Raw genomic sequence first — 56,719 nt, 5'->3', positions numbered from 1 at the left:
GGCTCGAAGTCCCGGCCGCGTCCGTCGGCGGAGCCCGCCCCGCGTGCGAGTGGGCCGCAGACGAGTGCGCCGCGGGCGAGTGGCTTGCCCACCCTGCCGCCCGAGATCACCAATGGGCCCCGGGACCGTTCGGCCATTGCGCTGACGTTTCACGGCCAGGGCGATCCGGCACAGGTCCGGGCACTGCTCGGGGAGCTGGAGCGGGGCGGCGCCCGGGCCACCGTACTGGCCGTGGGCAGTTGGCTCGCGGATACGCCGGAGACCGCGAGGCGGATCCTCGACGGCGGCCATGAGCTGGGCAACCACACCCAGAACCACGGCGACCTGGCGAGCATGAGCGCGGACGAGGCGTTCGCCGAGATCGACGCGTGCGCGACCGTGCTGAAACGACTGACCGGATCCATCGGTACCTGGTTCCGCCCGTCGATGACGCAGTACTCCACGGCGACCATCCGGGCCCAGGCCGCCCGGGCCGGGTACGCCACCTGCCTGTCCTATGACCTCGACTCGCTGGACAACACGGATCCCGGAGCGGAGGCGGTCGCCCGTACCGTGTCGGACTCGGTACGGGGCGGGTCGATCGTCAGCATGCACTGCGGCCACGACGGCACAGTGGCCGCGATCCCCGCGATCCTCGAACGGCTCCGGCAGCTGAAGTTGCGACCGGTGACGATGACCGAACTGGTAGGCCCATGAATCGCAGCTCCCGATACCTGAAGTTCGGCGCCGTCGCGCTCGGCACCAGCCTGGTCCTCGCCGCCGCCTGTACCGACCGGAGCGCCACACCGCAGGCACAGCACCGGATGCCGGACATGCCGATGCCCACCCGGGGATCACCCCATCCGGTGGAGACCGCGGGCACCAACACCGCCGTCGGGGCGCCGTTGCCGGGCATGCCGCCGCTGCTGGACCCGAACGACCTGTACGCGGCGGACCGGCCCGGCAACCTGTCCGACGCGGTCAAGAACGACCCGTTCCGGGTCTACGTACCCAACAACGGCAGCGACACGGTGTCCGTGATCGACCCGACCACGTACAAGGTGATCGACACCGTACGCGTGCCGCACAGCCCGGAGCACGTGGTGCCGTCCTGGGACCTGCGTACCCTGTGGGTCAACAGCGACCAGGGCAACGCCGTGACCCCCATCGACCCGGCCACCGGCAAGTTCGGCGACCCGGTGCCGGTCGACGACCCGTACAACCTCTACTTCACCCCGGACGGCAAGTACGCGGTGGTGATGGCCGAGGCGGCGCACCAGATCGTGTTCCGCGACCCGCACACCATGGCTCCGGTCAAGACGATCGACGTGACCTGCGACGGGGTGAACCACGCCGACTTCTCCGCCGACGGCCGGTACCTGATCGCGAGCTGCGAGTTCTCCGGCGAGCTGCTCAAGGTGGATGTGGCCAACCAGAAGATCATCGGTCAGCAGCGCCTCCCGGGCGAGAACCCGATGCCGCAGGACGTGAAGGTATCCCCGGACGGAAAGACCTGGTACGTCGCGGACATGCAGTCCAGCGGCCTGTGGGTGCTGGACGGTGACACGTTCGGCAAGCCGACCTTCCTGCCCACCGGTCAGGGAGCGCACGGCCTGTACATCAGCCGGGACTCCACCAAGATGTACATCACCAACCGGGGCGAGGGCTCCGTCTCGGTACTGGACTTCGCGACCGGCAAGCTGACGGCGAAGTGGCAGATCCCCGGCGGGGGCAGCCCGGACATGGGCGGCCTGTCCCCCGACGGCACCGTGCTGTGGCTGTCCGGCCGGTACAACTCGGTGGTTTACGCGCTGAGCACCGACGACGGCCACCTGATCGCGAAGATCCCGGTTGGCTCGGAACCGCACGGACTGTGCGTGTGGCCACAGCCGGGCCGGTACTCGCTGGGCCATACCGGAATCCTGCGCTGAACTCGAACGGCCCGGGATACACCGGCCGCTAGCCGCTGATCGCGGACTGGCCGAACAGCACCGCGTACCCGGACGGAAGCTGGGTGAGTACGTCGTTGACCTCACCGCCGCTGACCGCGTCGGCCACCGTGCTCAGCACCGCACTCGCGTCCCACTGCGCCGTACGCTGGCTGGCCCCGGTCACCTCGGCGATCCGGCGCAGGAACTCGTGCACGTTGAACGTCTCCGGTTCGCCCGAGAAGCCGGTCAGGATTCCGGCCACCTCCTCGGGTAGCTGAGCGGCGAGGTCGTCGGCCTCCTGCCCGGTGAGCCGGCCGGCGAGGATCCGCAGCACCACCAGCGTGGTGAACTCAGCCTCGTGCCGGTCTGCGTACTCGCCGCGGTCCCGAACCTGGGCGAGAAACTGGTCGTATTGCATGTCTGCCTCTCAGGGTCGATGACTCAGGACGGTGGCCGCGGATCGTCACTCAGATCTGGATCCGGTGGAGTCCGGTCGGGCCGGTGCCCCGCGCTCGCACTCGACGTCTCGGGGCCAAATGCCTCCAGGATGTCTTCCCGGGTCATCGGGTCGGTGTCTTCCAGCGCTGCGGACGGCCGGTTGCGACCATGGGTGCCGCTCTTGCCGCGGCTGAAGTCCCTGCTCATGTCTCCCCCTCGCTGGATAGTCCGCGCGGGCGATGCCCGGATGGGGGCGTCATCGCACGCCCGGCTACCGCTCCTGGGCCATGTTTCGGGAAGGCGGGGTGATGTCTCATCGCCTGTGTGAGGTGAACCGGAAGGTGCCGCCGGTTCGCGCCGGGGACCGGCCGGAAAGAAGCCGGCCGACCGGCGTTAAACGCCGATCGGCCGGTGAGAAAGAAGGCGGATCTGGGTCAGCGCTCGACCAGCAGCGCGGCCCCCTGACCCACCCCCACGCACAGCGTCGCCAGGCCGCGCCGGACGTCGCCCCGCTCCATCCGGCCCAACAGCGTCACCATCAGGCGAGCGCCGGAGCAGCCGAGCGGGTGCCCGAGCGCGATCGCACCGCCGTCGGCGTTGACCCGGTCCTCGTCCAGCTTCAGCCGCCGGATCACCGCCAGGCTCTGCGCGGCGAACGCCTCGTTCAGCTCCACCGTCTCCAGGTCTGCCACCTGCCACCCGGCCCGGGCCAGCACCTTCTCGGTGGCCGGTACCGGACCGAGGCCCATCAGGTTGGGCGCCACGCCGGCGCTGGCCGACGCGACCACCCGGCCCCGGGCACGCAGGCCGTAACGCTGTACGGCGCGCTCGCTGGCCACCAGGATGGCCGCGGCACCGTCGGACAGCGGCGAGGACGAGCCCGCCGTGACCACGCCTCCGGCGCGGAACACCGGACGCAGCTTGCCCAGCTTCTCCAGCGTCGTGTCGCGCCGCGGGCCCTCGTCGACGCTGACCGTCGTGTCCTTCACGGGTACCGGCACGATCTCGCCGCTGAAGTGACCCGCGTCGGCGGCCGCGACCGCACGCTGGTGACTGCGCAGCGCGAACGCGTCCGAGTCGGCACGGGTGATCCCGTCGAGTACGGCGACCTCTTCGGCGGTCTCCCCCATCGACAGGGTCAGCTTCATCGTCTCCGGGCCCGAGTCGGCCGGTACCGCGGCGTCGGCGGCGGCGAAGCGGGGGTTGGTGAAGCGCCAGCCGAGCGAGGTGTCGTGCACCTCGCCGGGGCGGGCCCACGGGGTGCCCGGCTTGGCCATCACCCAGGGCGCCCGGGTCATCGACTCGACCCCGCCGGCCACCACCAGGTCGGCCTCGCCGGACCGGACCATCTGCGCGGCCGTCGCGACCGCGGTCAGCCCGCTGGCACACAGCCGGTTGACGGTGAAGCCCGGCACGGTCTCCGGCAGCCCGGCCAGCAGCACGGCCATCCGCGCCACGTTCCGGTTGTCCTCGCCGGCCTGATTGGCCGCCCCGAGGATCACCTCGTCGATCGCGTCTGCCGGTGCGCCGCTGCGGCGCACCACCTCACCCACGACGAGAGCGGCGAGGTCGTCCGGCCGTACCGTGGACAGCGCACCTCCGTACCGACCCTGCGGAGTGCGGACACCATCGACGAGGAATGCTTCAGTCACGGCAAGGCTCCAGGATCATTCACAGCGGCCGGCGACCACCGGCTGGAAAGTCCAGCGTACTGGCGGGGTGGCTCCGGTTTGAATGTGATAAGTGCGTCGTTGACCGGTCCCCTCCGCGCTCGATAGTGTCGTTCGACATACGGATTTGTGTTCGCAATGCGAACGCCGCCGAAGGCGGTGGGCGCCTCGAAACAGGGCGAACGCCGAAGGGCGGTGGGCGCCTCGGAAACGGGGCGAACGTCGTCGAAGGTAGGCGAGCGCCCTGAGAGCGGAGCGAACACGTTCTGGAAGCGGAGGGACAATGGCCCGAATAGCCTCGCTCGCCCAGGCGGTCTCCGAGGTTGTTCACGACGGGGATACGGTCGCGTTCGAGGGCTTCACCCATCTGATCCCGTTCGCCGCCGGGCACGAGGTGATCCGGCAGCGCCGCCGCGGACTGACCCTGGTCCGGATGACCCCGGACCTCATCTACGACCAGCTCATCGGGGCCGGCTGCGCCACCCGCCTGGTCTTCTCCTGGGGCGGCAACCCCGGAGTCGGTTCGCTGCACCGGTTCCGTGACGCGGTCTCCAACGACTGGCCGGTTCACCTGGAACTCGAAGAGCACAGCCACGCGGGCATGGCCAACCGGTACGTGGCCGGCGCGTCCGGGCTTCCGTTCGCGGTGATGCGCGGGTACGTCGGCACCGACCTGCCCGGCCAGACGTCCAACATCGCGCCGATCACCTGCCCGTTCACCGGCGAGGTGCTGACCGCGGTACCGGCCCTGAAGCTGGACGCCGCCGTCATCCACGCCCAGCGGGCCGACCGGCAGGGCAATGTTCAGCTCTGGGGCATCACCGGGGTGCAGAAGGAGGCCGTGCTGTGCGCCTCGCGGTCACTGGTGACCGTCGAGGAGATCGTCGACGAACTCGATCCTCGCCCCGGCGCGATCGTGCTGCCGACCTGGGCGGTCGACTACGTCGCGGTCGCGCCCGGCGGCGCCCACCCGTCGTACGCCCAGGGATATTCGGTACGGGACAACGACTATTACCGGGCATGGGACGAGATCGGCCGGGACCGCGAGGAGTTCAACCGATGGCTGGACAACCACATCTTCAACCCGGCGCCGGGCGAGGTGCGGGCGTGAGCCCTCAAGCGTGGAGCTCCGACGAGATGATGACGGTCGCCGCGGCCCGTGCGCTGCGCGACGGCGACGTCTGCTTCGTCGGCATCGGACTGCCCAGTACCGCGGCAAACCTGGCCCGGCGCACCCACGCGCCCGGACTTGTGCTGGTGTACGAGTCCGGAACCCTGGGCGCCAAGCCGGACCGCCTTCCACTGTCCATTGGGGACGGAATCCTCGCCGACACCGCGGACGCGGTGATCAGCGTGCCGGAGGTGTTCAACTACTGGCTCCAGCCCGGCCGCATCGACATCGGGTTCCTCGGCGCCGCCCAGATCGACAGGTACGCCAACGTGAACACCACCGTCATCGGTGACGACTACCGCCGGCCGAAGGTCCGGCTGCCCGGCGCGGGTGGGGCGCCGGAGATCGCGGCGAACTGCCGGGAGGTCATCGTCGTGGTACGGCAGTCCACCCGCGCCTTCGTCGAGCGGGTCGACTTCGTCACCTCGGTCGGCTTCGGGCGCGGCAAGGGCGACCGGGAGCGGTTGGGGCTGCGCGGCGGCGGCCCGCGGACCGTCATCACCGATCTCGGTGTGCTGCAGCCGGACCCGGAAACCTGTGAGCTCGTTGTCACGGCACTGCATCCCGGCGTCGGCATCGATGAGGTACGCGCCCGCACCGGCTGGCCGGTACGGGTCGCCGAGTCGTTGCGGCAGACCGATCCGCCCACCCCGTCGGAGTTGGCCGCCCTGCGCCGGCTCCGGCAACAGACCGAACAGCAGGAGTAGCCATGCCAGACGCGACCGACCTCCGGCTTCCGTACTACCCGCCCGACCACGGCTCCCATCCGGAACCGGGTTTCGCGGGCTACCACTCGACCCGGCTGCGTACCCCGCACCGGCCGCTGCGACCGCTGCCGCAGGGGCTGACCGAGGTCACCGGGCCGGTGTTCGGCCACGACCGGGTCGGCGAGCTGGACGCGGACCTGACCCGCCAGCACGCGGGCGAGCCGCTGGGCGAGCGCATCGTGCTGCACGGCCGGATCCTGGACGGCAACGGCCGCCCGGTACCCGACACGCTCGTCGAGCTGTGGCAGGCCAACGCCGCCGGCCGGTACCGGCACGAGGGCGACCAGCACGACGCGCCGCTGGATCCGAACTTCGACGGCGGCGGCCGGTGCGTGACCGACAGCCAGGGCAACTACAGGTTCATCACCATCAAGCCCGGCGCGTACCCGTGGCGCAACCACAGCAACGCGTGGCGTCCGGCCCACATCCACTTCTCGCTGTTCGGTCAGGCGTTCACCCAGCGACTGGTCACCCAGATGTACTTCCCGGGCGACCCGCTGTTCGGCCAGGACCCCATCTTCAACTCGGTCCGCGACGAGGCTGCCCGCCAGCGGATGATCTGCGACTTCGACCTGGGCAGCACGGTCCCCGAGTGGGCGCTGGGGTACCGGTTCGACATCGTGCTGCGCGGCCCACAGGCTGCCGTGTTCGAGGACGAGGAGCACTGATGGGCACCGTTCAGCCGACCACGCCGTCACAGACCGTCGGCCCGTTCTTCGCGCTGCCCGGCGCGCTGCCGTGGAGCGACGGCCCGTTGGTGGTACCCGAGGGCACGCCGGGCGCCATCCGGATCAGCGGGCGGGTGTTCGACGGCGACGGGGCTCCGGTGCCGGACGCGCTCATCGAGACATGGCAGGCCGACCCGGACGGCCGGTTCAGCCACCCGGACGACCCGCGCGGACCGTCGATCCCGCGCCAGGCGACCGCCGACGCGGCGGACCGGGTGGCCGGCAACGGCGCCGGTCGAGGTGCGGGCTCCGCCGGTTCGGCGGCCGGCCGCGACGCCGACCCCGCGGCGGGCGGTGCCGGTGCGGCCGGCTGGGCCCTCGGTCACGGCCCCGGCTTTCGTGGTCTGGGGCGCTGCCCCACCGACACCGACGGGCGCTACTGGTTTCTGACCCTCAAGCCCGGTCCGGTACCCGCGCCCGGAAACGGCCTCCAGGCGCCGCACATCGACGTGTCCGTCCTCGCCCGCGGCATGCTAAACCGCGTGGTCACCCGGATCTACTTCCCCGACGAGACGACGACCAACGAACACGACCCGGTACTGTCCACAATAGACGAACCGGGGCAGCGGGCCACCCTGGTCGCGGTCGCCGAGGACGGCGGCCTGCGCTTCGACATCCACCTCCAGGGCTCCGATGAGACCGTCTTCTTCGACGTCTGACAACGCCGAAACGCCAGACGGCGACGGCGACGCTGAGACGCGCGACGGCGACGCTGAGACGCCCGGTGGCGGCGGCGACGCTGAGGCACCTGGCGGCGACCTGTTCGATTCGCTGTTCGGCACCCCGGCCGTGGAGCGTGAACTCGACGGCCGGGCGTGGCTTGCCGCCATGCTCGACTTCGAACGGGCACTGGCCCGGGCACAGTGCCGGGCCGGCCTGGTACCCGAGGCCGCCGCCCACGCGATCGACGAGGCCACCCGGACGGTTCGCCCGGACCCGGTCGACATCGGCCGGCGGGCACGCGCCAGCGGCACACCGGTGGTACCGCTGCTCGCCGAACTCGGTCGCGCGCTGCCCGTCGAGGCAACCTCGTACCTGCACCTCGGCGCGACCAGTCAAGACGTGGTGGACACCGCCGCCGTACTCGTCGCGAACCGTTGCCTGGCACCGATCCTGGCCGACCTGCGCGACGTCGCGGCGCACTGCGCCCGGCTCGCCGCACAGCACCGGGACACCCTGATGGCCGGCCGGACCCTGAGCCAGCACGCGCTGCCGATCACCTTCGGGCTGACCTGCGCCGGCTGGCTCGTCGCGGTCGACGAGGGCATCGCCGCGCTCGCCCGGGTGCGGGAGCACAGCCTCGCCGTGCAGTACGGCGGCGCCGCCGGTACCCTGGCCGCGCTCGGCGACCGGGGCGTACCCGTACTCCGGCTGCTCGCCGACGAACTCGGGCTCGTCGAGCCCATCCTGCCGTGGCACACCGACCGCACCCGGATCGCCGAACTGGCCGGCGCGCTGGGCACGGTGTCCGGGACGCTGGCCACCATCGCGCTGGACCTCACCCTGCTCGCCCAGACCGAAGTCAGCGAGGTCGCCGAGGCCACCGGTGGCGCCTCGTCGGCCATGCCGCACAAGCAGAATCCGGTCCGCAGCGTGCTGGTCACGGCCGCCACCAAGCAGGTACCGGGGCTGGTCGCTACGCTGCTGGCCACCATGGCGCAGGAGCACCAGCGGGCCACCGGCGCCTGGCACGCGCAGTGGCAACCACTTGCCGACCTGCTGCGACTGGTCGGCGCGGCCGCCGCCGGTACCGCCGACGTGCTCGCCGGGCTGCGCGTCGATGCCACCCGGATGCGCCACAACCTGGAAGCGACCCGGGGCCTGCCGATGGGCGAGAACGTCGCCGCGAAACTGGCCCCGGCGCTGGGCCGCGACGCCGCACACGAGCTGGTGGCCCGGGTGTGCCGGGACGCTGTCGCCGGTGACCGGTCCCTTCGCGATGCGCTGCACGACGACCCCGGGGTACGGTCACACCTGAGCCCGGAACAGATCGACGAGGCGGTGGAGCCGGCCACGTACCTGGGCTGTTCGTCCGCGTTCATCGACCGGGCGCTGGCCGCGCACTCCGCCGTCCGAGGCACGGGCACAGATCGGGGAGGCGAGACATGAGAGTCGAGCTGCGGCACGAACTGACCGGACGCCCGGGCGCACCGGTGCTGGTCCTGGGCAACTCGCTGGGCACCACCCGGGAACTGTGGCAGCCCCAGCTTGCCGCGTTCGAGGAACACTTCCTCGTGCTGCGGTACGAGCACCGGGGTCACGACGGCTCACCCGCGCCCTCCGGACCGTACACAGTGGACGACCTCGGCGGTGACGTTCTGTCCCTGCTGGACCGGCTCGGCCTGGCCCAGGTCTGCTACGCCGGCGTCTCGATCGGCGGCATGGTCGGCATGTGGCTGGCCGCGCACGCCCCCGACCGGATCGACCGGCTCGCATTGTGCTGCACCACCGCCCGGTTCGACTCCCCCGACCCCTACCTTGAGCGGGCAGATCAGGTGCGACGTGAGGGCATCGGGGCGCTCGCCGAACAGGTGGTGTCCCGCTGGTTCACGCCGTCGTTCCTGTCCCGGGAGAGCGCGACCGTGAAACGCTTCCAGCAGACCGTGTCCGCCTGCAGTAACGAGGGCTACGCCGGCTGCTGCGAAGCGCTCGCGGCAATGGATCTGCTGCCGGCACTGCCGTCCATCACCGCGTCGACTCTGGTGATCGCGGGCGAAGACGATCCGGCCACCCCGCCGCGATACGGGCAGGCGATCGCCGACGCGATCCCGGGCGCCACACTTCAGCTGGTACCGGATGCCGCGCACCTGGCCAACGTCGAACAGGCCGACCGGGTCACCGCCCTGCTGGTCGAACACCTTGTCGGGAAAGGGGATCCGGGCAATGTCCTATGAGGACGGCATGGCGGTCCGCCGGCAGGTGCTCGGCGACCAGCACGTGGACCGGGCGGTGGCTAACACCACCGAGCTCACGGCCGACTTCCAGGACTTCATCACCCGCTACGCGTGGGGTGAGATCTGGACCCGGCCGGGCCTGGACCGGCGGGTGCGCAGCTGCATCACGCTGGCCATGCTGGCCACCCTGCATCACGACGGCGAGTTGGCGATGCACATCCGCGGGGCGCTGAACAACGGGCTGACCCGCGACGAGATCAAAGAGGTACTGCTCCAGGTCGCCGTGTATGCCGGGGTACCGGCGGCGAACCGCGCGTTCGCGGTGGCGGCGCAGACGTTCGCAGCGATCGACGAGCAGTCCGGCGAGCCGGCACGCTGATCTTGGGACGGCGAAGCTGACACAAAAAGCTAGACCCGCTGGTCCACATGTGTGGGGCGGGTCCGCTCGACAACCATAGCCCAATTCCCGTTACCTCACAGCGCGTTGCGGTGGATGAAATGGTCGGGTCGAGGCCCGGACAGGCAGCGAACGCTATGCGATCCAGCACATCGACGAGCGCGTTCCGCGAGTGTCCATCATGGAGCGTGATGGTCGCGGCGTCGTCACCATCTCCGCCCAACAGACTCGGGTGCTGGCCGGCGTGCTCAGCGGGTTGCCGCCCGCGTAGATCGATCAGGTGTAGTACGCGTCGCGGTTGGGTACTTCCCGGACATCGAGATAGATCGACAGGGGAGGACCAAGGTGCGCAACCTACTGACCCGGCGTAGCGACACCGAGCCGGCCACCGAGGACACCGCCCGCGAGACGGTTATCAACCCCCGCGCGGACGGCGACGAACCCACGACCCGCCGGCTACTGACCCGGCGGCGGGCGACCCGACAGCCGGTGGAAGACCGGCGCGACACCAAGCCGGTGCCGGTGACCGAACCGGTGACCAAGCCGGACACCGAAACCACCGTCGAACCAGAACGGCAGCGCTGGGCGCACGTCAGCGCGATGGCCACGCTGAGCCTGATCGTCGGCGTGGTGGCCATCATGGCCGCGCTCACCGGGCTGATGGCCGCCGAGGCCATCGTGCTCGGCGTGATCGGCGGCGCGATCGCGGCCGGTGGGCTGGTCGGCGCGAGCCGGCGCGGCGTCACCGGACACAGCCTGGCACTGCTCGGTCTCGTCGCGAGCCTGGGCGCCATCCTGCTGGGCGTGCTCGCGATCGGCGGCGAACTGTCCTGGTTGGACAGCAAGACCGATGAGGTCGGCCGGCTGCACAGCTGGCTGCTGAACCAGCTGCCGTGGCTGAAGAACTGGTAGCCTGCGGTACGGATGTGGGGCCGGCGCATGCCGGCCCCTTCCGTATGTGCCCGCCGGTCAGTCCCCGAACGTGATCAGGGCTGCGCTCGCGTCGTCGTGGCGCTTGCCCCGCGTCTGGCGCCGGTCCGCACGCTCCGTTTCGCGTACCCGCGCGATGAGCCGGGCCGGCCCGTCCGCGGTGACCGCGTCGAGCAGCCCCGGCCAGTCGTAGAGCTCGAACCTCTCTACAGCGCGGGAGGCGCCGTCGCTCAACAGGCACATCCGGCGCACCGCGTCCGGTCCGGTCAGCGGCAGGGCTCCGGTGAGCGCCTGCTCGGCCGCCGACGGATCGATCGAGGCGACCCAGTACCCGTCCGGCGAGTTGATGTACCCACGCTGCGCGGTGATGATCGCCCGGACTCCGGCGGCGTGCTCCGGACTGCCGGTCGGGGCGCCGACCGGCATGCGTTCGTGCAGCACGCCGGCTACTCGCTGGGGGCGGTGATCGCTGATCACTTCGACCCGCCCGCCCGCCTCGTACACCAGCGGGCTGTCCGCGAGCACCAGGTACTCCAGCCGGTCCACCCCGTACCGGGCGAGGCAGACGGTGCTGGCCGGGGTACCCGGATGGGTGAGGTCGCACTCGCCGCCGTGCGCGTGCGACACCTGGCAGATCGCGGTGGCCAGCAGCCGGTCGAGGCGTACCAGCGGGTCGGCGGCGTACCCGCTGACCAGCCGCCCGGCCAGCATCCGCACGTACCACGACGGCCCGTGCGCGCAGCCGGTGTCCATGCCCTCCGGCACGGTCACGCCGTCGAGCACGCCGACCAGCCCGGGTACGGCGAACGCGTAGTCCTCGTTCGGGCCGCCACCGGGCACCGGCTCGGAAGCCAGCCGTACCTCTATCACGGAGCAGACCCTCCCGGGGAGTCGGCGCGATCCGCCAGCGGACCGCGTGTACGTTGCGACGGGCAATGGGTTGTTTCCCGAAAGCCATTCAATAAGCTGCGGGAATGCAGCGTACCGATTTCCACGCAATGCCCTGCTCTATCGCCCGTACCCTCGCGGTCGTCGGCGAGGCGTGGACCCCCTTGATCCTGCGCGATGTCGTCTTTGGGCTGACGAAGTTCGACGAAATCCAGCGCGACCTGGGGGTCGCCACGAACGTCCTGACCGACCGGCTCACCACTCTCGTCGAGCACGAGTTGCTCGCCCGCGAGCCGTACCAGCACCGGCCACTGCGTTACCGGTACGAACTGACCGCCAAGGGCGCCGACCTGCTGCCGGTCCTGCTGTCGCTGATGAAGTGGGGTGACCGCTGGACCGCCGACGAGGCCGGCCCGCCGGTCACCATCGTGCACCGCCGCTGTGGCCAGCCGACCGAGCCGCTGATGGTGTGCTCGGCGTGCAAGGGCCCGGTGCACGCGGGTGAGGTGGCCGCGCGGGGCGGACCGGGCGGGCGGCGCGGACCGGGCGCCTACCTGCTGCCCGGCTGGCTGGCCGCACCCGGGCGGCCGGACGCGAGGGAGACTGCGGCGCCGCCACGGGTCACGTCGGTGGGCCGCTACCCGAACGAAGATGAGGCGGCCACCGCGGGCGCGACCGGCAGCGTGAGCCGCTGACCGCAAGTTGTCAGACCCAGGCGGCCGGATCGGCGGCCAGGTCGCGTACCCGGTCGGGAAGGTCGCCGGCGGCCACGTCGGCGACCTTGACCAGGTCAAGGATCTCCCGCTCGCTCGCCCTCAGCGCGATCCAGACCTCCTGGAGCGCCTGCGCCGCGCCCTGGTAGCCCAGCGACTCCGGCCGGTGCCCGCGCACGTTGGCGAGCGGGCCGTCGATCACCCGGATCACATCGGCGAGCGAGATCTCGGTGGCCGGCCGGGCCAGCCAGTATCCGCCCTCGGGACCGCGCTGAGCGTTGACCACCCCGCCCCGGCGCAACTGGAGCAGGATGCTCTCCAGGAACTTGGGCGGGATGGACTGAGCCTGTGCCAACTGCTCGGCGGTCACCGGCCGGCTGCGGTCACCTTGAGACGACGAGGCCAGCTCAACGACGGCGCGCAGGGCATAGTCCACACGGGCAGAGAGTCGCACCAGCCAATTATGTAACCGAGGCTGACCATCCACCCAATCGGCCGGCGCGGTCCGGCTCACCCGAAACCGGCCACGTGAACCCAATCGGGGCGAACCGCGGGCGCCGGCCGCGCCTCACCACCCGGATCAGCCCTGCACCCGGCGCAGCAGCCCTTCCTGGACCACGCTCGCGATGAGCCTGCCGTCGACCGTGAACATCTGCCCGGTGGCCAGGCCGCGACCGTTGGACGCGGACGGGCTGGCGCAGTCGTACAGGAACCAGTCGTCCGCCCGGAAGGGCCGGTGGAACCACAGCGCGTGGTCGAGGCTCGCGCCCACGAAGCCGCCCGGCCCCCACACCTCGCCGTGCTGGCCGAGTACGGCGTCCAGCAGGGTCAGGTCCGAGGCGTAGGTCAGCGCGCACGCGTGCAGTAGCGGATCGTCCGGCAGCTTGCCGTCGATGCGCATCCAGACCTGCTGCCGGGCCGAGACCGGCCGGTCGCCGGGCCGTACCCAGCCGGGCTCCCCCACGTACCGGACGTCGATCGGGCGCGGGATCATCGACCAGATCCCGAGCCGCTCCGGGTACCGGGCGAGCCGCTCGGTCATCGTCGGCACCTCGTCCGGCGGCGGTACGTCCGGCGGAGCGACCTGGTGGTCCAGCCCCTCCTCGGTCACCTGGAACGACGCTGACATGAAGAAGATCGTCTTGCCGTGCTGCCGGGCGACCGAGCGCCGTACCGAGAACGAGCGGCCGTCGCGGATGTTCTCCACCTGGTACGTGATGGGCACCGTCGGGTCACCCGGCCGCACGAAGTACCCGTGCAGCGAGTGCACCCGGCGGCTCTGGTCCACGGTGCGGCCGGCCGCCACCAGCGCCTGGCCGGCGACCTGGCCGCCGAACACCCGCTGCAGCCCGATCTCCGGGCTGTCGCCGCGGAACTCGTCGTCGTCCAGCTGCTCGAGATCAAGGATCCCGAGCAGCTCGTCGACGGCGCCCTGACCGGTCTGGCCCCGGAAGTCCGTTTCGGAGTCTGAACCGGTCGGGCGACCCTCGTCCGTCACGACAGGTGCTGGCCGTGCGCCGGAGACGCGTTCTCGACCAGGGATCCGAGCTGGTGAACCCGGAGCGTGTTCGTCGAGCCCGGGGTCCCGGCCGGGGTACCCGCGACGATCACCACGTAGTCGCCCGGCTGCGCCGTCTTGATGTCCAGCAGCGTCCGGTCGACCTGCCGGAACATGTCGTCGGTGTGGTGCACGTATGGCACCAGTACGCTCTCCACGCCCCAGGACAGGGCCAGCTGGCTGCGTACCGCCGGCTCCGGGGTCAGCGCCACGAGCGGGAGCTGGCAGTGCAGGCGGGCCAGGCGGCGCACGGTGTCACCGGTCTGCGAGAAGGCCACCAGGGCCTTGGCGCCGATCGAGGTGGCGATGGTCGAGGCACCGTTGGTCAGCGCGCCGCCACGGGTGCGCGGGTCGTGCTGCAGCCGCGGTACCGCGATGGAGCCGGCCTCGGTCGTCTCGATGATGCGCGCCATGGTGGACACGGTCAGTACCGGATAGGCGCCCACGCTGGTCTCACCGGACAGCATCACCGCGTCCGCGCCGTCGAGCACCGCGTTGGCGACGTCGGACGCCTCGGCGCGGGTCGGCCGGGAGTTTTCGATCATGGAGTCGAGCATCTGGGTCGCCACGATGACCGGCTTCGCCAGCTCGCGGCCCAGCTGCACGCACCGCTTCTGCACCAGCGGAACCTGGTCCAGCGGCATCTCCACGCCCAGGTCGCCGCGGGCGACCATGATCCCGTCGAAGGCGTCGACGATCTGCTCCAGCGCGGAGACCGCCTCCGGCTTCTCGATCTTGGCGATCACCGGCCGGCGGATCCCGACCTCGTCCATGATCTCGTGCACCAGCTTGATGTCGTCGGGCGAGCGCACGAACGACAGCGCGATCAGGTCGGCGCCCAGCCGCAGCGCGAAGCGCAGGTCCTCGGCGTCCTTGTCGGACAGCGCCGGAACGCTGACCGCCACGTTGGGCAGCGAGACACCCTTGTGGTTGGAGACCGGGCCGCCCTCCAGCACCAGGCAGTTGATCTCGGTGCCGCCGGTGACGCTCTTGACCTCGATGGCGACCTTGCCGTCGTCGATCAGCAGCCGGTCGCCGGCCTTCACCTCGCTGGGCAGCCTGCGGTAGGTGCAGGAGACCCGATCCTTGGTACCGAGGATGTCCTCGCTCGTGATCACGACGGTGTCGCCGGTGCGCCACTCGACCGGACCGTCGGCGAAACGCCCCAGCCGGATCTTCGGCCCCTGCAGGTCGGCGAGCACGCCGACGGCCCGCCCGGTCGTCTCGGCGGCTTCCCGGACCCGCTGGTACACCTGCTCGTGGTCCTCGTGCGTGCCGTGGCTGAAGTTGAACCGGGCCACGTCCATGCCGGCGTCGACGAGGCCCCGGATGCGCTCGGGGCTGGTGGTCGCGGGGCCGAGGGTACATACGATCTTCGCGCGGCGTGTCACGCCCATTAGGCTAGTGCCTTCCGTTCACGGTCCGGACCACCGACCCAGCGGTACCGGGAAAATCCAAGATGAACACTCGATGTGCTCACGCAACAGTTGCGGTGCTACGGCAGCAGCGTTGGTGGCAGCATCCAGCATGGTACGACCTGGACCTGGACGCCCTCGTCGGGGCCTAAACGGAGAGCCCCACCTATACGGAGAGCGCTACCGCCTTCGGTTCGACCGGCGCGGGCAGGCTCCCGGCGCCACCCAGATAGGTGTGGATCGCCGACGCGGCGGCCCGGCCCTCGGCGATCGCCCACACGATCAGCGAGGCGCCCCGGTGCATGTCCCCGGCGACGAACACGCCCGGCACCCCGGTCTGCCAGTCGTCGGCGCAGTCCAGCCCGCCCCGCGCGTTGCGGGCCAGTCCGAGCTGGTCGAGCAGCGGACCCTCCTCTGTGCCCTCGAACCCGATCGCGAGCAGCACCAGGTCCGCCGGCAGCTCCCGCTCGGTGCCCGGCACCGGGGTCACCACCCGCCGGCCGCCCACCCGCTGGACGGCCACCTCGGCGATCCGGATCGCGGCGACCCGCGGCTCGCCGGAAGGCGCGCTGACGAACTCCTGGACCGCCACCGCGAAGACCCGCTCGCCGCCCTCCTCGTGTGCCGGGTACTGGCGCAGAATCCACGGCCAGGTCGGCCACGGGTCGCGCGCCTCGTCCCGCGCTTCGGGAGGCAGGGGGTACAGGTCGAGCTGAGTGATGCTGGCCGCGCCCTGGCGGTGCGCCACGCCGAGGCTGTCCGCCGCGGTGTCGCCGCCACCGATGATGATCACGTGCTTCCCGGCCGCGTCTGGTGGGCGCTTGCCGGTCGCCGCTCCGACAAGCTGCGCGTCGGTTTCTGCCGACGACGCCCGGCCGGACACCACGCGGTTGGCGGCCACCAGGTGCTCCATGGCCAGGTGGACGCCGGGCAGGTGACGGCCCGGGGTGTCCGGCACGTCCCGGCCGGCCAGTGCGCCGGCGGCCAGCAGTACGGCGTCGTGCTGCTCGCGGAGGGCTGCCAGGGTGACGTCGGTACCGACCTGGCACCCGGTCACGAACCGCACACCCTCGGCGGTCAGCTGCTCCAACCGCCGGTCAATGTGCGACTTCTCCAGCTTGAAGTCCGGAATGCCGTACCGGAGCAGGCCGCCCGGGGCGTCGTCCCGCTCGTACACGGTGACCTCGTGCCCGGCCCGGGCCAGCTGCTGGGCGGCGGCCAACCCGGCCGGCCCGGAGCCGACCACGGCCACCCGGCGGCCGGAGGACTCCGGAGCCGGCTGGGGCGCCACGTCGCCGTTGTCGAATGCCCGGTTGATGATCTCGACCTCGACCTGCTTGATGGTCACCGGCGAGCCACCCGCGATGGACAGCACGCAGGCCGCCTCGCACGGTGCCGGGCACAGCCGCCCGGTGAACTCCGGGAAGTTGTTCGTGGCGTGCAACGACTCGATGGCAAACGACCACTGCCCGGTACGGACCAGGTCGTTCCAGTCCGGGATGCGGTTGCCCAGCGGGCAGCCGTGGTGACAGAACGGGATGCCGCAGTCCATGCAGCGGGTGGCCTGCTCCCGGATCAGCGTGTCGTCGGCCGACGGGTACACCTCCCGCCAGTCCTGGATGCGTACCGGCACCGGCCGCCGCGCGGGCAGCTTCCGCTCGTACCGCAGGAATCCCTGTGGATCAGGCATTGACGCCTCCCGGTGCCATCACGGCCTCGTCGATGTCCAGGCCGGCAGCTTCGGCGGCTCGCATGGCTTCCAACACCCGGCGGTACTCGCGCGGGATGATCGCGGTGAACTCCTCGGCGCTGGCCGCCCAGGCGTCCAGGATCCGGCGCGCCACCGCCGACCCGGTCTCGGCCAGGTGGCGCTCGATCAGGTCACGCAGTGCCCGCTTGTCGTCGGTGGCGACCGGCTCCAGGTCGACCAGCTCCCGGTTCACCCGGCCGGAGTCCAGCCGCCACACGTACGCGGTGCCGCCCGACATCCCGGCCGCGAAGTTGCGCCCGGTCGGGCCGAGTACCACGACGGTGCCGCCGGTCATGTACTCGCAGCCGTGGTCGCCGACGCCCTCGACCACCGCGACGGCACCCGAGTTGCGTACCGCGAACCGCTCCCCCACCTGGCCGCGCAGGAACACTTCGCCGCCGGTCGCGCCGTACAGGATGGTGTTCCCAGCGATGATCTGGTCCTCGGCCGTGAACGGCGCCTGCTCGTCCGGCCGGATCACCAGCCGGCCGCCGGACAGTCCCTTGCCGACGTAGTCGTTGGCGTCGCCGGACAGCCGCAGGGTGACCCCGTTCGGGACGAAGGCGCCGAACGACTGCCCGGCGGTACCGCGCAGGTGCACCTCGATCGTGTCGTCGGGCAGTCCCTTGCCGCCGAACCGGCTGGTCACCTCGCCACCGAGCATCGCGCCGACGCTGCGGTGCTCGTTGCGCACGTCGATCTCGATCCGGGTCGGGGTGCCGTCCGACAGCGCCGGCACCGCGCCCGCCACGATCTGGTTGTCCAGAGCCTTGGCCAGCCCGTGGTCCTGGCTGGTCATCCGGCGCAGCGGGGCGTCGTCCTCCAGGTCCGGCACGTGCAGCACGGGACTCAGGTCGAGGCCCTCGGCCTTCCAGTGCTCGACGGCCGGCACCAGGTCGAGCATCTCGGCGTGCCCGATCGCGTCGTCGAGCGTGTGGAAGCCCAGCGCGGCGAGGTACTCCCGGACCTCCTCGGCCAGGAACAGGAAGAAGTTCTCCACGAACTCCGGTTGACCGGTGAACCGGGCACGCAGGGTCGGGTTCTGCGTGGCGATGCCGACCGGACAGGTGTCGAGGTGACAGACGCGCATCATGACGCAGCCCTCGACGATCAGCGGGGCGGTGGCGAAGCCGTACTCCTCGGCGCCGAGCAGGGCCGCGATCACCACGTCCCGGCCGGTCTTGAGCTGCCCGTCCACCTGTACCGTGACCCGGTCCCGCAGCCCGTTGGCCAGCAGCGTCTGCTGCGCCTCGGCCAGCCCCAGCTCCCACGGCGCCCCGGCGTGCTTGAGCGAGTTGAGCGGCGAGGCGCCGGTACCGCCGTCGTGACCGGAGATGAGGATGACGTCCGCCTTGGTCTTCGCCACCCCTGCCGCCACCGTGCCGACGCCGACCTCGGCGACCAGCTTGACGTGGATACGCGCCCGCGGGTTGACGTTCTTCAGGTCGTAGACGAGCTGGGCCAGGTCCTCGATCGAGTAGATGTCGTGGTGCGGCGGCGGCGAGATGAGCTCGACGCCCGGGGTGGCGTGCCGGGTCTTGGCGATCCACGGCCACACCTTGTTGCCCAGCAGCTGGCCGCCCTCGCCGGGCTTGGCGCCCTGCGCCATCTTGATCTGCAGGTCGTCCGCGTTGACCAGGTACTCAGAGGTGACCCCGAAGCGGCCCGAGGCGATCTGCTTGACCGATGAGCGGCGCGCCGGGTCGTAGAGCCGGTCGACGTCCTCGCCGCCCTCGCCGGTGTTGGACCGCCCGCCCAGCCGGTTCATCGCGATCGCCAGGGTCTCGTGCGCCTCGGCCGAGATCGAGCCGTAGCTCATCGCCCCGGTGGCGAACCGCTTGACGATCTCGCTGACCGGCTCCACCTCCTCGAGGTCGATCGGCTCCCGGTCGCCCAGCCTCAGCTCGAACAGCCCGCGCAGGCTGCCCGCCTGGGCGGCCAGCTCGTCGACCTTGGTGGTGTACTTCTTGAACACGTCGTACTGGCTCGACCGGGTGGCGTGCTGGAGCAGGAACACCGTCTCCGGGTTGAACAGGTGCAGCTCGCCCTCGCGCCGGTACTGGTACTCGCCGCCGACCTCCAGCCGTCGGTGCGCACGCTCCGCCCGGTTGGCGGGGTACGCGCGGGCATGCCGGGCGGCCACCTCGGTCGCGATCTCGGTGAGCCCGATGCCGCCGATCCGGCTGCTGGTACCGGTGAAGTACCGGTCGATCAGCTCCTCGTCGAGCCCGATCGCCTCGAACACCTGGGCGCCGCAGTACGAGGAGACCGTCGAGATGCCCATCTTGGACATGATCTTCAGGACGCCCTTGGCCATCGCCTTGACGTAGTTGTGGGTCGCCTTGGTCGGGTCGATGCCGGGCAGCGCCCCGGTGATGCTCAGGTCGTCGATGGTCTCGAAGGCCAGGTACGGGTTGACCGCGGCGGCCCCGTACCCGATGAGCAGCGCGGCGTGGTGCACCTCGCGGCAGTCGCCGGACTCGACCAGCAGCGCGACCTGGGTACGGGTCTGCTCCCGGATCAGGTGCTGGTGCACGGCGGCGGTCAGCAGCAGGGACGGGATCGGCGCGAGGTCGACCGTGGAGTCCCGGTCGGACAGCACCAGGATGCGCGCGCCGTCCTCGATGGCCTCGGAGATGTGCCGGCAGATCTCGGTGAGCCGGGCCTTGAGCCCCTGCCCGCCGTCCCGGATCCGGTAGAGCCCGGAGACCCGGATGGCCCGGAAGCCGGGCATGTCGCCGTCCTCGTCGATGGACAACAGCTTGGCCAGCTCGTCGTTGTCGATGACCGGGCCGGGCAGCAGGATCTGGCGGCAGCTGGCCGCGTTCGGGTCGAGTAGGTTGCCCTCCGGCCCGATCGTGGCGCCCAGGCTGGTCACCAACTCCTCCCGGATCGCGTCCAGCGGCGGGTTGGTGACCTGGGCGAACAGCTGACCGAAGTAGTCGTAGAGCAGCCGCGGGCGCTCGGACAGCACGGCGATCGGGGTGTCTGTACCCATCGAGCCCACCGGCTCGGCCCCGTTCCGGGCCATCGGGCCGAGCAGGATCTTCAGCTCCTCCTCGGTGTACCCGAAGGTCTGCTGGCGGCGCTGTACCGAGTCGTGGGTGTAGATGACGTGCTCTCGCTGGGGGAGATCCGCGAGCTTCATGAGGCCGGCCATGAGCCAGTCGTCGTACGGGTGCTCGGCGGCCAGCTCCGCCTTGATCTCGTCGTCCTGGATAATCTGGCCGGCCGCGGTGTCGACCAGGAACATCTTGCCCGGCTGGAGCCGGCCCTTGGCGACGACGGTCGCCGGGTCGAGGTCCAGCACACCGGCCTCGCTGGCGAGCACGACCAGCCCGTCCGAGGTGCGCCACCACCGGCCGGGACGCAGGCCGTTGCGGTCGAGTACGGCGCCGACCACCGTACCGTCGGTGAACGCCACCGCCGCCGGACCGTCCCACGGCTCCATCAGGCTCGCGTGGAACTGGTAGAACGCCCGGCGCGCCGGATCCATCGACGGGTCGTTTTCCCACGCCTCTGGGATCATCATCAGCACGGCGTGCGGCAGGCTGCGGCCGGCGAGGTGCAGCAACTCCAGGACCTCGTCGAAGTTGGCCGAGTCGGAGGCGTCTGGTGCGCAGATCGGGAACAGCCGCTTGATGGTTCCCGGGATCAGCGGGGAGGCCAGCAGCGCTTCGCGGGCGGCCATCCAGTTCCGGTTGCCGCGGACCGTGTTGATCTCGCCGTTGTGCGCGATGTACCGGTACGGGTGCGCTAGCGGCCAGGACGGGAACGTATTGGTGGAGAACCGGGAGTGCACGAGCGCGATGGCGCTGTCCACCCGGGGACTCGACAGGTCGGGGAAGAAGCTCACCAGCTGGTCCGGAGTGAGCATGCCCTTGTAGACCACGGTGCGGCCGGACAGCGACGGGAAGTGCAGCGAGATGCCCCGCTCGCGGGTCTCCCGCTCGGTCTGCTTGCGTACGCAGAAGGCCACCCGCTCCAGCTCTTCGCCGGACAGCAGGACGCCAGCCCGGCCGGCATCGGACGCGGTGAGCCGCCGCGCGGCCAGGAACACCTGCCGGATGTGCGGCCGGGCGCTCAGCGCGGTCGCGCCCAGCCCGTCCGGGTCCACCGGCAGCTCCCGCCAGCCGAGAACTTCGGCGCCCTCGACCAGCGCGTACTTCTCCAGCACCTGGACCGCGCGGCCGGCGTCCACGGGGCTGGTGGGCAGGAACGCCAACCCGGTCACGTACTGCCCGGCCGGCGGCAACGCGAAGTCGACCTCGGCCCGGTAGAACGCGTCCGGGACCTGGATCAGGATGCCCGCGCCGTCACCGGTGTTCGGCTCGGCGCCCCGCGCCCCGCGGTGGTCGAGGCGGCACAGCGCGGCCAGCCCCTTCTCCACCACGCCATGAGACCGCCGACCGTTGATGTCGGCCACGAAGGCGACGCCGCACGCGTCGTGCTCGTACGCCCGGTCGTACAGCCCCCGGGGAAGCGCATCACCGGCCGGATTCGGGCGGAAGTGAGCACCCCCCGCGGCGTCTCCTGGGTACGCGTGAGCCATCGGGCCTCCTGGACGTCATGCGAAGCGGGAACTGGGTGGGACGACGTCGGCCCTACAGAGCTTCTTGAGTCTACGTTAACGGGATCGGCCGACCGGGAGTACGGCCTGCTGGCACTATATTGATCACATATTGCTACTTGTCCATCAAGCGATTTGCCGCAATCAGGACTTTCACGGCATTGTCCGCCAGTCTTCGCACCTCAGGCACGGGTGCAACGGCGCCATTTCGGGCAGGCCGGCCGCACCCGGCGGCTCCGTCAGGCCGGCGCCCGCCACTCTGGCAGGCCGGCCGCACCGACGCCGCACGGCGCGATTTCAGGCCGGCGGCCGCCACTGGCGCACCGACGCCGACGCGCGGCCCAGCAGGCGGTTGGGCGTGAGCCCGAGCGCCGCGTCGCGGGCGCGCACCACCAGCGTGCTGTTCGCCGAGTAGACCGCGCCGACCCGGCGCGACTGGCGCAGGATGCGTGCCAACCGTGGCCGCCGAGCCCGGGTGTACGCGTCCAGTGCGCCTCCCAGCGTCCGCCCGGGGATCGCCTCCTGCAGCAGGGCACTCAGCGTGGCCGCGTCCTCCAGCGCCAGGCAGGCGCCCTGGCCGAGGTGGTGGCTCATCGCATGGGCCGCGTCGCCGAGCAGCACCACCCCGCCGGTCCCGCCGGGGAACGCGAACGTACGGGGCAACGGCCGCAGCTCCGCGACCGGGTGCTGGATGAGATCGTCCGGCTCGGTCGCGGCCAGCAGGTCGCCGATCGGCGCATGCCAGCCGGCGAACCACCGGCGCAGCAGGTTCAGCTGGGTCTCCGGCGGCTCCGGGCGGCTCGCTCCCGGTACGGTCGCTGCCCAGTACACGCCGCCCCTGGTGGACGCGCCGGCCGAACCCCGCTCGCCCAGCAGCGCGTACCGGAAGCGGTGCCCCGCGCCGAGCGTCTCCCCGCCGGTACCGGCGGCGTCGGAGGGCAGCTTCGGGGCCCGGTACCACGGAATGACCGCGCGCCAGGCCGCGCACCCCGCCGCCACCGCGCTGGATTCCGGAACCAGCCGGCGGCGCACCACGCTGTCCAGCCCGTCCGCGGCCACCACGACGTCGGCCTGCCAGGTGTTTTGCCCGTCGCTGACCGACGGCTGCTCGCCCGGCACGCAGCGCACGGTGCGGATCTGCACACCCGTGCGGATGTCGATCTTCTCGCCCAGGCCCGCGACCAGGGTGTCATGCAGGTCCTCGCGGTGTACCACCACCGAAGCGTCCGAGTCGCCCTCGGCGACGTCGTCCGGCTGCACCAGCCACTGCCCGCTCGGCCGGCGGATGCCCCGGGACGGTGCCGGGCTGGCGATCGCCCCCAGTCCGTCACTGAGTTTCAGCGCGCGCAGCGCACGCACCCCGTTGGGCCAGATGAGCAGCGCGGCGTTGTCGCCGCGCAGCCGGTCGCCGCGTTCCAGGAGGGTGACCTGCCAGCCGGTGCGAGCCAGCGCACCGGCGGCGGCCAACCCACCGACTCCGGCCCCGACCACCACCGCCGAGCGCATCGTGCCTCCTACTTCTCGGCCGTGCTGTGCGGCGTTCCGCCGTCGGACGGGCCGTGCCCGCCGTCGGCCGATACCGCGAGGTCCGCGTCGGGTTCCCCGTCCAACGCGCCGCCCGGCCGCTCCGCGCGCCAGGCTTCGTCACCATCCTCGACGGCCCCGGCCGGGTCGCCGTCGGTTGTCGCTGTCGCGGCTCCGCTCGCCGCGTCGCCGGAAGCGGTATCGGCGGAGGCCGCGTCGCCGGCAGCGGTATCGCTGGAGGCGGATTCCTCGGCGGTGCCGTCCCCGGTCGCCCCGTCGTCCACGTCGGTGGCCGTGGCCTTGCCGTCCAGGGCCTTGCCGTCCAGGGCCTTGCCGTCCAGGGCCTTGCCGTCCGGCACCTCGGCCTCGCCGGGCGCCTCGTCGTCGCGAACGGTCAGCAGCTGGCCGTCATCATCGACGTACAGCCGCGCCTGAGGCCCGCGCACCCGGACGAAGTAGATCAACGCCAGCACGAACACCACGAGCGACGTCCACTCGTTGAGCCGCAGGCCCAGGAAGTGGTGGGCGGTGTCCACCCGCAGCGCCTCGACCCAGAACCGGCCGGCCGTGTATGCCATGGCGTAGAGCGCGAACGCCCGGCCCCGGCCGAATCGGTGCCGCTTGTCCAGTTGCCAGACCAGGATCGCCACGCCGACGTCCCACAGCGATTCGTACAGGAAGGTCGGTTGGAACAGCCCCTCCTGGAGTACCGGCTTGCCGTCCATGACCAGCGAGTGGCCCGGGTTCTGGTCGTCCATGACGTGCACCCGCAGGCCCCAGGGCAGCGACGTCGGCCGACCGTACAGCTCGTTGTTGAACCAGTTGCCCCAGCGACCGAGCGCCTGGGCCAGCGGCAGCCCGGGCGCGGCGGCGTCGGCGACGAAGGTCAGCGGCACCCCGCGCTGGCGGCAGGCGATCCAGGCGCCCAGCACGCCGCCCGCGATCGCGCCCCAGATCCCCAGGCCGCCGTGCCAGATCCTGAGCGCGTCGACCGGGTCGCCGTCCTTGCCGAAGTACGCGTCCGGCGAGGTGATCACGTGGTAGACCCGGGCGCCGACGATGCCCAGCGGCACCGCCCAGACGGCGATGTCGAGCACCAGATACGGCGGGGCGCCGCGCCGGCGCATCCGCACCTCGGTGACAGCGCAGGCGGCCACGATGCCGAGCACGATAAACAGCGCGTATGCCCGGATCGGGATCGGTCCGAGGTCCCAGACGGCGGTAGTCGGGCTCGGAATTGCGGCGAGGCTCACGGTTGCACACGCTACCGCTGTCGGGAACCTCCGGTCGCCCCTGGTCTGGACTAAATGACGCGCCTAGGCTTTTCGTCCATGAACTCCGTTGAGTCCGCGGTCGCAGCGGTCATTCAGGACCCGGCCGGCCGCGTTCTGCTGTGTCAGCAGAGCCAGGGCCACCAGTTGTGGGGCCTGCCAGGCGGGACCATCCGCCAAGGGGAGAGCCCCATTCACGCCGCCGTTCGCGACATTTGCGAAGAAATCGGCACAGATGTGGAGGTCACCGACCTCGTCGGCATGTACCAGTTGACCGGCGACGGCTGCGGCGAAGACCTCCCGGACGTCCTGGTGTACGTCTTCCGGGCCCGCATCGAGGGTGAGGTCACCCTCAACGCGCCGGGTCGCATCCGCCGGCTGGCCTGGGAAGATCCGGACTCGCTGCCGGCCCCGATGACCGCGACCACGGCCATCGCGCTCGCCGACGCCACCGGGGACCGTGCCGGCGTCCTGCGCGTCGTCCAGCGCAACAAGGAGCCGGAGATCCCGGACGCGGTCGACGCGACGCCGGAGGCGGCGCTCTCCGCTGCCTGACCGGGGCGGTCTCCGCCACCGGACGGCCTCACCGCTTGGCGGCCTCGAGGGCCGCTGTCTCGTCACGGCCGCAGCCGGCGCGTCATGGCCGCAGCCGGCGCCAGCGCTCGGCGGTCTGAGGCTTGACGGCCCCAGCGCTCGGCGGTCTGAGGCTTGACGATCTACTGCTTCTCGGTCGCCGCGGAGGGCGCCCGCACGCCCTGTGCCAGGTCGGCGCTGAGCGCCCGCAGAGCCTCCAGACCCGAGTCGGGGTCGGGTGCGTCGAGCAGGCAGCGGATCAGCGCGCTACCGACGATCACCCCGTCCGCGTACCCGGCGACCGCGGCCGCCTGGCTGCCGTCACGTACGCCGAGCCCGACGCCGACCGGCAGGTCGGTGAACCGGCGCAGCCGCTCGACAAGGGTGGGCGCCGCCGACGAGGTCTGCTCCCGGGCGCCGGTCACCCCCATCACGCTGGTCGCGTAGACGAAGCCCCGGCAGTGTTCGGCGGTCATCGCCAGCCGTTCGTCGGTCGAGGCCGGAGCGACCAGGAAGATCCGGTCCAGCCCGTACCGGTCGGAGGCGGCCAGCCACTCCTGCGCCTCGTCCGGGATCAGATCCGGCGTGATCACCCCGGCTCCACCGGCGGCCGCGAAGTCGCGGGCGAACCGGTCCACGCCGTACCGCTCGATCGGGTTCCAGTAGCTCATCAGCACCACCGGTACGCCGACCTCCGCCACCGCTTCGATCGTGCGCAGCACGTCGGCGGTGCGTACCCCGCCGGCCAGCGCGATCTCGCTGGCCCGCTGGATCACCGGCCCGTCCATCACCGGATCGGAGTACGGCAGCTCAACCTCGATGACGTCGACACCGGCAGCCGCCATCGCGCGCATCGCCTCGATGCCGCCCTCGACGGTCGGGAAGCCCGCCGGCATGCAGCCGATCAGGACCCCGCGGCCGTCGGCGCGCGCCTTCTCGAAGGTGGGTGCCAGGCTCACGACCGCTCCTCGATGATCCCGAAGAACTTCCCCGCCGTCTCGACGTCCTTGTCACCCCGGCCGGAGAGGTTGACCACGATCGTGGCGTCCGGGCCCAGTTCGCGGGCCACCCGCCGGGCACCGGCCAGCGCATGCGCGCTCTCGATCGCCGGGATGATCCCCTCGGTGCGGCAGAGCAGCGCGAACGCGTCCATCGCCTCCGCGTCGGTGACCGGTTCGTAGGTCGCCCGACCGGTGTCGTGCAGCCACGCGTGCTCCGGGCCGACGCCCGGGTAGTCCAGCCCGGCGGAGATCGAGTGCGACTCGATGGTCTGCCCGTCCTCGTCCTGCAGGATGTACGTCCGGGCCCCGTGCAGGACGCCGGTGTCCCCGCCGGTGATGCTGGCCGCGTGGCGGCCGGTCGACACACCCTCGCCGCCGGCCTCGAAGCCGTACAGCCGGACCGAGGAGTCCGGGATGAACGCGTGGAAGATCCCGATGGCGTTGGAGCCGCCGCCCACGCACGCGCAGACCGCGTCCGGCAGGCGGCCGGTCAGCTCCAGGCACTGCGCCCGGGCCTCGACTCCGATGCCGCGGGCGAAGTCGCGGACCATGGCCGGGAACGGGTGCGGTCCGGCCGCGGTACCGATCATGTAATGGGTCGTGGCGACGTTGGTGACCCAGTCGCGCAGCGCCTCGTTCATCGCGTCCTTGAGCGTGCGCGAGCCGGTGCTCACCGGTACCACCGTGGCGCCCAGCATCCGCATGCGGGCCACGTTGAGCGCCTGGCGGCGAGTGTCCTCCTCGCCCATGTAGACCACGCACTCCAGGCCGAACAGCGTGGCCGCGGTCGCGCTGGCCACCCCGTGCTGCCCGGCACCGGTCTCCGCGATGATCCGCTTCTTGCCCATCCGCTGGGTCAGCAGGGCCTGACCGAGCACGTTGCGCACCTTGTGCGCGCCGGTGTGGTTGAGGTCCTCGCGCTTGAGCAGGATCCGGGCACCGACCGCCTCCGACAGCCGGGTGGCGTCGTACAGCAGGGAGGGCACGCCGCCGTACTCGCGCAGAAGCTTGGCGAACTCGTCCTGGAAGCCCTGATCTGACTGGATCTTGCGATATTCCGCGTCCAGCTCGTCCAGCGCCGGGATCAGCGCCTCGGGCATGAACCTGCCGCCGAAGCGGCCGAAGTGCCCGGCCGAGTCCGGCAACTGCTCCGGGGTCTCGTCACTCATCGCGTCGGCCTCGGCGTAGCCGGATGGCTACCCGCGGTTACCAATTCGGCCACCGCGTCGCGGGGGCTCTTCTGGGTCACCAGGCCCTCCCCCACGAGCACAGCGTCGGCGCCGGCCGACGCGTACCGGATCAGGTCGTGCGGCCCGCGGACACCGGACTCCGCGACCTTGACGATGTTGTTCGGCAACCCGGGCGCGATGCGCTCGAAGACCTCCCGGTCCACCTCCAGGGTGCGCAGGTCCCGGGCGTTGACGCCGATCACCCGGGCGCCCGCGGCCATGGCCCGGTCCGCCTCGTCTTCGGTGTGCACCTCGACGAGCGCCGTCATGCCCAGCGACTCGACCCGCTCCAGCAGGCCGACGAGCGCGTTCTGCTCCAGCGCGGCCACGATCAGCAGCACCAGGTCGGCACCGTGCGCGCGGGCCTCGTGCACCTGGTAACTGGAGACCACGAAGTCCTTACGCAGCAGCGGCACGTCGACCACGGCCCGTACCGCGTCGAAGTCCTCCAGGCTGCCGCCGAACCAGCGGTTCTCGGTCAGTACCGAGATGCACCGCGCACCGCCCGCCGCATACTCCCCGGCAAGATCGGCCGGATCCGGGATCTCGGCGAGCCGTCCCCTCGACGGCGACGCGCGCTTCACCTCGGCGATCACGCCCACGCCGGGTGCGCGCAGCAGGCTGAAGGCGTCCTTGGGAGGGGGCGCGGCGGCCGCCTGCTCACGGATCAGCTCCAGTGGGGTGCGCTGCTGCCGGGCCGCGACATCCTCCCGCACGCCAGCCAGAATTTCATCGAGCACACTCGGGCTGCCCGCGGCGGTTGACATCGGACTCCCCTCGTCGGGTGTCATGCGCCCGATGCTAGGGGGCGGCATCAGGCTCCAAGTGTCGGGGGTATGGCATGCCTCACCAGGTGGACTACTGCATAATGCCCATTCCCCGCAGTTAAGTCCATGATCGGTCACGATCACCGGGTGGGGTCCTCGCCCCGGTCCAGCGCGTCCCACATCGCCACGTCGGAACGCGACGGTCCGGTGTGCTGCGGCTGGTCCTCGGCCGGCGTGCGGGGCGCCTGCGGGCGCTCGTACCGGCCGCCCATCGCCGGCCAGGAGCGGCTGCGGAACGTCGCCTCCCAGCCGCCGTACCCGATCAACAGCGCGCCCACCATCGCGAGTACCGGCCAGATCACCGTGACCCGCGCGACGGTGGCCAGGCCGTACCCTCCGCCGGCCAGCACGCCGAGCCCGGACAGCAGCAGCACCACTCCGACCAGCGACCGGGACCGGCCCCGGGTGGCCAGCAACGCGCCGGCGCCGGCGAGCGCGACCAGCGCCAGCGCGGTCAGCCACGGCACCAGCGATGATCCGGTACGCGGGGTGTGCAGGACCGCGAAGGGGGCGCTCCGCCGGGTGATCTCCACTGTCCAGGTGCGGGTAGCGGCCAGCAGCGACAGCGCGGCGCCCAGGGCACAGCCCAGCACCGCCCTGGCCAGCGCTCGCCGCCCCACGTTCATCGCGCTGCCCTCGCGGTCTGTCTCATGATTCGCTCGCGACCCCCGCTCATCGCGCTGGCCGCAGTGTCTCGGCGGCCGCGATAGCGGCCAGTACGGCGGCCGCCTTGTTTCGGGTCTCCTGCTCCTCAGCGGCCGGATCCGAGTCGGCGACCACTCCCCCGCCGGCCTGGACGTAGGCGACTCCGTCACGCACCAGAGCGGTGCGGATCGCGATCGCGGTGTCCAGGTCGCCACCGAAGCCGAAGTAGCCGACGATCCCGCCGTACAGACCGCGCCAGGTCGGCTCCAGCTCCTCGATGATCTCCATGGCGCGGACCTTCGGAGCCCCCGAGAGAGTACCCGCAGGGAACGTGGCAACCAGCGCGTCGAACGCCGTGCGGTCGTCGTTCAGGTCGCCGACCACGGTGGACACGATGTGCATCACGTGGCTGTACCGCTCGATGGTCGCGAACTCCCGCACCTGCACGGTGCCGGGCTGGCACACCCGGCCCAGGTCGTTGCGGCCGAGATCGACGAGCATGACGTGTTCGGCCCGCTCCTTGGGGTCGCTCAGCAACTCCTCGGCCAGCCGGGCGTCCTCCTCCGGGGTGGCGCCCCGCCAGCGGGTGCCGGCGATCGGGTGCAGCATCGCCCGCCGCCCGGTCACCTTCAGGTGCGCCTCCGGCGACGAGCCGACGACATCGAAGCCGTCGAACCGGATGAGGTACATGTACGGGCTCGGGTTCGTGGTGCGCAGCACCCGGTAGATGTCCAGCGGGTCGGCGTCCGTCGCGCGCTCGAACCGTTGCGACACAACGATCTGGAAGCACTCGCCGTCGCGGATGGCCTCCTTGGCCGTCTCGACCGCCTTCGGGTGCAACCCCGCCGGGGTACGGGAGACGACCCGGCCCGCCGCCGGAAAGTCCACAGTGGACACCAGCGGCGGCGTCGGCCGGGACAGCGCGGACGTCATCGCGTCCAGCCGGCCGATCGCGTGGTGGTACGCCGCGCTCGCCTTGGCGTCGTCGGTGTCCGTCGGCAGCACCGCGTTCGCGACCAGCAGCGCGGATCCGGTGAAGTGATCGAGCACCACCAGGTCGGTGGCCAGCAGCATGCCCATCTCGGGCACCTGCAGGTCGTTGTCGGCCAACTCGGGAAGTCGCTCGAACCGGCGGACGATGTCGTAGGCGAGGTAGCCGACCAACCCACCGGTCAGCGGCGGCAGGTCCTCGCCGGTGACCGGAGTGCCCGAGCCGGCCAGCGCGCGGACCGTGTCGCGCAGCGCCACAACCGGGTCGCCGTCGACCGGCACGCCGTCCGGCGGAGTGCCCAGCCAGTGCGCCCGGCCGTCACGTTCGGTCAGTGTGGCGGCGCTGCGAACCCCGATGAACGAGTACCGCGACCACGCCGTGCTGCCCGCCGACTGCTCGGCCGACTCCAGCAGGAAGCTGCCCGGGCCGCCGGCCAGCTTCCGGTACACACCGACCGGAGTCTCGCCATCGGCGAGCAGCCGGCGGGTGACCGGGATCACCCGGTGGTCGCGGGCCAGTGCGCGGAATGTCCCCTCATCGGGGGTCACGACGCCGGTGGTCACTGGTCCTTCTCCTCAAAGATCACATCGGTGAAGCAGGTGCGGGTGCCGGTGTGGCAGGCCGCGCCGACCTGCTCCACCTTCACCAGCAGCGCGTCCCCGTCGCAGTCCAGCGCCACCGAGCGCACATACTGATGGTGCCCGGACGTCGCGCCTTTCACCCAGTACTCCCTACGGCTGCGCGACCAGTAGGTGGCCCGGCCGGTCGTCACGGTGCGGCGCAGCGCCTCCTCGTCCATCCAGGCGAGCATCAGCACCTCGCCCGTGTCGTGCTGCTGGACGATCGCGGCGACCAGGCCGGCCGGATCGCGGCGCAGCCGAGCGGCGACTTCGGGAGCAAGAGCAGGGACCACTGCCCGATTGTTCCCTACTCACCGGGGCCGTTGCCAAGGTGTCCCACATCCATCGGCGACCCCACGATCATCCCTCTCAGCTCGGCCGGTTTCGGGGGCTGTGCTGCTCGACTCGCGGTAGTACCGTATGACTGCGCCGCCGCTGATTCCCGGCGATCGCACATTCCCCTGCACTCTTCGGGCCTCCGTCACCAGAGCGGACATCTGGGGCGGCTTATTGCCGCTTCGCACCCCGCCGCGGCCCGATTGGCGTACCCGCGTGCGCCTTGGCAGGAGGGTGCGTGGCTTTGCCGCGAGTCCGCGCTGACGCGAGCGGACCAGAGTCTGGCGCTCGTGCCGCCAGACAGATGCGGACGGAGAATTGCCATGCAGGCGAACATCGAACGTGCCGACGACGTGCCGCCAACATCCGGATCGGATTCGGCGGCGATCCCCGCTCCCCGACTGCCAGCAGACGATATGACCGCCGAGTACCCGCGGGTCCGGGTACCGGCACCGGAGGCCGACGCCCCGGCCGAGCCCGAGGCGGTGGCCGACGCCCCGGCCGAGCCGGACGCCGATGCCGACCCGGACGCCAGCACGGACCCGGACGCGGGCACCGACTCGGAGGTGTCGGCCGAGTCCGGAGCCGAGCCGACCGCCGAGGCGGCGATCGGAACAGAGGCCGGGACTGACGGAGACGTGACGGTCTCCGAATCCCCCGCCGAAGCGGAATCCTTCACAGACTCCGGATCCTTCACAGACTTCGAAACTTCCGCAGTGTCCGCCGCAGAAGCCCCCGCCCAACCAGCCGACGACGCAATCGAGTCAGCAGTCGAAACCTCAGCCGAGCCGGAGTTCTCGGCCGAGTCCTCGGCCTCCCCAGAGACCGAGGACGCCATTTCAGCCGAGCCGGAGGCGGCGACCCTTGCCCAGCCGGAGACCGAGGACGCGTCTGCGTCCGAGCCGGAGGCCGGCGACTCGACTGCCACCGAGCCGGTAGCCGAGGACGCGACTGTCACCGAGCCGGAGGCAGGGGACGCCACCGAGTCCGAGGCTGACGCCGGGTCGAGCGCCGGATTCGCCGAAGAGCCGGTGGCCGAGGCCGATCCGGCCCTCACACCGGCGGCCGAGACGGAGTACGCGAGCCCCGAGCCCGCGACCGAACCGGACGCCGAAGCATCGGCGGACTTGACCGGCGATGACGAGCCGGAGGCCGTGGTCGAACCGGCCGAAGAGCCGGAGGGCGACGAGGCCGAGGAGCCGGAAGCCGAAGCCGACGACGAAGACGACGACACCAGCGACGAACCCGAAGCCGACGCCGACGACGAACCAGCCGACGAGCCAGACCCCGAACAGCCCGAAGCCGACGCCGACGACGAAGACAACGACACCAGCGACGAACCCGACGACGGCGAATCCGATGCGGAGACGGCAGCGGCGGACTCCGAGTCGGACAGCGGCGACGAACTCGCCTCCGCCGGTTCGGACGCCGATGAATCCGGGGCGGACGACCCGCTGGGCGAAGAACAGCTGGTCGAACCGGTCGCGGCGGACGTGAGCGAGCAGGACGACGCGATCGACGACGTCGACATCGAGTCGGAATCCGCCGACGAACCGGCCGCCGAGGCAGACGTGACCGAGAGCGAGGCCGAGGCCGACCCCGAATCCGAGACGGTCGCCGAAACCGAAGCCGACGATGAGACCGACGTCGAGGCCGCTGGCGAGCCGGAAGCTGGTGCCGAGCCTTTCGCTGAAGTGGCAGCGGCCGACGGCAGCGACGACTCCGAGGCCGACGACGAGCCAGAGGCAGACGTCGAGCCAGAGGCAGACGCCGAGGCCGACGAGAGCGGAGCCGAGGCCGAGGAACCCGAGGCCGTCACGGAACCGGAGGCAGAGGCCGCCGACGACAGCAGCGACGAGCCGGTGGCCGAGACCGACGAGCCCGAAGCCGTTGACGAGCCCGCTGTCGAGAGCGACGAACCGGAGGCCGAAACCGACGCGACCGAAACGACGGACGACGAGCCCATCGCCGTGCCGGTGGCCGACGCCGAGGACGCCAGCACCGACGAATCCGAAACCGACGAGCCAGTAGCCGAAACCGAAGACGCCGAAGAGGCCGCCGAGGTCCAGGCCGAGGCCGAGGCGACCGACGACGAGACCGCTGCCGAGCCCGTGGCCGACGCCGACGTTGCCACGGAGCCCGAGGCCGTCGAGCAGTCCGAGACCGACGCCGACACCGCCGAGAACCCGGCAGCCATCGTGGAGGCCGACACCGCCGACGAGCCGACAGCCATCGAGGAGGCCGACGCCGAGGCCGCCGACGAGCCGGAGGTCAACGAGCCGGCAGCCGACGACGCGGCACAGGAGCCGGTCGCAGCCGAGGCCGCCGACGAACCGGTGGCGGCGGCGGGCGACGAACCCGACAGTACGCAGAGCGAGGATGCATTGACCGACGACCATCTCGGCGGAGTCGACCCCCAGGAAGTCGTGGCCGAGGCCGAGGAAATCGCGGCATCTGCCGCCGAACCGTCCGCCGCCGAACCGTTCGCGGCCGAACCGGAGGCCGTGGGCCTGCTCGTCGACGAGGCAGACCCGGCCGAGGGTGCCTCCGTCGGGAGTGACGAATCCGACCTGGCCGGCGAAGACGAGCCGGACGACACGGCCACCACGTTCGTGGCCGTCGAGGACGCCGGCGGTCCCGACATCGAGCCCGCCGGGGACGAGTTCGCCGAACCGGAGCAGGTGAGCGTCCTCGTCGCCGAGGTTGCTCCGCTGCGCCCCGGCGACATACCCCAGACGAACATCGCGGTCTGGAGTCCGGATACCGTGGCCGACTTCCGCCAGCACCTCAGGGAGGTCCAGGCGCGGTTCGTGGACGACCCGGTCGAGGCGGTAGCGGAGGCTCAGTCGCTCGTGACCGAGGCGGTACGGGGCCTTGCCGAGGCTCTGCTCGCCGAGCAACTGGACCTCGACCCGCGGCAGCACTCCGACAACCCGGACACCGAGGCACTGCGCATCGCGCTTCGCAGGTACCGGGACTTCCTGGAGCGGATTCTGGCGCTGTAAAGCGACCGGTCCGGGTCGCCTGGCGCCAGCCACGCCGACCCGGACCGGTCAGAAGACGCGAGTGCGGCCGGGAGTGGGAAGCCCCCGGCCGCTCTCGTCGTTCAGGGCGTCACGCCGCCCGGTTGTGACTCGCCAGCGCGGCCAGTGCGCGGCGGACGTCGGCCAGCGGTACCGTCGCGGTGTCGTCCAGCTCCGCCAGCCCCGCCTCGATGAAGTCCCGCATCAGCGTGGTGATCGGTACGTTGCGGGCCGCCGCGGCCACCTGGAGCCGTTCGTACGTGTCCAGTGGCATTCGCAGCGACCGGCTGACCATGGGCGCGGCGGTGTCCGGGGTGGACAGTGACGCGTCGGCACCGCTGGCGAGCACGTCGCTGAGGCTGCCGCCGATCGCCTCGTTGATTTGCTTGTCCCGCTTCATGACTAACCCCCTGCAGCGACCTTTTCGAACATGGCCACCTCGTCCGGCCACATGTGCCGCGCCGCGATGATGTCCCAGTCGTTGTCGTCGCGGTCGGACTCCGCGAGGAACACCACCAGATACCCGCCGTCGGTCTGCGCGAACACCACCTTGACGTCGGTCTCGTCCAACTCGTCGCCGAGATGGCGAATGACCCGGCGCAACGCGGTCAACGCGGACCACGCGTGCATCGGGCTCACCCCATAGACCGCCAGGTTGTGCAGGCCGTCGGTCGTGAAGCTGTAGCGCTCCTCCACGTGACTCACCGTACCACGCGCGTGGTACGCGGTTAGTGGTTGACGAACTGCGGGGAAGCGTCGTTGTACCGAGCTCCGGCCCGGGTCAGCGGCCAGGCGTTCCCGGACGCCGTTGCCTCATCGCTGGTCTTGCTCCATCTGCCGGTAGATCTCGATCTTCACGTTGATCGCTTCCAGGTCGCGTTGCAGGTCGGCGATGCGCTCCAGGACCCGTTCCTTGTGCTCCTCGAACAGCCGCCGCCGCTCGGACACCGTCTGCGGCCCCAACCGGGCCAGCTCGGCGTACCGGCGCATGTCCCGCACCGACATCCCGGTGGTCCGCAACCGGGTCAGCAGAATCAGCCAGTTCAGGTCGCCGCTCTCGTACCGGCGCCGCCCGGCGCCGTCCCGGTTCACCGGCTCGACCAGACCCTCCTGCTCGTACCAGCGCAGCGTGTGCGTGGAGAGTCCAACCTTGGCCGCCGCCTCGCCCACTGTCAGCCCGCGATTCATGTCAACCAGCCTTCCCCTTCGAGTGCGCTCGAAGTCAAGAGAACCACGCTTGCCCAGGTTCAAGATTTCACCTAGCGTTGAGTTCAACGCGTGATGAAATAGGGGAGGAGATCATGGCAAGCGCGGTTGAGGTCCAGGACCTCGTAGTGATCCGGGGAAAGAAGACCGTGCTGCACGGCATCAGCACGGCAGTGCCGGAGGGTCGCGTCACCGGCCTGTTGGGCCCGAGCGGCAGCGGCAAGACGACCCTGATGCGCGCGATCGTCGGCGTGCAGCGGGTGCACTCAGGCCGGGTCGGGGTGCTGGGTCACCCGGCCGGCGCATCGGCGCTGCGTCACCAGGTCGGATACGTGACGCAGGCGCCCAGCATCTACGCGGACCTGACCGTCCGGGAAAACGCCCGCTATTTCGCCAGCCTCTATCCGGGCGTCACTCACCGGGACGCCGACCAGGCGATCCGTGACGTCGGCCTAGCCGAGGCGGCCGACCAGTTGGTCCGCACCCTGTCCGGCGGCCAGCACAGCCGCGCCTCCCTGGCATGCGCGCTGCTCGGCAACCCCCGGCTGCTGATCCTGGACGAGCCCACGGTCGGCCAGGATCCGGTGCTGCGCGACGAGTTGTGGCAGCGGTTCCACGCACTGGCCGCCGCCGGCACGACGCTGGTGGTGTCGAGCCACGTCATGGACGAGGCCAGGCGGTGCGACCGGCTGGTGCTGATCCGTGAGGGCCGGGTGGTGGCCGACGACACCCCCGACGCGGTACGGGCGAGTGCCGGCACCGACGATCTGGAGAACGCGTTCCTGCGGCTGATCCGGCAGCGGAACGAGGTGGCGGCGTGATGTCGGCGACGATCCTGTTCAGTACGACGGCCCGGGTGCTGCGGCAGCTCACCCACGACCGGCGGACCATCGTCATGGTCATCGCGCTGCCGCTGGTCCTGTTGACCCTGGTCTACTACCTGTTCCAGAACTCCCCGGGGACGTTCGACCGGATCGGTCTGGTCATGCTGTGCGTGTTCCCGTTCGTGCTGATGTTCCTGATCACCAGCATCGCGATGCTGCGCGAGCGCACCAGCGGCACTCTGGAACGGCTGCTGACCACTCCACTGCACAAGCTGGACCTGCTCTTCGGGTACGGCATCGCGTTCGGCCTGCTGGCCGCGGTCCAGGCCGCCGCGGCCACGGCCCTGGCTTACTGGGCCTTCGACATGCACACCGCGGGCAGCCCGGGGCTGGTGATCGTGATCGCGGTCGCCGACGCGATCCTGGGCATGGCGCTCGGCCTGTTCTTCAGCGCGTTCGCCGCCAGTGAGTTTCAGGCGGTGCAGTTCATGCCGCTGGTGGCGTTTCCGCAGGTTTTCCTGTGCGGGTTGTTCGTCGCCCGGGATCAGATGGCAGGCTGGCTCCACGCACTGTCCACGGTGATGCCACTGACCTATGCGGTACAAGGGTTGCAGGAGGTCGGCGGGCACCCCGATCCGACCGGTCTGATGTGGCGGGACCTGTGCGTCGTGGTGGGAGCGGCTGTCCTGGCGCTCGGCCTGGCCGCGGCGACCCTGCGCCGCCGGACGGGTTGACCGACGGGCGGGCGCGACGGAAGAGGAGAAACGAGCAGGTGGCACGTACCGGCCGGCGGCCCGGTAAGCAGGACACTCGGGAGGCGATCCTGCGCGCGGCTCGGGAGGCGTTCGCCGACCGCGGCTTCGACCAGGCGTCGATCCGTCAGATAGCGACCAGCGCCGGAGTCGATCCGGCGCTGGTCCATCACTACTTCGGCACCAAGGAGCAACTGTTCCTGGCGACGGTCGGGGCGCCGATCGACCCGGGCACCCTGTTCCCGCACGTACTCGAGGGCGGCATCGAGCAGGTGCCCGAGCGGCTGGTGGGCACCTTCGTGCGCCTGTGGGACGACCCGGTCCTCGGGTCGGCCGCGGTGGCTCTGGTCCGCAGCGCGCTGCAGCACGACTGGTCCGCCCGGATCGTGCGCGAGTTCCTGACCACGCAGATCCTGCGCCGGGTGCTCAACCAGCTCGACCTGGAACCGGCGGAGGCGCCGATGCGCGGGTCGCTGATCGCGTCCCAGATGATCGGCATGGCGATGATCAGGTACGTGCTGAAGCTGGAGCCGCTGGCCAGCGCCGCCCCGGAGGCGGTGGTCGCGTCCCTGGCGCCGACGATCCGGCGGTACCTGCTGGACCCCCTGCCGTCCTGATCCGCAGTACGCCCGATGCAGTGACCCAGGTGAATGACTCCTGGTCGGCGCCGGTGTGCGCGTACCCTGAACCCGTGCCCGTACCGTTCGACCGGGTAGCCAGCCGGTACGACGCCACCCGCGGCGGGCCGGCCCGCGGCCGGCAGATCGGCATGGACGTACACCGCTGGCTGGCGCCGGGTCCGGTGCTGGAGGTCGGCGTGGGCACCGGGTTGATCGGAGCCGAGCTGTTCGCCCGCGGGCATCCGGTGGTCGGCCTCGACCTGTCCGCCCCGATGCTCACCGTGGCGCGGGAACGCCTGCCCGGCCGCGTGGTGCGCGCCGACGCCCTCGCACTGCCGATCGCCACCGGCTCGGTGGGCAACGTGGTGATCGCCGCCGTACTGCACCTGGTCGACGACCTGCGGTTGGCGGTCGCCGAGGCGGCCCGGGTGCTGGTACCCGAGGGCCGGCTGGTCATCGTGCACGGGCGGTCGGTACACGACCCGGACGACATCGAGGAGGCGCTGCGGCCCCTGGCCCGGCTGCGCGCCCGGCGACCCGACTCGGAGCTGGCGATCCTCGACGCGGCCAGGGTTGCCCGGCTGCGGTCGGTGGCCGACACGATGACCGGCAAGGTGTCCTTCGAGGAATCCCCGGACGACGTCGCCGACCGGCTGGAGGAGCGGGTCTTCTCGTACCTGTGGGGGCTGGACGAGGACGCCTGGGAGCGGCAGGTGGTACCGGCGATCGACCTGCTGCGCGACCTGCCCCGGCCGGGCGGCAAGCGGTACCGGGCGGCGAGGTTCGCGCTCAGCGTGTACGCGAAGCCCTGAGCGTCAGCCGGCCAGGTGCGCCGACAGTACGGCGGCCTCCGAGCGCAACTGCTCGGCCCGCTCCGGCCGGCCGGCCACCTCGTACTGGCGGGCGGCCGTCTCGCGCTCGGTCAGCTCGGCCCGCACGATGCTCTCCACCTGCTCCGGCGTGAGTACCAGCCGCTCAACCTCGGCCGCGCCGACACCGACCGGGATCTGCTCGATCGCCAGCTGTTCGTCGATCGCGGCCGGCCGGTCGACCGCCTCCGCGTTGTCCAGCGCCGCCAGCGTCGAGCGCAGAACCGTGACCGCGACCCGATCGCGGGCCTTCATGGCAATCGGAAGCGCGGCGCGCAGCCGCTCCCGGAGCGGGACGGTGGGCTCCGGCGTGATCTCACCTGACACGGCGGGGACGCTACCGTCAACGACCTGGGCGGGCGACCGAAATAGCCGGACCTCGCCTCCGGCGAGGATGACAGTCCCGCGAGCATCGCGGACCATCGGTGGGTGACCCGGGAGACGACGAGTGAGCGGCACGAGCAGTCCTTCACGGAGCACCGCGGACTGCTGTACGCCATCGCATACCGCATGCTGGGCAGCGTCACGGAAGCCGAGGACGTGGTGCAGGACGCGTGGCTGCGATGGAGCCGCGTCGAGCGGGCCGCGGTCGAGGATCCGGAAGCCTTCCTGGTCCGGACGACGATCCGGTTGGCGATCGATCAGCTGCGCAGCGCCCGGGCACGGCGGGAGTTGTACGTCGGCCCGTGGCTTCCCGAACCACTGCTCACCCGGCCGGATGTGGCCGACGACGTGGTTCGGGCCGAATCCGTCTCCACCGCGCTGCTGGTCGTCCTGGAGACGCTGTCTCCGCTGGAACGTGCGGTCTTCGTGCTGAAAGAGGCGTTCGGGTACCGGTACACCGAGATCGCGCGGCTGCTGGGGCGCGGGGAGCCGGCGGTACGGCAGCTCGGGCACCGGGCCAGGCAGGCGGTCGAGAGCCATCGACGCCGGTACGACACCGATCCCGTGACCCAGCGGACGGTCACGGAGCGGTTCCTAGCCGCCTGTACCGACGGCGACATCGCCGGGTTGATGAAGGTCCTGGCCCCGGACGTGACGATGGTGAGCGACGGCGGCGGCCTGACCGGAGCGCCGCGCAAGCCGGTCCACGGGTCGCGGCTCGTCGCCCGGGCGATCGTCGTCCTGTCCCGGCAGCGACCGGCGGACTCGAGCGCCCAGGTGCGGCAGGTCAACGGAGCCCCGGGCATCGTCGTCAGCTCGGGCGCGACGCCGGTACTGGCGATGATCCTGCACTCGGTCGACGGAGCGGTTCAGACGGTGCACGTCGTCAGTAATCCGCAGAAGCTGACCGGCATCATCGTCTGACCCGATCTCCCGCAAGCGCCATGTCACACATCGGCACGGCGCACCGTCCGTGGGGGCGACCAATCAGCCGCCGCCTCTCACGGATCTGGAGCCACCGATGTTTACCGCCTACCTCACGCTGACCCTGCTCGCCGTCGCCTTCACCGGATCGGCCGCGGTCGCCAACCTGATCGGACACGCCTATCCGAAGAAGGAAGCGGACCGGAACCGGATACCCCGCTCATGGGTACGGCCGTTGGGCATCCTCCTGGGCGCCGGTGCCCTCGGATTGCTGGCCGGCTTCGTCGTGCCGATCCTGGGTACGCTCGCCGCGGCCGGTCTGGTGCTCTACTTCGTCGTCGCGCTCGGTGCACACGTGCGGGCGGGCAACTACCGCCTCGGCGCCTGGGTCGTGTACTTCGGACTCTGCCTGGCCACGCTCACCGTCCACCTCGCGTAGAAGTCCACCTCGCGTAGACGGAGCGGTGGGGTCAGGTGCCCGACGTCGACATCCCGTCGGCCCGGGTCTGCTCCAGCCAGGACGCGTAGAGCTTGGCGTACACCGAGCCCGACTCGCGCAGCAGCGTCGCGTGCGGTCCGCGCTGCACCACCCGGCCGGCGTCCACCACGATGACCTCGTCGGCGCCCTCCGCCGTGGACAGCCGGTGCGCGATCGCGACCGTGGTACGCCCCCGGGTCACCGCGTCCAGCGTGCGCTGGAGCCGTACCTCGGTCGCCGGGTCGACCGCACTGGTCGCCTCGTCGAGTACCAGCACGTCCGGGTCGGCCAGGTACGCGCGGGCGAGCGCGACCAGCTGCCGCTCCCCCACCGACAGCGCCTCGCCCCGCTCGCCCACCTCGGTGGCGAGGCCGTGTGGCAGCCCGTCGAGCCAGTCCGCCAGACCCAGCTCGGCGAACGCGGTGCCGACGTGCTCGTCGGTCAGCTCCGGCCGGCCGAACCGCACGTTGTCGGCGACGGTCGCGTCGAACAGGAAGCCGTCCTGGGGCACCATGACCACTCGCCGGCGCAGGCTGTCGAAGCGGACGCCGGTCAGCGTCTCGCCGCCCACCAGCACCTGGCCCCGGGTCGGATCCATGAGCCGGGTCAGCAGCTTGGCCAGCGTGGTCTTGCCACTGCCGGTCTCGCCGACGACCGCGACCCGGCGCCGTGCCGGGATCTTGAGATCTACCTTCGTCAGGACGTCGGGCCCGCCCGGGTACGCGAACGAGACGTCCTGGAAGTGCACCTCCAGGGGACCGGCCGGCAGCTGTACCCCGCCGGTGCCCGGGTCGGCGACGTCCGGCTCCACGTCCTGGATGTCCAGTACCCGTCGCCAGCCCGCGATCGCGTTCTGCGCCTGGCTGATCACCTCGGTCATGGTCTGTACCGGCTGGATGAACAGCACCACCAGGAACAGGAACGCGGTCAGCCGTCCCAGGGTCACCCCGTGGCCACCGACCCCGAGCGCGGTACCGACGACGACCGTGCCGGCCGTGGCCACGGCAGCGGACAGCTCACCGAACTGGCTGCCGAACACGGACATCCGCTGGGACCGGTACTCGGCCCGCCGGTTCCCCTCGATGGTGGCGTCCAGCCGCCGCGCGGTGCGCTCCCGGATCCCGTACGCCCGGATCACGCTCGCCCCGACCACGCTCTCCGCGATGGCCGCGAGCATCGCGCCGACCGCCACCCGCACGTCGCCGAACAGGACCGACAGCCGCCGCTGGAACCACCGGACGGCCAGGATCATCGGCGCGAACGCGAGGTAGACCACGAGGGTCAACTGCCAGGAGTAGACGACCATGACCACGGTCGTGACCAGCAGTTGCCCGGTGGACAGCAGCAGGTTCACGCCGCTGTACTGGAGGAACTGGCTGATCTGGTCGATGTCGGTGGTCACCCGCGACACCATCGACCCGCGCCGCTCGGACTGCTGGTGCAGCATCGACAGGTCGTGGATGTGCCGGAAGGTGCTGGTGCGGACCTCGGCGAGCGCGGTCTCGCTGGTGACGTAGAGCCGGACGTTCATCCAGTACCCGGCGAGCGTGGTGATCACCAGGATCGCCACGGTGATCGCGACGATGGACACGATCCGGTTCAAGTCGGGGCCGCCCGGCGCTTCGAGGCCGCCGTCAATCCCCTGCTGGACCGCGACCGGGGCGACAACCCGCCCGGCCGTCCCGACCAGACCGAGCGCGATCGTGCCGGCGAACCCCCGGCGCAACTGCGGTGACATGGCCAGTCCCCGGCGCAGCGCGCCCACCTTTTTGGTCATGCCTCCACCTGCTCGTACGCCCGGACCAGGGCGGCGTACCCGGGCACCGTGTCCAACAACTCGGCATGGGTGCCGCGGGCGATCACCCGGCCCTGCTCGAGATAGATCACCTCGTCGGCCAGGGCGATGGTGGCCCGCCGGTACGCGACCACCAGCACCGAGCTGGCCTGTTCGGCGGTCCGCAGCGCGCCCAGGATCGCCGATTCCACCCGCGGGTCGACCGCGCTGGTCGCGTCGTCGAGGATCAGCATCCCGGGGCGCCCGGCCAGGGCCCGGGCCAGGGTGAGCCGCTGGCGCTGGCCGCCGGACAGCGAGGTGCCCCGCTCGCCGACCGCCGTGTTCAGGCTGTCTGGCAGCGCGGCCACGAAGCCGTCCGCCTGGGCCAGCCGCAGTGCCTGCCAGACCTCGGCGTCGTCGATGTCGCCCCGGTCGAGGGTGACATTTCCGCGTACCGTGTCGTCGAACACGAACGGCACCTGGGGCACCAGCGCCACCGAGCCGGCCAGCGCGGCGGCGGACAGCTCCGGCAGCGGCCGGCCGTCCAGCGTCACGGTGCCCGAGTCGGGGTCGACCAGCCGGGCGGCCAGCGAGGCGATCGTCGACTTGCCGGAACCCGTGGGGCCGACCAGGGCGACGGTCCGCCCGACCGGCACCTCGAAGCTGACGTCCTGGAGCACCGGTGGTCCGTCGCTGTACGCGAAGTCGACCCGGTCGAAGCGCAGCGCCGTCGCGCCGGCCGCGGGGCGGCTCTCGGCGCCGTACACCATGTCGCCCGAGGCGGTGAGTACCCGCTGCACCCGCTCCCAGCCGACCACCGAGCGGGGCAGCTCGGCCAGCACGTACCCGATCGCCTGGACCGGGAAGCCCAGCACGGTGAACAGGAACGACACGCTCACCACGTCGCCGATGTTGATCGCTCCGGAGCGCAGTCGCAGCGCGCCGACCAGCAGCACGGCGACGGTGCCGAGGGTGGGCAGCGCGTTCAGTACCGGGTCGAACAGGCCACGCACCCGGCCGACGGAGATCATCGCGTCGCGCAGTTGGTCGACCCGCTCCGCGAACCGGCGGGTCTCCGACTCCTCGCGACCCATCGCCTTGACCACCAGCGCGCCGTCGAAGCTCTCGTGCGCCACCGCGCTGACCTCGGCGCGCAGTTGCTGAGCGCGGGTCACCCGGCCGCTCACCGACCGGGAGTAGAGCACGTTGACACCGAACAGCAGCGGGAACAGCGCGATGCCGACCAGGGCCAGCACCCAGTCCACCAGCAACAGCGAGACCACCGCTGCGACCAGCATGACGATGGCGCCGACCGCGAACGGGAACGGCGCGATCGGGTACCAGGCGGCCTCGATGTCCGCGTTGGCGTTGGAGAGCAGGACGCCGGTGGCGTGCCGCTGGTGCCAGGCGATCGGCAGGTCCAGGTACCGGCGGGTGACCTGGCGCCGGTACCGCGCCTCCAGGTTGAACTGCATCCGGCCGGCGCCGAGCCGGCGGCCGAAGACACCGATCACCTTGAGTATCGAGACCGCGATGATCAGAGCGGCACCCAGGGCGAGGCTGCCGGCGACCACCCGGTGCGCGGAGAAGGCCGGTACGGCGACCCGCCCGACCACGGCGCCAACGACGTACGCACTGGCCACCGTCATGATCGCGAACAGGCTGCTACCCAGCACCCCGAAGAGGAACATGCCAGGTTCGTCCCGAATAGCCCGCCCCAACAGTCGCAGCCCGCGACCGAGCATGTCAGTACCTCCCCCGCTTACGGCCGTTACAGTATTACGGCATCGCGTAACCTCGGCGCAACGCGGTTCACTGCTGGCGCAACGCCCTGCCCGCGGGTCGGCGCAGCGCCCGCCGCAGGTCGGCGCAAAGCCTGCCGGCAGGGCCTAAGCTCGACGGGTGGCCGCGGTCAATTACGCCCGATCTGAGCGGGCGAGCCTGTGTGACCTGTTCGTCCGGCTCGGACCGGATCAGCCGACGCTCTGCGCCGGCTGGCAGACCCGCGACCTGGCCGCCCACCTCGTGATCCGGGAACGCCGGCCGGACGCCGCGGCCGGGATCATGCTGCGGTCGCTGGCCGGGCACACCGCGAGAGTCCAGGCCGCGATGGCGGCCCGGCCGTTCGATCAGGTGATCGACGCGATCCGGCATCCCCCGGCGTGGTCGCCGATCTCCGGCATCGGGCCGGTCGACCGCGCCGCGAACACGGCGGAATTCTTCATCCACCACGAGGACGTGCGCCGCGCCCAGCCGGACTGGCAGCCCCGGGCGCTGGAACGGCAGCACTGCCAGGCGCTGTGGAAGGGGGTGCCGCTCGCCGCCCGCCGGGCGCTGCGGGGCTTCCCGGCCTCGGTACAGGTGGTGGCCCCCGGGTACGGGCAGCTTCAGGTCGGTACCGGGCCCGAGGTCCGGCTGGTCGGCGACCCGGGCGAGTTGGCGATCTTCCTCACCGGCCGGCAGGGGTCGTCGCGGGTGGAGCTGACCGGGCCGGAGGAGCTGACCACCCGGCTACGCGAGGCGAAGTTCGGCGCCTGACCCGCCCGGGCCTGATTCCGCGGCGCCCGATCCTCGCCGGGTCTGACCCGCCAGCCGGCAAACCCCGCCGCGCCTGATTGGCCGCACCTGATCCGCCGGCCGGACCGGTCTCAGTCCGGCTCCGGTTCCGGGCGCGGCTGGAACGCGACCGCCACCCGCAGCCCCGGAGCGGCATCACCGAGAGTGATCGTCCCGCTGTGCAGCCGGACCAGCTCGCGGACGATCGCCAGGCCCAGGCCGGCTCCGCCGGAATCTCGGGCGCGGGCGTCATCCAGCCGGGTGAACCGATCGAAGACCCGGTCCCGGTCCCCCGGCGGGATGCCCGGCCCGTCGTCGGTGATCGTGACCACCACCCGGTCCGCCGACCTGCCCGCCGCGACCGTGACCCGGGACGCCGCGTGCCGTACCGCGTTGGTCACCAGGTTGTCGATCACCTGGCGGAGCGCCACCGGATCACCGATCGTCCACTGTGGATCGCCGGGCACGACGGTCACCGGTACCCGGGCGCCGGCCGGTACCACGTCGCGCAGGAGTGCGGTCAGCTCGACCGGTTCCCGGCGCCGCAACCGGGGGTCGCCCTCCTCCGCGCGGGCCAGCAGCAGCAGGTCGTCGACCAGGCGGCTCAGCCGGTCCACCTCCACCGCCAGGTCAGGGATGGAGGCCGGCTCCCCGATGTGCTCGGCGACGTCCAGCTGGGTACGCAGCGACGCGATCGGGCTGCGCAGCTCGTGCGCGGCATCGGCGACGAAGTCGCGCTGGCGCTGCCGGGCCGCGTCCAGCCGACCCAGCATGCGGTTGAGGGTCAGGCCGAGCCGATGCACCTCGTCGTCGCCCTCCGGCACCGGCAGCCGGCCGACCTGGCCGGCGCTGATGTCCTCGGCGCCCTGGCGCAGCACCTCGACCGGGGCCAGCGCCCAGCCCACCACGTGCCAGGCCAGCCCGGCCAGCGCGCCGACCAGCAGCGGGTACGCGATGAGCAACACGTCCCGGACGATGAGCACGCTCTCCTGCACGTCCCGGTCCGGCGCGGCGACCAGTACCGTCTCGCCGCCGGACTGCGCGACCACCACCCGCAGCTCTCCGGTCAGCCCGATCCGGTTCGCCGGCACCACGATCACCCGCCCCGCCCGGGCCCTGGCCAGTTCGTCGCCGTGCAGCACCGGCCGCAACCGGTCGGCACCGACCGAGGCGGCACGGATCCGGTCCTGCTGATCGAGGACCTGGATGTACTGGGTACCGGCGGTGGGAATCGGGTCGGCCAGCACCTTGGCCGAGATCAGCGACGCGATGTCGGCGGCGGTACCGCGCGCCCCGTCGTCGACCGCCCGGATCAGCACGAAGCGCAGCACGGTGACCAGCAACAGGCCGCCCAGCAACAGGCCGACGGCGAGGCCCACGCTGCCGATGAGGATCAGCCGGCCGCGCAGGGTGAGGCGGCGGAACCAGGTCACTCCTCGGCCCTCCAGCGGTGCGCCGGGAAAGTGGGTCCGCTCACCCGGCCGCGGCCAGCCGGTACCCGGCGCCCCGGATGGTCTGCAGCGAACGCTGCCCGTACGGCTGATCGATCTTGCGACGCAGGTACCCGACGTAGACCTCGACCACGTTCGGGTCGGTGTCCGCGCCGGCGTCCCAGACATGGTCGAGCAGCTCGGTCTTGGTGACCACCTGATCACAGCGGCGCATCAGGTACTCCAGCAGCGCGTACTCCCGGGCCGTCAAGCTGATCTCCTGGCCGTCGCGGCTCACCCGGCGGGTCGCCGGGTCCATGCTCAACGAGCCGGCGACCAGCACAGGGGGGCGCTGCGGCGCACCCCGGCGCAGCAGCGCCCGGATCTTCGCCAGCAGCACCACGAACGAGAACGGCTTGGTCAGGTAGTCGTCGGCGCCCGCGTCCAGTCCGTCCGCCTGGTCGTACTCGCCGTCCTTCGCCGAGAGCATCAGCACCGGTACCCAGTTGCCCTCGTCGCGCAGTGTCTGGATGATCCGGTACCCGTTGAGCTTGGGCAGCATGATGTCGAGCACGACGGCGTCGTACGGCTCGTGCCGGGCCGCCTCCAGGCCGGCGATCCCGTCGCCGGCGAGGTCGACCACGTACCCCTCGGCACACAGCCCGCGCTGCAGCGCCCGAGCCAGCCGAGGCTCGTCCTCCACTACCAGCAATCGCACGAGACCCAGAATGACACGTTTTTTGTTTGCCCCGATTCCGCCGGTCTCAGGACCAGCACAGGATATGTCAGACAGGATGGAAGGTGACAACCAGTAACCAAGGCGCCACGCGAACACTACGGCGCCCACAGGTCACCGAGGAGGCCGAAACCCATGTCCGTGATGGCATCAAGGCCGATACTGCGATGGGCCCTGCCCGCCGGCGTGGTGGTGGCCGTCCTTGGCGGTGGAGTGGTCAGCAACCAGCTGCGCGCCGCGGCCAACGTGACGCTGCCCGAACGCAGTCCGGCCCAGCTGATAGTGGACGTACAGAGCGCGAACCTGACCGGGGTCTCCGGGACCGTCGTGGAGAAGGCCGCGCTCGGCCTGCCCACGCTGCCCGAGCGCCTCGGCGGCGACGGAAGTTCCCAGCTCAACTCCCTGATCAGTGGCTCGCACACGCTCCGCGTCTGGTACTCCGGGCCGGACAAGACCCGCGTCGCCCTGCTCGGCGCGGTCGGCGAGTCAGACATCATCCGCAACGGCAACGAAGCCTGGATCTGGTCCAGCACCGGCAACACCGCCACCCACCTCACCGTGAAGGACACACCCGGCGTCATGCACCCGGGCCTGGGCGCGAGCGCCGGTGTCCTGCCCAGCATGTCCAGCGTGCCCATGACTCCGCAGCAGGCCGCGAGCGCGGCGCTGGCCGTCCTGGGCCAAACCACCCGGGTAAGCACCGAACCCGGCACGCGGGTCGCCGGACGTTCGGCGTACGTGCTGTCCATCGCTCCCAAGGACACCAATTCGCTGATCGACCGCGTCCGGGTCGCGATCGACGGCGCCAAGCACGTTCCCACCCAGGTCGAGGTGTTCGCCAAGGGCCACCCGAACGAGGCGGCCTTCTCCATCGGGTTCAGCCAGGTCGACTTCAGCCGCCCGAATGCCGACCGGTTCGCCTTCACGCCGCCGGCCGGCGCGAAGGTCGACGACCAGACCGTCGACCCGGCCCACGCGTTCGACCAGGTCGCCAAGCCGCCGACCGCGGTGATCGGCTCCGGTTGGACCTCGGTGCTGGCGACGCGGCTGCCGAAGGACCTGAACCCCGCGGCGCCCGGTGCCGGTGCCGGCGCCCAGTCAGGCAAGGGCCTGGGCCTGGACATGGTCCTTAACACCCTGCCGCAGGTCAGCGGCGCGTGGGGCCACGGGCGGCTGTTGCAGTCGCGGCTGTTCTCGGTGCTGTTCACCGACGACGGCAGGGTGCTGGCCGGCGCGGTCAGCGGTGACCGGCTGCAGGCGGCCGCGGCGGACCCGGCGGCGGCGCTGCGGTGAGTTCTCCGGCGTTTGCCGACCACGGCACGGTACAGGCCGTGCGGGACCCGGCCGAGCTGGCGATCAGCTCGGCCGGGTTGACCAAGCGGTTCCGGTCCGGCCAGGTCGCCGTCAACGCCGTCGACCTGGCCGTACCCGCCGGTTCGGTGTACGGCTTCCTCGGACCGAACGGGTCCGGCAAGACCACCACGATCCGGTTGCTGCTCGGGCTCATCGGCCCGACGTCGGGCAGCCACGAGTTGCTCGGCGAGCCGATGCCCGGCGGTTCCGCCCGGGTGCTCCCCCGGGTCGGTGCGCTGGTCGAGGGGCCGGCGTTCCACCCGTACCTGTCCGGTCGCGCAAACCTGCGACGGCTGGACGCCGCCGACCGTACCGTGGACCCGGCGACCGCCCGGGTACGCATCGACGCCGCCCTGGACCGGGTCGGGCTGCGCGCCGCCGCGGAAAAGCGGTACCGGCACTACTCCCTCGGCATGCGCCAGCGCCTGGCCATCGCCGGCGCCCTGCTGCGCCCGCGTGACCTGCTGATCCTCGACGAGCCGACGAACGGCCTGGATCCGCAGGGTACCCGCGAGGTGCGCACGCTGCTCGGCACGCTGGCGGCCACCGGTACCACCGTCGTGCTCTCCACCCACCTGCTGTCCGAGGTGGAGCAGATCTGCACGCACGTCGGAGTGATGCACCTGGGCAACCTGGTCGCCCAGGGCACCCTCAGCGAACTGAGAGCACGCAGCGCGGCGCGCGCCGAGGTCGAGACGCCCACCCCCGAGCGGGCCGCCGCGACCCTGCGGGTACTCGGCCTGTCCGACGTGTCGTCCGCCGGGGGGCAGGTCTCCGCGCTGCTCGGGGACGTCGAACCGGAGAAGGTGGTCGCCGCCCTGGTGCACGCGGACGTACCGGTGCGCGGGTTCGCGGTGCGCCGCGCCGGCTTGGAGGAGATGTTCGTGCAGCTGACCGGGGAGGGCTTCGATGTCAGTGGCTGATCTGCGCCAGTCGAGCGACCCGGCTCGGGTGCCGTCCGGCGGCCCGGTCGGTGCCGTGGTGTACCGGCCCCACGCGGTGTCCTCCCGCTTCTTCCGCTCCGAGCTGCTGCTCATCTTCGGCCGGCGGCGCAACTGGGTCGGCGGGTTGATCCTCGCCACCGTGCCGATCCTGATCGCGATCGCGGTCAAGGTGTCGCCGCCCTCGCCGGGCGGCGGTGGCATGAACTTCCTGAACCAGATCACGCAGAACGGGATCTTCGTCGCCCTCTCCGCCCTGACCCTGGAGATGCCGCTGTTCCTGCCGCTCGCGGTCGCCGCGATCGCCGGTGACACGGTGGCCGGCGAGGCGCACCTGGGCACGCTGCGGTACCTGCTGACGGTGCCGGTGGACCGCACCCGGTTGCTGGTCGTCAAGTTCGGTGCCATCGCGGTGTTCGCGCTGGTCGCCACGCTGCTGGTGGCGCTCGTCGGGGCGATGCTGGGGTTGGCCCTGTTCGGCGGCGGCCCGGTGGTCACCCTGTCCGGTACGACGCTGCCGTTCTGGACCGGGGCCGCCCGGCTGTTGCTGGTCATCGCGTACATCACGATGTGCATGACCGCGCTGGGCGCGATCGGACTGTTCGTGTCCACGCTGACCGAGCAGCCGATCGGGGCCACCATCGCCATCCTGGTGCTGGCACTCGGCAGCGAGATCATGGACGCGATCCCGCAGCTGTCCGTGATCCACGAGTACCTGCCGACGCACTACTGGGCCGCGTTCGGCGACCTGCTCCGCGACCCGATCTCGACGGCCGCGGTGGTGCCCGGGATCTGGTCGGCGTTGGCGTACACGGCGATCTTCGGCGCCGCCGCGTGGGCCCGCTTCGGTGGCCGGGACGTCACCAGCTGACCGCCGCGGCCGGCACGCTCAGAGACACGTGATGGCGGTGCCGCCCGGAAGGATGTCGAACGAGCCGTTGGCCCGGACCAGGCAGACCGGGGCGACCGACGCCACCACATCACCGGGGCGCAGCCTCACGGCCGTCACCATGCACGAGAAGTGACGGACGCCGCCGTCGGCCGGCCCGTCGTCCGCGAACAACCCCTCCGCCCGCAGCAGAGCCATCGCTTTCCGCAGCGTGGTGCGGCTGCAACCGAACTCCTGCGACAGCTCGTCCTCGGTGGGCAGAGCGCGCCCGCGCTTCCACGCTCCGGACAGGATCCGCTCACGCAGTTCGTCGGCGACTCGTTCCCACAGTGGCCTGTCGGCATCGGCAGAAATCATGCCCCGACGCTACATCATGACGTAGGTACGTCGACACCCTCGATCTCGAACATGAATCAATGTCGCGGACGCCTGGATTACGCGCGGGGGACCGCCTACCCTTCGGTAACAAACCTGGAGAGCAGCGAAGGGCTCACAACCATGGCGCTGGACGTCCCGTACCGCTCTATTCCCGACATGGTCCGTCGCCGGGTCGCGGCCACCCCGGACCGGCAGGCGCTGGGCTATCCGACGCCGGAGGAGCAGGTCGGCTGGCTGACCTGGGCGGAGGTGGGCGCGCGGGCGAACGCCATCGGCGCCGGACTGATCCGGCTGGGCGTGCGGCCCGAGGATCGGGTCGCGATCCTGTCGAGCACCCGGACGGAGTGGATCCTCGCCGACTTCGGCGTGATGGCCGCCGGCGCCGCCACCACCACGGTCTACCCGACCACCACCCCCGACGAGGCGGTGTTCATCGTCCGCGACTCCGGGTCGAGCGTGGTGATCGCGGAGAACGCCGAGCAGGCGGCCAAAATCGCCGAGGCGGGCCCGCGTGCGGTGATCGTCATCGACGGCACCGCTCCGGGCGCGACCAGCCTCGCCGACGTGGAACGATCGGGCGCCGCCGCGCTGGCCGAGGATCCCGGCCTGGTCGACCGCGTCATCGACGCCATCGAGCCGGACCAGCTGGCCACGCTCATCTACACCTCCGGCACCACCGGGCGCCCGAAGGGCGTCGAGCTGCTGCACCGGGGCTGGTGCTGGCAGGGCATCGTGCAGGCGGAGACCGGCGTGATGCACGACGACGACCTCCAGTACCTGTGGCTGCCGTTGTCCCACTCGTTCGGCAAGGCGCTGATCTGCGGGCTCACCCACGCCGGGCTGCCCACCTATGTGGACGGTCGGGTAGACCGGCTGGTGGAGAAGCTCGGCCTGGTGCATCCGACGCTCATGTGCTCGGCGCCCCGGGTATACGAGAAGGTCTACAACGCGGTCGTCAACGCGGCGATGAGCGGCGGAGGGGCGAAGGCGAAGATCTTTACCTGGGCCGTACGGGTGGGTCGGGAGGCGCTGGGGCACGAGCAGTCCGGCACGCCGATCCCGGCCGGCCTGGCCATGCGGCGCCGGATCGCCGACCGGCTGGTGTTCAGCAAGCTGCGCACCCGGCTCGGCGGGCGGATGCGTGCGCTGGTCTCCGGATCCGCCCCGCTGGCCCCGCAGATCGCGGAGTTCTTCGCCATCGCCGGGCTGCCGATCCTGGAGGGGTACGGGCTGACCGAGTCCAGCGCGGCCAACTTCGTCAACCGGGAGGGTCAGGTGCACATCGGCACCGTCGGCACCGCGATGGGCGACCTGGAGTGCCGGCTGGGCGAGGACGACGAGATCCTGCTGCGCGGCGCCCCGGTCATGCGCGGGTACCACAACCTGCCGGACGAGACGGCGGCCGCGTTCACCGAGGACGGCTTCCTGCGCACCGGCGACATCGGCGAGTTGACCGACGACGGATACCTGCGGGTGACCGACCGCAAGAAGGACCTCATCAAGACGTCCAACGGGAAGTACGTCGCGCCCTCGCACCTGGAGGGCCTGTTCAAGTCCCTGTGCCCGTACACCTCGCAGGCGCTGCTCATCGGCCAGTCCCGCAACTACTGCACCATGGTGGTCACGCTGGACCCGGACGCGATCGCCGCCTGGGCGCAGGGCGGCCCGCTGGCCGGCCGCCCATACCAGGAGATCGTCACCTCGCAACCGGCACACGAACTCGTCGCCGGCTACATCGAGCAGCTCAACGCCCAGCTCAACCGCTGGGAGACGGTGAAGAAGTTCGTCATCCTGCCGCGCGACCTGTCGGTGGAGGACGGCGAGCTGACCCCATCGATGAAGGTCAAGCGCCGGGTGGTGGAGAAGTCGTTCGCGGACGACATCGAGTCGATGTACGCCGGAGCACTGGCCGACATCTGAGCGGCTGGGCGGGCGCCGTGGGCGAGAGCGCCCGCGAGCGCCGGCCCGCGAGCGATGGCCTCCCGGCCGATCGGAGCTACGCGACCAGCGCCGGGGTGTCGTACCCGCGCGGATAGGGCGCGTCCAGGTCCCCGCGCGCCTCGACCATCCGGTCCACCGCCTCCAGCAGGTCACGTTCCGGCAGCGTGAACGGCATCCGCAGGAAGCGCTCCATGGTGCCGTCCATGCCGAAGCGCGGCCCGGGCGCCAGCCGGATGCCGTACCGCTCGACCGCCCGGCACAGCGGGCTGGAGATCGGCGCGTCCAGTTCGAGCCACAGCGTGACGCCACCCGCCGGTACCCGGAACCGCCACTCCGGCAGCCGCTCGCGCAGGGCGGCCATCAGGACGTCGCGCTGCCGCCGCAGCCGGACCCGCCGCGCCTCGACCACCGAAGACGCGTGGGCCAGCAGCCGGGCCGCCACCAACTGGTCGAGTACCGGCCCGGACATGTCCACGCCGACCCGCACCGCGGCGAGCCGTTGCACCACCGGAGCGGCCGCCCGGACCCAGCCGATGCGCAGTCCACCCCAGTACGTCTTGCTCATCCCGCCGATGGTCAGCACCCGCGCGTGCCGGTCGAACGACGCCACCGGCAGAGGCATCTCCTCGACGTCGAGCGCGAGGTCCACAAAGGACTCATCGATGATCAGGTCGGTACCGGCGGAGTGTGCGGCGGCCGGCAACCGCTCGCGCAGCGGCTGCGGCATCAGGTGGCCGGTCGGATTCTGGAACTCCGGGATCAGGTATGCCACCCGGGGCCGGTTCTGGCGCAGGTTGTCGAGCAGCAACTCGCCGTCCCAGCCCGCGTCGTCCAGCCCGTAGGTGAGCATCCGGGACCGCCGCGCGGCGAATCCGACCAGCGCGTTGGGGTAGGTCGGCGACTCCACCAGCACCGGCTGGCCGACCGGCACCAGCAGCCGGACCGCGAGGTCCAACGCGTTCTGAACACCACTGGTGATCATGATCTGTTCCGGGCTGGTCGGCAGGCCACGCCGGGTGTAGCCGTCCGCCACCGCGGTGCGCAGCTCGATGAGCCCGACCGGGTGGTAGCCGGCGTCGCCGAGATAGCGGGGCAGGTCGGTCAGCGCCTCGGCGGCCGCGACGGTCAGCTCCGGCGGCGCGTCCAGCGCTGCCCGACCGAGATCGATCATGTCGGGTGTGGTGCTCGGGCTCCAGATGCCGGCCGCACCCACCCGCGCGCCGCCCGGCATCGTGGTCCAGCTTCCGGCGCCGCGCCGGCTGGTCACGTGGCCGCTCTCCCGCAGCAGCCGGTACCCGGCGGTGACCGTGGTCCGGCTGATGCCCAGGGCGGTGGCCAGCTCACGCTCGGCCGGCAGCCGCAGGCCCAGCGCCAACCGGCCGTCGTTGAGCAGACCGCGTACGGCAGTGGCGAGCGCCACATAGTCGGGGATGCCCCGACCGGCATCCCACCGGCCGAGCAAACGGGCCAGTTGCCGCCCATGGAGCACGCTCGTCACGACCAAACCCCCGGAATTGGCTCTTCCCTTGCCGTCGATTGGCCCTCAGAGTGGCATCCGTGACGCGAATTGGCAACCTCCGGCCCCATCGCCCGGCACGCCGGCTGACCCAGCTCTACACCGGCCTGGTCCTGTACGGCGTGAGCACCGGCCTGATGATCCAGAGCCACCTCGGCAGCATGCCCTGGGACGTCCTGCACCAGGGCATCGCGCGCCGCACGGGGCTGGCGTTCGGCTGGGTGTCCATCGGCGTCGGCGCGGTCGTGCTGCTGTTCTGGATCCCGCTGCGCCAGCGTCCCGGCCTCGGCACGATCAGCAACGTACTGGTCATCGGGCCGGTCGCCGACCGTACGCTGGCGTTCCTGCCCGTACCGCACCCGATCGCGGCACGTGCCGGGCTGCTGGTCGCCGGCATCGTGCTCAACGGGCTGGCCGGTGGGCTCTACATCGGCGCCTCGTATGGCCCCGGGCCGCGGGACGGCCTGATGACCGGGCTGTCGGCCCGGACCGGCCGGTCGATCCGCCTGGTCCGGACCGGGATCGAGGTGGTCGTGGTGGTGGCCGGCGCCGTGCTGGGCGGCGTGTTCAACGTGGGTACGGTGCTCTACGCGCTGACCATCGGCCCGCTGGTGCAGCTGTTCCTGCCCTGGTTCACGATTCGCCGGCCGGCACCGGGAGGGGTCGCCGCCGCCACGACAGCCGCTCCGATCGCCCCGGACCCGGCGCCGGGCACGCCGGACGCCGCGCCGGACCTCGCGCCCGACGCGGCGTGAACTGTTCAGTCCGGCGGGCGGTCAGTCCAGCGGGCGGTGGCGCACGCTTCAGTCCAGCGGGCGGTAGCGGACGCCTCAGTCCAGCGGGCGGTAGCGGACGTTGAGTGCGTCCAGCCGGCGCAGGTGGCCGGACAGCCGGCCGGTGAACTCGGCCAGATCGCGCGGCTCGGGCGCCGACCAGCCGATCTCGGCGAACGCGGCGAGCCGGGGGAACGCCCGGTACTCGACCAGGTCCGGAGTCGGCAGGTACTCGCTCCACAACTGGCCCTGCACGCCGTACACGTCGCCGGGTTGGTACCCGTACGCGGTGGACAGCGGCAGCGTGCCGCGGATCGCCAGCGGCTCGCTGGGCGAGTCGGACTCCGCCCAGTCCAGGTAGGCGTACTCCTGCGGTACGGCGACGACCCGGAACCCGGCCTCCTGCGCGGCGGCCACCCGGGACGAGTCCTGCCAGGCGAAGACGAGCGAGCCGGCCGGCGGGTTCCGGTCCAGCAGCTCGTCCCACACGCCGATGTGCCGGCCGCGCTTCGCCAGGTGGGCGGCGAGCCGCCCGGCCCACCAGCCGACCAGACCGTCCACTCTGGACAGACCGGCCTGCTCCGCCCGGCGTCGCGCCGCCTCCGAGGCCAGCCACTCGTCCGGCGGCACCTCGTCGCCGCCCAGGTGCACGTACTCGAACGGGAACACGTCGACCACCTCGTCGAGCACCTCGCTGACGAAGTCGACCGTCGCGTCGTCCACGTTGAGGATGTGCTGCGAGATGCCCCAGGAGGTGCGTACCCCAAGCTGCCGGTCGGGGTTGTTGCCCAGCCACGGGTACGCCGCGATCGCCGCCTGCATGTGGCCGGGTACGTCGATCTCCGGCATCACCGACACGCCGCGCCGGGCCGCGTACCCGACCAGATCGCGCAGCTCCTGCTGGGTGTACCAGCCGCCGTGCGGGGTCGCGTCGAACCGGCCCTCCCGGGCGTGGCCGGCATTGGACTCGGTGCGCCACGCGCCGACCTCGGTCAGCTTCGGGTGCCGCTTGACCTCGAAGCGCCAGCCCTGGTCATCGGTCAGGTGCAGGTGCAGCCGGTTGAGCTTGTGCAGCGCCAGCAGGTCGACGTACTTGTAGACGAACTCGATCGGGTGGCACCACCGGGCCACGTCCAGCAGGCCGCCCCGCCACTCGTACCGGGGCACGTCCACGATCTCGACGCACGGGATCTCCCAGTTCGCGTCCGGTACGGCGGCACCGGCGAAGATCTCGGCCGGCAGCAGCTGGCGCAGCGTCTGTACCGCCCAGCGGAGGCCGGCCTCGGTACCCGCGGCCCGAACACCATCCGGCGTCACGACCAGCCGGTACCCCTCCGCGCCGAGGGTGCTGTCGTCGATGACGTCCAGCTCGATACCGCCGGAGCCGGGGGCGAACCGGAATCCGGTCGCCGGACCGAGCAGCTCACGGACCAGATCGGCCAACGCCTCGGGGGCGTGCAGCGGAGTGTTCTCGGTGAGGGTGAACGCCCCATCCCGGGCGGACAGTGAGATGGGTTTCGGCACGATCGGTCGGGCATACATTCGGCCAGCGTACGTCACCGCCGCGCAGGCCCGACCGGTTGCCGGGCTCCGGATTGCCGGTGGCGCCGGAGTTTCAGCGGACCGGGTAGCCGCTGCCCCGCAGCTCGTCCTTGACGTCTCCGATCGCCACCTCGCCGAAGTGGAAGACGCTCGCCGCCAGTACCGCGTCCGCCCCGGCGGCCACCGCCGGCGGGAAGTCCGCGACTTTGCCGGCACCGCCGGAGGCGATCACCGGGATGGACACCGCCGCCCGTACCGCGCGGATCAGGTTCAGGTCGAACCCGTCCTTGGTGCCGTCCGCGTCCATCGAGTTCAGCAGGATCTCGCCGGCGCCCAGCTGGGCACCGCGTGCCGCCCAGTCCACCGCGTCCAGCCCGGTACCGCGCCGGCCCCCGTGCGTGGTCACCTCGAAGCCGCTCGGTGCCGACGGCGAGCGCCGCACGTCCAGCGACAGCACCAGCACCTGCCGGCCGAACCGCTCGGCGATCTCGGCCAGCAGCTCGGGCCGGGCGATCGCCGCGGTGTTCACGCCGATCTTGTCGGCGCCCGCGCGCAGCAGGGTGTCCACATCGGACACCGAGCGCACGCCGCCGCCCACGGTCAGCGGGATGAACACCGACTCGGCGGTGCGCCGCACCACGTCCAGCATGGTCGACCGGCCGTCGGCCGAGGCGGTGACGTCCAGGAAGGTCAGCTCGTCGGCCCCGGCCGCGTCGTACGCGGCGGCCAACTCGACCGGGTCACCGGCGTCGCGCAGGTTGACGAAGTTGACACCCTTGACCACCCGCCCGGCGTCGACGTCCAGGCAGGGGATCACGCGAACCGCGACGCTCATGAGCCCAGCACCGCCAGCGCCTCGGCGACCGTGAACGCCCCGGCGTACAGCGCCTTGCCGGCGATGACCCCCTCCACGCCGTCCGCCTCCAGGCCGGCCAGCGCGCGCAGATCGTCCAGAGTGGACACCCCGCCGGACGCGATGACCGGGGCGTCCGTG

At 71.3% G+C, this 56,719-nt stretch carries 55 protein-coding genes (2 of these 55 only partly in view); 25 read left to right on the top strand and 30 right to left on the bottom strand.

Translation table 11 applies throughout. From position 1 onward, the window contains the following. Together Raf01_RS36190 and Raf01_RS36185 are read left to right on the top strand one after the other, a co-directional pair. On the top strand, positions 1–696 hold the 3' portion of the coding sequence (locus tag Raf01_RS36190; RefSeq protein WP_203922601.1) for a polysaccharide deacetylase family protein. 186 nt of this gene lie to the left of the window's left edge; only the last 696 of its 882 coding nucleotides appear in the window; its start codon lies beyond the left edge, outside the window; its stop codon occupies positions 694–696. Beyond that, positions 693–1,910, top strand: coding sequence for a YncE family protein (locus Raf01_RS36185; protein WP_203922600.1), 1,218 nt, complete (start codon positions 693–695; stop codon positions 1,908–1,910). Before Raf01_RS36190 ends, Raf01_RS36185 begins: the two co-directional genes overlap by 4 nt. 28 nt (positions 1,911–1,938) lie before the next feature. Here the strand turns inward: Raf01_RS36185 and Raf01_RS36180 are convergent, their stop codons facing one another. The 3 genes from Raf01_RS36180 to Raf01_RS36170 all read right to left on the bottom strand — a co-directional run bounded on the left by Raf01_RS36180 (position 1,939) and on the right by Raf01_RS36170 (position 4,000). Beyond that, positions 1,939–2,328, bottom strand: coding sequence for a DUF2267 domain-containing protein (locus Raf01_RS36180; protein WP_203922599.1), 390 nt, complete (start codon positions 2,326–2,328; stop codon positions 1,939–1,941). Positions 2,329–2,351: 23 nt separating this feature from the next. Then, a complete protein-coding gene (locus tag Raf01_RS36175) occupies positions 2,352–2,555 on the bottom strand; it encodes a hypothetical protein (RefSeq protein WP_203922598.1) in 204 nt (67 codons plus the stop codon). Positions 2,556–2,782: 227 nt separating this feature from the next. Next, positions 2,783–4,000 carry a thiolase family protein gene (locus Raf01_RS36170; protein WP_203922597.1) on the bottom strand — a complete coding sequence of 406 codons (1,218 nt, stop codon included), beginning with the start codon at positions 3,998–4,000 and terminating at the stop codon, positions 2,783–2,785. A 301-nt stretch (positions 4,001–4,301) separates the two neighbouring features. Between Raf01_RS36170 and Raf01_RS36165 the strand changes: the two genes are divergently transcribed. From Raf01_RS36165 to Raf01_RS36130, 8 genes are all read left to right on the top strand, one after another. Then, complete coding sequence (locus Raf01_RS36165) at positions 4,302–5,129, top strand: CoA transferase subunit A (protein ID WP_203922596.1); 828 nt, start codon at positions 4,302–4,304, stop codon at positions 5,127–5,129. Beyond that, the gene (locus tag Raf01_RS36160) at positions 5,126–5,896 is read left to right on the top strand and encodes a CoA-transferase subunit beta (RefSeq protein ID WP_239134242.1); all 771 of its coding nucleotides are present in this window, start codon (positions 5,126–5,128) and stop codon (positions 5,894–5,896) included. The genes Raf01_RS36165 and Raf01_RS36160 overlap by 4 nt, the downstream gene beginning before the upstream one ends. Before the next feature lie 2 nt (positions 5,897–5,898). Then, a complete protein-coding gene (gene pcaH / locus Raf01_RS36155) occupies positions 5,899–6,624 on the top strand; it encodes a protocatechuate 3,4-dioxygenase subunit beta (RefSeq protein ID WP_203922594.1) in 726 nt (241 codons plus the stop codon). Beyond that, positions 6,624–7,343, top strand: a complete 720-nt coding sequence (pcaG, locus tag Raf01_RS36150; RefSeq protein ID WP_203922593.1) for a protocatechuate 3,4-dioxygenase subunit alpha — start codon at positions 6,624–6,626, stop codon at positions 7,341–7,343. The genes pcaH and pcaG overlap by 1 nt, the downstream gene beginning before the upstream one ends. Next, on the top strand, positions 7,318–8,793 hold the full coding sequence (pcaB, locus tag Raf01_RS36145; RefSeq protein WP_203922592.1) for a 3-carboxy-cis,cis-muconate cycloisomerase: 1,476 nt from the start codon (positions 7,318–7,320) through the stop codon (positions 8,791–8,793). Before pcaG ends, pcaB begins: the two co-directional genes overlap by 26 nt. After that, positions 8,790–9,578: a 3-oxoadipate enol-lactonase gene (pcaD, locus tag Raf01_RS36140; protein ID WP_203922591.1), complete on the top strand. Its 789-nt coding sequence runs from the start codon at positions 8,790–8,792 to the stop codon at positions 9,576–9,578. Before pcaB ends, pcaD begins: the two co-directional genes overlap by 4 nt. Further along, positions 9,568–9,957 (top strand): 4-carboxymuconolactone decarboxylase, encoded by a 390-nt coding sequence (pcaC, locus tag Raf01_RS36135; RefSeq protein WP_203922590.1) that lies wholly within the window; start codon positions 9,568–9,570, stop codon positions 9,955–9,957. Before pcaD ends, pcaC begins: the two co-directional genes overlap by 11 nt. 363 nt (positions 9,958–10,320) lie before the next feature. Continuing rightward, positions 10,321–10,887, top strand: a complete 567-nt coding sequence (locus tag Raf01_RS36130; RefSeq protein ID WP_203922589.1) for a hypothetical protein — start codon at positions 10,321–10,323, stop codon at positions 10,885–10,887. Between the two features lie 57 nt (positions 10,888–10,944). Here the strand turns inward: Raf01_RS36130 and Raf01_RS36125 are convergent, their stop codons facing one another. Beyond that, positions 10,945–11,775 carry a hypothetical protein gene (locus tag Raf01_RS36125; protein ID WP_203922588.1) on the bottom strand — a complete coding sequence of 277 codons (831 nt, stop codon included), beginning with the start codon at positions 11,773–11,775 and terminating at the stop codon, positions 10,945–10,947. A gap of 104 nt (positions 11,776–11,879) precedes the next feature. Between Raf01_RS36125 and Raf01_RS36120 the strand changes: the two genes are divergently transcribed. Next, the gene (locus tag Raf01_RS36120) at positions 11,880–12,488 is read left to right on the top strand and encodes a winged helix-turn-helix transcriptional regulator (protein WP_203922587.1); all 609 of its coding nucleotides are present in this window, start codon (positions 11,880–11,882) and stop codon (positions 12,486–12,488) included. A 10-nt stretch (positions 12,489–12,498) separates the two neighbouring features. Here the strand turns inward: Raf01_RS36120 and Raf01_RS36115 are convergent, their stop codons facing one another. The 7 genes from Raf01_RS36115 to lgt form a co-directional block, all read right to left on the bottom strand. After that, a complete protein-coding gene (locus Raf01_RS36115) occupies positions 12,499–12,960 on the bottom strand; it encodes an RrF2 family transcriptional regulator (protein ID WP_203922586.1) in 462 nt (153 codons plus the stop codon). A gap of 126 nt (positions 12,961–13,086) precedes the next feature. After that, on the bottom strand, positions 13,087–14,004 hold the full coding sequence (locus Raf01_RS36110; protein WP_203922585.1) for an acyl-CoA thioesterase: 918 nt from the start codon (positions 14,002–14,004) through the stop codon (positions 13,087–13,089). Further along, positions 14,001–15,461 carry a pyruvate kinase gene (gene pyk, locus Raf01_RS36105; protein WP_203922584.1) on the bottom strand — a complete coding sequence of 487 codons (1,461 nt, stop codon included), beginning with the start codon at positions 15,459–15,461 and terminating at the stop codon, positions 14,001–14,003. Before pyk ends, Raf01_RS36110 begins: the two co-directional genes overlap by 4 nt. A 184-nt stretch (positions 15,462–15,645) precedes the next feature. Further along, complete coding sequence (locus Raf01_RS36100) at positions 15,646–17,169, bottom strand: glutamate synthase subunit beta (protein WP_203922583.1); 1,524 nt, start codon at positions 17,167–17,169, stop codon at positions 15,646–15,648. Then, positions 17,162–21,781 carry a glutamate synthase large subunit gene (gene gltB / locus Raf01_RS36095; protein ID WP_203922582.1) on the bottom strand — a complete coding sequence of 1,540 codons (4,620 nt, stop codon included), beginning with the start codon at positions 21,779–21,781 and terminating at the stop codon, positions 17,162–17,164. Before gltB ends, Raf01_RS36100 begins: the two co-directional genes overlap by 8 nt. Before the next feature lie 315 nt (positions 21,782–22,096). Beyond that, a complete protein-coding gene (locus Raf01_RS36090) occupies positions 22,097–23,305 on the bottom strand; it encodes an FAD-dependent oxidoreductase (RefSeq protein ID WP_203922581.1) in 1,209 nt (402 codons plus the stop codon). Positions 23,306–23,313: 8 nt separating this feature from the next. Continuing rightward, a complete protein-coding gene (gene lgt / locus Raf01_RS36085; RefSeq protein ID WP_203922580.1) occupies positions 23,314–24,576 on the bottom strand; it encodes a prolipoprotein diacylglyceryl transferase in 1,263 nt (420 codons plus the stop codon). Positions 24,577–24,654: 78 nt separating this feature from the next. Here lgt and Raf01_RS36080 point away from each other — a divergent pair, with 78 nt between their 5' ends. Next, positions 24,655–25,149 carry an NUDIX hydrolase gene (locus Raf01_RS36080; RefSeq protein WP_203922579.1) on the top strand — a complete coding sequence of 165 codons (495 nt, stop codon included), beginning with the start codon at positions 24,655–24,657 and terminating at the stop codon, positions 25,147–25,149. A 161-nt stretch (positions 25,150–25,310) separates the two neighbouring features. Here the strand turns inward: Raf01_RS36080 and trpA are convergent, their stop codons facing one another. The 6 genes from trpA to hisI all read right to left on the bottom strand — a co-directional run bounded on the left by trpA (position 25,311) and on the right by hisI (position 30,773). Next, positions 25,311–26,126: a tryptophan synthase subunit alpha gene (trpA, locus tag Raf01_RS36075; RefSeq protein ID WP_203922578.1), complete on the bottom strand. Its 816-nt coding sequence runs from the start codon at positions 26,124–26,126 to the stop codon at positions 25,311–25,313. Next, positions 26,123–27,337, bottom strand: a complete 1,215-nt coding sequence (gene trpB / locus Raf01_RS36070; RefSeq protein WP_203922577.1) for a tryptophan synthase subunit beta — start codon at positions 27,335–27,337, stop codon at positions 26,123–26,125. Before trpB ends, trpA begins: the two co-directional genes overlap by 4 nt. Further along, on the bottom strand, positions 27,334–28,137 hold the full coding sequence (trpC, locus tag Raf01_RS36065; protein WP_203922617.1) for an indole-3-glycerol phosphate synthase TrpC: 804 nt from the start codon (positions 28,135–28,137) through the stop codon (positions 27,334–27,336). The genes trpB and trpC overlap by 4 nt, the downstream gene beginning before the upstream one ends. A gap of 167 nt (positions 28,138–28,304) precedes the next feature. Further along, complete coding sequence (locus Raf01_RS36060) at positions 28,305–28,850, bottom strand: Trp biosynthesis-associated membrane protein (protein ID WP_203922576.1); 546 nt, start codon at positions 28,848–28,850, stop codon at positions 28,305–28,307. A gap of 46 nt (positions 28,851–28,896) precedes the next feature. Further along, positions 28,897–30,423 (bottom strand): anthranilate synthase component I, encoded by a 1,527-nt coding sequence (locus Raf01_RS36055; protein ID WP_203922575.1) that lies wholly within the window; start codon positions 30,421–30,423, stop codon positions 28,897–28,899. Then, positions 30,420–30,773, bottom strand: coding sequence for a phosphoribosyl-AMP cyclohydrolase (gene hisI, locus Raf01_RS36050; RefSeq protein ID WP_203922574.1), 354 nt, complete (start codon positions 30,771–30,773; stop codon positions 30,420–30,422). The genes Raf01_RS36055 and hisI overlap by 4 nt, the downstream gene beginning before the upstream one ends. 366 nt (positions 30,774–31,139) lie before the next feature. Here hisI and Raf01_RS36045 point away from each other — a divergent pair, with 366 nt between their 5' ends. Continuing rightward, positions 31,140–33,821, top strand: a complete 2,682-nt coding sequence (locus Raf01_RS36045) for a midas domain-containing protein (protein WP_203922573.1) — start codon at positions 31,140–31,142, stop codon at positions 33,819–33,821. Positions 33,822–33,930: 109 nt separating this feature from the next. On the opposite strand, the gene Raf01_RS36040 is transcribed toward Raf01_RS36045, so the two are convergent. The 3 genes from Raf01_RS36040 to Raf01_RS36030 all read right to left on the bottom strand — a co-directional run bounded on the left by Raf01_RS36040 (position 33,931) and on the right by Raf01_RS36030 (position 35,027). Further along, positions 33,931–34,239: a YlcI/YnfO family protein gene (locus Raf01_RS36040; protein WP_203922572.1), complete on the bottom strand. Its 309-nt coding sequence runs from the start codon at positions 34,237–34,239 to the stop codon at positions 33,931–33,933. Positions 34,240–34,241: 2 nt separating this feature from the next. Then, positions 34,242–34,535 carry a hypothetical protein gene (locus Raf01_RS36035; protein ID WP_203922571.1) on the bottom strand — a complete coding sequence of 98 codons (294 nt, stop codon included), beginning with the start codon at positions 34,533–34,535 and terminating at the stop codon, positions 34,242–34,244. Between the two features lie 117 nt (positions 34,536–34,652). After that, positions 34,653–35,027: a MerR family transcriptional regulator gene (locus tag Raf01_RS36030; protein ID WP_203922570.1), complete on the bottom strand. Its 375-nt coding sequence runs from the start codon at positions 35,025–35,027 to the stop codon at positions 34,653–34,655. Positions 35,028–35,140: 113 nt separating this feature from the next. Here Raf01_RS36030 and Raf01_RS36025 point away from each other — a divergent pair, with 113 nt between their 5' ends. The 4 genes from Raf01_RS36025 (at position 35,141) to Raf01_RS36010 (ending at position 38,053) form a co-directional block, all read left to right on the top strand. Next, entirely contained in the window at positions 35,141–35,866 is a 726-nt protein-coding gene (locus Raf01_RS36025) for an ABC transporter ATP-binding protein (RefSeq protein ID WP_203922569.1), read from the top strand. Next, a complete protein-coding gene (locus tag Raf01_RS36020) occupies positions 35,866–36,603 on the top strand; it encodes an ABC transporter permease (protein ID WP_203922568.1) in 738 nt (245 codons plus the stop codon). Before Raf01_RS36025 ends, Raf01_RS36020 begins: the two co-directional genes overlap by 1 nt. A 38-nt stretch (positions 36,604–36,641) precedes the next feature. Then, a complete protein-coding gene (locus tag Raf01_RS36015; RefSeq protein ID WP_203922567.1) occupies positions 36,642–37,238 on the top strand; it encodes a TetR/AcrR family transcriptional regulator in 597 nt (198 codons plus the stop codon). Between the two features lie 74 nt (positions 37,239–37,312). Next, positions 37,313–38,053: a class I SAM-dependent methyltransferase gene (locus tag Raf01_RS36010; protein ID WP_203922566.1), complete on the top strand. Its 741-nt coding sequence runs from the start codon at positions 37,313–37,315 to the stop codon at positions 38,051–38,053. A 3-nt stretch (positions 38,054–38,056) separates the two neighbouring features. Here Raf01_RS36010 and Raf01_RS36005 read toward each other — a convergent pair whose 3' ends face one another. Next, complete coding sequence (locus Raf01_RS36005) at positions 38,057–38,437, bottom strand: GatB/YqeY domain-containing protein (RefSeq protein WP_239134241.1); 381 nt, start codon at positions 38,435–38,437, stop codon at positions 38,057–38,059. Between the two features lie 102 nt (positions 38,438–38,539). On the opposite strand from Raf01_RS36005, the gene sigJ reads away from it, so the two are divergent. Next, a complete protein-coding gene (sigJ, locus tag Raf01_RS36000; protein ID WP_203922564.1) occupies positions 38,540–39,418 on the top strand; it encodes an RNA polymerase sigma factor SigJ in 879 nt (292 codons plus the stop codon). 97 nt (positions 39,419–39,515) lie between these two features. Beyond that, positions 39,516–39,857, top strand: coding sequence for a DoxX family protein (locus Raf01_RS35995; RefSeq protein WP_203922563.1), 342 nt, complete (start codon positions 39,516–39,518; stop codon positions 39,855–39,857). Positions 39,858–39,888: 31 nt separating this feature from the next. On the opposite strand, the gene Raf01_RS35990 is transcribed toward Raf01_RS35995, so the two are convergent. Next, the gene (locus Raf01_RS35990) at positions 39,889–41,673 is read right to left on the bottom strand and encodes an ABC transporter ATP-binding protein (RefSeq protein WP_203922562.1); all 1,785 of its coding nucleotides are present in this window, start codon (positions 41,671–41,673) and stop codon (positions 39,889–39,891) included. After that, the gene (locus Raf01_RS35985) at positions 41,670–43,415 is read right to left on the bottom strand and encodes an ABC transporter ATP-binding protein (RefSeq protein WP_203922561.1); all 1,746 of its coding nucleotides are present in this window, start codon (positions 43,413–43,415) and stop codon (positions 41,670–41,672) included. The genes Raf01_RS35990 and Raf01_RS35985 overlap by 4 nt, the downstream gene beginning before the upstream one ends. A 157-nt stretch (positions 43,416–43,572) precedes the next feature. On the opposite strand from Raf01_RS35985, the gene Raf01_RS35980 reads away from it, so the two are divergent. After that, positions 43,573–44,208: a TIGR03085 family metal-binding protein gene (locus Raf01_RS35980; protein ID WP_203922560.1), complete on the top strand. Its 636-nt coding sequence runs from the start codon at positions 43,573–43,575 to the stop codon at positions 44,206–44,208. Positions 44,209–44,318: 110 nt separating this feature from the next. Here Raf01_RS35980 and Raf01_RS35975 read toward each other — a convergent pair whose 3' ends face one another. Together Raf01_RS35975 and Raf01_RS35970 are read right to left on the bottom strand one after the other, a co-directional pair. Continuing rightward, positions 44,319–45,659 (bottom strand): sensor histidine kinase, encoded by a 1,341-nt coding sequence (locus Raf01_RS35975; RefSeq protein ID WP_373319674.1) that lies wholly within the window; start codon positions 45,657–45,659, stop codon positions 44,319–44,321. A 40-nt stretch (positions 45,660–45,699) separates the two neighbouring features. Continuing rightward, a complete protein-coding gene (locus Raf01_RS35970) occupies positions 45,700–46,374 on the bottom strand; it encodes a response regulator transcription factor (protein WP_203922559.1) in 675 nt (224 codons plus the stop codon). Positions 46,375–46,527: 153 nt separating this feature from the next. Here Raf01_RS35970 and Raf01_RS35965 point away from each other — a divergent pair, with 153 nt between their 5' ends. The 3 genes from Raf01_RS35965 to Raf01_RS35955 are packed head-to-tail and all read left to right on the top strand — an operon-like array spanning position 46,528 to position 49,557. Beyond that, positions 46,528–47,685, top strand: coding sequence for a LolA family protein (locus tag Raf01_RS35965; protein ID WP_203922558.1), 1,158 nt, complete (start codon positions 46,528–46,530; stop codon positions 47,683–47,685). After that, positions 47,682–48,668 (top strand): ABC transporter ATP-binding protein, encoded by a 987-nt coding sequence (locus Raf01_RS35960; RefSeq protein ID WP_239134240.1) that lies wholly within the window; start codon positions 47,682–47,684, stop codon positions 48,666–48,668. Before Raf01_RS35965 ends, Raf01_RS35960 begins: the two co-directional genes overlap by 4 nt. Next, complete coding sequence (locus Raf01_RS35955; protein ID WP_203922557.1) at positions 48,655–49,557, top strand: ABC transporter permease; 903 nt, start codon at positions 48,655–48,657, stop codon at positions 49,555–49,557. Before Raf01_RS35960 ends, Raf01_RS35955 begins: the two co-directional genes overlap by 14 nt. 18 nt (positions 49,558–49,575) lie before the next feature. Here the strand turns inward: Raf01_RS35955 and Raf01_RS35950 are convergent, their stop codons facing one another. Next, a complete protein-coding gene (locus Raf01_RS35950) occupies positions 49,576–49,932 on the bottom strand; it encodes a GntR family transcriptional regulator (RefSeq protein WP_203922556.1) in 357 nt (118 codons plus the stop codon). 141 nt (positions 49,933–50,073) lie between these two features. Here Raf01_RS35950 and Raf01_RS35945 point away from each other — a divergent pair, with 141 nt between their 5' ends. Then, positions 50,074–51,873, top strand: coding sequence for an AMP-dependent synthetase/ligase (locus tag Raf01_RS35945; RefSeq protein WP_203922555.1), 1,800 nt, complete (start codon positions 50,074–50,076; stop codon positions 51,871–51,873). Between the two features lie 76 nt (positions 51,874–51,949). Here the strand turns inward: Raf01_RS35945 and yczR are convergent, their stop codons facing one another. Further along, on the bottom strand, positions 51,950–53,392 hold the full coding sequence (gene yczR, locus Raf01_RS35940; protein ID WP_203922554.1) for a MocR-like transcription factor YczR: 1,443 nt from the start codon (positions 53,390–53,392) through the stop codon (positions 51,950–51,952). Between the two features lie 59 nt (positions 53,393–53,451). On the opposite strand from yczR, the gene yczE reads away from it, so the two are divergent. Continuing rightward, positions 53,452–54,165, top strand: coding sequence for a membrane protein YczE (yczE, locus tag Raf01_RS35935; protein ID WP_239134239.1), 714 nt, complete (start codon positions 53,452–53,454; stop codon positions 54,163–54,165). A gap of 75 nt (positions 54,166–54,240) precedes the next feature. On the opposite strand, the gene Raf01_RS35930 is transcribed toward yczE, so the two are convergent. From Raf01_RS35930 to priA, 3 genes are all read right to left on the bottom strand, one after another. Further along, positions 54,241–55,725, bottom strand: a complete 1,485-nt coding sequence (locus Raf01_RS35930) for a beta-N-acetylhexosaminidase (protein ID WP_203922553.1) — start codon at positions 55,723–55,725, stop codon at positions 54,241–54,243. A gap of 73 nt (positions 55,726–55,798) precedes the next feature. Beyond that, a complete protein-coding gene (gene hisF, locus Raf01_RS35925) occupies positions 55,799–56,560 on the bottom strand; it encodes an imidazole glycerol phosphate synthase subunit HisF (protein WP_203922552.1) in 762 nt (253 codons plus the stop codon). Beyond that, positions 56,557–56,719 carry the 3' portion of a bifunctional 1-(5-phosphoribosyl)-5-((5-phosphoribosylamino)methylideneamino)imidazole-4-carboxamide isomerase/phosphoribosylanthranilate isomerase PriA gene (gene priA / locus Raf01_RS35920; RefSeq protein ID WP_203922614.1) on the bottom strand. It continues 560 nt past the right edge of the window, so only the last 163 of its 723 coding nucleotides appear in the window; the start codon falls outside the window, past its right edge; it ends in the stop codon at positions 56,557–56,559. The genes hisF and priA overlap by 4 nt, the downstream gene beginning before the upstream one ends.

Origin of the sequence: Rugosimonospora africana, assembly GCF_016862975.1 — a bacterium.
Lineage (GTDB): Bacteria > Actinomycetota > Actinomycetes > Mycobacteriales > Micromonosporaceae > Rugosimonospora > Rugosimonospora africana.
The sequence above is the reverse complement of the archived record's forward strand: the minus strand, read 5'-3'. Positions and strand labels throughout refer to the sequence as shown.

Coding starts and splice junctions, on each gene's coding strand:
- Raf01_RS36100 (WP_203922583.1), bottom strand. CDS start 17,169: ATGCCTGATCCACAGGGATTCCTGCGGTACGAGCGGAAGCTGCCCGCG.
- Raf01_RS35965 (WP_203922558.1), top strand. CDS start 46,528: ATGTCCGTGATGGCATCAAGGCCGATACTGCGATGGGCCCTGCCCGCC.
- Raf01_RS36175 (WP_203922598.1), bottom strand. CDS start 2,555: ATGAGCAGGGACTTCAGCCGCGGCAAGAGCGGCACCCATGGTCGCAAC.
- Raf01_RS36045 (WP_203922573.1), top strand. CDS start 31,140: ATGCAGGCGAACATCGAACGTGCCGACGACGTGCCGCCAACATCCGGA.
- pcaD (WP_203922591.1), top strand. CDS start 8,790: ATGAGAGTCGAGCTGCGGCACGAACTGACCGGACGCCCGGGCGCACCG.
- pyk (WP_203922584.1), bottom strand. CDS start 15,461: ATGGGCGTGACACGCCGCGCGAAGATCGTATGTACCCTCGGCCCCGCG.
- Raf01_RS36180 (WP_203922599.1), bottom strand. CDS start 2,328: ATGCAATACGACCAGTTTCTCGCCCAGGTTCGGGACCGCGGCGAGTAC.
- Raf01_RS35930 (WP_203922553.1), bottom strand. CDS start 55,725: ATGTATGCCCGACCGATCGTGCCGAAACCCATCTCACTGTCCGCCCGG.
- Raf01_RS35955 (WP_203922557.1), top strand. CDS start 48,655: ATGTCAGTGGCTGATCTGCGCCAGTCGAGCGACCCGGCTCGGGTGCCG.
- Raf01_RS35945 (WP_203922555.1), top strand. CDS start 50,074: ATGGCGCTGGACGTCCCGTACCGCTCTATTCCCGACATGGTCCGTCGC.
- trpB (WP_203922577.1), bottom strand. CDS start 27,337: ATGAGTGACGAGACCCCGGAGCAGTTGCCGGACTCGGCCGGGCACTTC.
- pcaH (WP_203922594.1), top strand. CDS start 5,899: ATGCCAGACGCGACCGACCTCCGGCTTCCGTACTACCCGCCCGACCAC.
- Raf01_RS36165 (WP_203922596.1), top strand. CDS start 4,302: ATGGCCCGAATAGCCTCGCTCGCCCAGGCGGTCTCCGAGGTTGTTCAC.
- Raf01_RS36090 (WP_203922581.1), bottom strand. CDS start 23,305: ATGCGCTCGGCGGTGGTGGTCGGGGCCGGAGTCGGTGGGTTGGCCGCC.
- pcaG (WP_203922593.1), top strand. CDS start 6,624: ATGGGCACCGTTCAGCCGACCACGCCGTCACAGACCGTCGGCCCGTTC.
- Raf01_RS36040 (WP_203922572.1), bottom strand. CDS start 34,239: ATGAAGCGGGACAAGCAAATCAACGAGGCGATCGGCGGCAGCCTCAGC.
- Raf01_RS36185 (WP_203922600.1), top strand. CDS start 693: ATGAATCGCAGCTCCCGATACCTGAAGTTCGGCGCCGTCGCGCTCGGC.
- Raf01_RS35950 (WP_203922556.1), bottom strand. CDS start 49,932: ATGATTTCTGCCGATGCCGACAGGCCACTGTGGGAACGAGTCGCCGAC.
- Raf01_RS35985 (WP_203922561.1), bottom strand. CDS start 43,415: ATGCTCGGTCGCGGGCTGCGACTGTTGGGGCGGGCTATTCGGGACGAA.
- Raf01_RS36020 (WP_203922568.1), top strand. CDS start 35,866: ATGTCGGCGACGATCCTGTTCAGTACGACGGCCCGGGTGCTGCGGCAG.
- gltB (WP_203922582.1), bottom strand. CDS start 21,781: ATGGCTCACGCGTACCCAGGAGACGCCGCGGGGGGTGCTCACTTCCGC.
- Raf01_RS36060 (WP_203922576.1), bottom strand. CDS start 28,850: ATGAACGTGGGGCGGCGAGCGCTGGCCAGGGCGGTGCTGGGCTGTGCC.
- pcaB (WP_203922592.1), top strand. CDS start 7,318: ATGAGACCGTCTTCTTCGACGTCTGACAACGCCGAAACGCCAGACGGC.
- Raf01_RS36030 (WP_203922570.1), bottom strand. CDS start 35,027: ATGAATCGCGGGCTGACAGTGGGCGAGGCGGCGGCCAAGGTTGGACTC.
- Raf01_RS36080 (WP_203922579.1), top strand. CDS start 24,655: ATGAACTCCGTTGAGTCCGCGGTCGCAGCGGTCATTCAGGACCCGGCC.
- Raf01_RS36025 (WP_203922569.1), top strand. CDS start 35,141: ATGGCAAGCGCGGTTGAGGTCCAGGACCTCGTAGTGATCCGGGGAAAG.
- pcaC (WP_203922590.1), top strand. CDS start 9,568: ATGTCCTATGAGGACGGCATGGCGGTCCGCCGGCAGGTGCTCGGCGAC.
- Raf01_RS35995 (WP_203922563.1), top strand. CDS start 39,516: ATGTTTACCGCCTACCTCACGCTGACCCTGCTCGCCGTCGCCTTCACC.
- hisF (WP_203922552.1), bottom strand. CDS start 56,560: ATGAGCGTCGCGGTTCGCGTGATCCCCTGCCTGGACGTCGACGCCGGG.
- Raf01_RS35990 (WP_203922562.1), bottom strand. CDS start 41,673: ATGACCAAAAAGGTGGGCGCGCTGCGCCGGGGACTGGCCATGTCACCG.
- Raf01_RS36120 (WP_203922587.1), top strand. CDS start 11,880: ATGCAGCGTACCGATTTCCACGCAATGCCCTGCTCTATCGCCCGTACC.